This window comes from Mesorhizobium temperatum (genome assembly GCF_002284575.1).
In the GTDB taxonomy this organism is placed as follows: Bacteria; Pseudomonadota; Alphaproteobacteria; order Rhizobiales; family Rhizobiaceae; genus Mesorhizobium; species Mesorhizobium temperatum.
Genome location: NZ_NPKJ01000073.1, coordinates 1 through 57,400 on the forward strand (window position 1 = coordinate 1; position 57,400 = coordinate 57,400).

Genomic DNA, 57,400 nt, shown 5'->3' on the forward strand with positions numbered 1-57,400 from the left:
CCGCTGAAAACCGCTCCGCAGGCCTTCAAAAAGGCCCCATTAACCCACCAAACGCGACTTCGCTCCCCGTGCAAAGCCCTCACAAGGGGAGAAGGGAGAGCCCACGAGACAAGCGGCTCGCCCCGGAATGGGCAAGAATGAGGGCAGTTCAAAACCTGAAGCAATCGCGCCGATTGAAATGCCTGGGCAGGCTTGACTATTTTCCGGCGGCGGCTACAAGGCACGCGCGGCAACATCGCCGCCCTGCCCGCGCGGCCTTCGCAGCCGCGTCTGCTGGGGAATAGGTTAACGGTAGACCCACGGACTCTGACTCCGTTAGTCCTGGTTCGAATCCAGGTTCCCCAGCCAAAGCAATTTCAAGCACTTAGCTACCAAAATTGCCCAAAACCATGTTGCTAGGCCCTGAAATGCGTAGCAACATAACGTCTTGATTTGTAAGGCTTCGTAATGAGCGGAGGCTACGAATAGCAACATGGATAGCAACATAGCCACAACAAAAACCCCGCCGAAGCGGGGCTTTGTCGTTGCGATGCCTAGCGTCAGGCGGTGCGGTACGCCCAGGTGCCAGCTACGTAGCCCGGTCCCATGCACTCGGCAGCATAAACTGCCATCTCAATATCTGGCGCCCTTCCAATCCATTCCACCGGCAAGCCACGCTCATTCACTCGCGCCACGTAGGCGCCGCTGTCCACGTATCGCGATCTCTTTCCATCGTTAACTGTCTGCCCGCTCATTCCGCCGCTCCTTGTTGCCTTTGTTCTGAATTCATGACACTGTACCGATAGCAAACGTTTGTCGGTGCGTCAACACGAAATCGGTACACAGTCATGGTGAGTGCAGTTCAGAGTAAGATGGCGAGAGCGGCGGTCGGATGGGGTGTTCGCGATCTGGCAAAAGCTGCCGGCGTGTCTGTGGACACGATTTCACGCCTGGAACGCGGCGAAGAACTGTTACCCCGCACAATAGCTGCCATCCACGCTGCTCTAGAAAATTCTGGTGTCATCTTCCTCGCCGACGGCCAATCCGTCGACGGCGGCCCTGGCGTCCGGCTGAAATAAAAGCGCGCCCCTATCGCTAAATTCAGGGCGCGCCCTGACTGCGAAGCGTCGCAGTCGGTTCTCGCGTACCAGCGCATCCGATCCGATGCGCCAGCTGCAGAATATATCGTCGAGATACTGAACGCAACCAGCACAGTTAAGATCTTCAAGGCGCTTTCGCATAATTTGTCAATGGTGATTATGCGAAAGCGGCTATCTATACTTCGTGACATATTGCGGCTGGACTCCAGCGCTATTTTATGGAATCCATGATCATAGAACATATAGAGGGGCTTGGTCCATGAGAGACGCGCTTATCTTCGATGACATCTCCAAAATCATCGCCCAACCTCGCGGGGACTGGCGCAGGCTAGCCCACGCCGCGGCATTGGATCTTGGCGGTAAGCTAGCCACTGGATTGGCGATAGGTTTAGGAATAGCGGTCGGCCTATCGCTCGCCGGCTAGCTATTGGAAGCACAATAGTTCCGTGCGGCGGCGCCGGGCGTGAGACTGCGCGCCCCTCTGTAGACTTCCTCCCTCTCACATGCGCATGGTGCTGGTGGGAACGGGAGGGGATGATGGGAACATTGATAGCGATCGTGGGCGTATTAGAGATATTGGCAGGATTATCATTTTTCGGCGCGTCTAAATCGGCAATCCACGAAATTCTAGCCACAGCAGCCTTCGGCTTTGGAACGGTCACGTTCGCGCTTGGCGTCATTGTCGAAAAACTCGGTGCGCTCGCCCGCGCCACCAAAGGATGACCGACGGTCTGACCCGCATCACGCTGGGCGAAGCAGCAGAAAGCCCGCTAGCCGAAGCCAGCGGGCAATGGAAGATAGTCCAGGTTGGGGTCAAGCCCCGACAGATTCAATATTGATGTGCCATGAAGACAGCGCATCGTTCGAACAGATGAAAAGCCGGCGACATCGGGATCAAGCAGCGGCTTGAGCATGGCAGCGGACCAACCTGATGAAGACACCACACGGTAGCAAAGCGCGAGGCAACAAAGAAGGCCCGCGCCTCCGGCGGAGAGTGCGGGCCCGATCAGGTTAGGGTCCCCGATCTGCAGCGGGGCAGCGGGTGGCGTGCCCGCTGGTCACAGATAATTATTAGAAAACCCTAATGTTCCGCTTGACGCACCGCAACCGGAGCGGAATCCCGGTCATTCTTCGTCCCAGAAATCCTGCAGCGAGGCGTGCCGAAGGTCGTCCTCGCCCCTGAGGTGCTTCACGCGGGCCTTGATGCCCGGCTTGACCCACTGCGTTGCCGGCCGCTTTGGCATGTCCTTGGGCGGTGGCCCGGCATGTTCCTTGGACGCGCTTCCACAGCCGCTCCCGCATCTCGCGATTGACGCTGACGAAAGCACTGCCGACATATTTGCGGGTCCCGGCTCGGCCATCAGAGCGAAGGCCGGCTTGCCCCGCTCTCGTTCAACTCCGAGAAGTTCAAACTCGCTTTCGGTGAAGGATTTTGTTTTCAGCCAATTGGTAGTCGGGCCGCTGCGATATTTGCTGTCTCGACGCTTCGATACCATCCCTTCCAGGCCGGCCGCGTCGATCAGATGATAGATCGCGGCGCCAGTGCCCGGCAGCGCCTGGCTGAATTGGATGCGACCGCCATCCGGGATCATCTCGGCCAGGATCTCGCGGCGGTCCTCTAGCACCATGTCGCGCAAGTCGTGGCCGTTGAGATGCAGCAGATCGAACGCCACGAAATAGAGCTCGTGCTGGCGCCTGGTGATTCCCTTGCGCCGCGCGGCAAAATCCGAAAGGCCAGCCTCATTTAAGACGACGACTTCGCCGTCGATGATGGCGTTCTGTACGTTGAGACCTTTGGCTGCCTCGGCTAGATCGCGGTACTTGGCAGTCCAATCGAGACCGCGGCGGGTGAAAATCCGCGCGCCGCCGGCGTCTATGATGATCTGGGAGCGGTAGCCGTCGAATTTTGCTTCATGCATCCAGTCATCGCCTTGGGGCGGCTTGGCGACCAAGGTAGGCATCATCGGAGGAATGAACTCAAGCCGGCCGGGTCCGGCACGCACTAGTTTACGCACGGAATCGAGTCTAGGCCCGTCCCATCTGGTGGCTAGGGGAACGGATCATGATCATTTACTAAATTAGCAATTCTGCATGAAATGGCTTATTATTCTTCCCAGCCGGCGGACACGCCCAAACCCCGCCGGTTAGGCCCGGCGGTCGGTTGCCTACTCCGCAGCGGCTGTCGGGCCGACCATCTCAGCGAGGATGCAGCGGAAGCGCCAGAGACGATCCAAAACGCCTAGGCCGGCCTTAATCTGGTTCGCATGGCCATTGAACAGACCTGCCCGGCTGGCGTGTTGCCGAGCGAGGAAGCTGTCCTGCTGCTCTATGGTCCTGAGCCGGTCCATGAGGGCGAAGCGCTGGCCAAAGCGATAATTGAAACGGTTGAAAGACTTAGCCGATGAACGTCAAACGGCTCGCCCATGCCCGGCACCTTGCGACTAGCGTTTCCGAACCAGAAACCGGGCCTCTCGCATAAGCGAAGACCAGTCGTACCCCAGAAGAGCGATAAGGTCGCGAGCCTGCTCTTCGGTTATATTCGCTTCTTTGACCAAAGCGCTGAACGATCAAGTTGTCAGGCCCGCTGGGTGTTTTGTGCTGCTCGCCGGCCATTTGCATAATCGAGCGGCGCCGGCTATTTTCCTCCGTTGAAATCGTCAAGCACCGCTGCGAGAGCAACGCTTGCGCGTACTCGTATCGGCGCGCATCCTGTCGATATGAGGAACATGGGTCGGGAGGCGCAATTCTCGATTCAATGGGAGCCGCATGGGCATGCCCGCATTTCGCACGGACTTGTCGGCGGCGAACAGGTTGCGGTCATTGTTAAGCACAAGAACCACACCTACACCAATTCAGGCATCTATTCGGTTCATGTGCTGGGCGCTGAGCTTCGCGATCGGTTCCGAGGAATAAAAGAGGCTCGCGATGCAGGTGACGCCGAGTATGAGCGAAAGCGGCCCGGATGATGCGCTTGAGAGCCGCGGCCGGGCTTGGGTCGAGGCTCAAAAGAGCTGCCGGCGGAATAGAAAGTGGCGGCTAGGTAGGCCCCAGGCCGGGGCGCAAATGAAGCCGCCTTAAAGGGAGCGTCGCAGCGGTGGGCTTCACGGTGATTTGGTACGGGAAACAGGGCATCGTTGAAAAGACGCCCTTCGATGCCGAGAAGGCCGCAAGAGATCACGCGCTGGCGACATTCCCCGGAAAGCAGGATCACGGTATCGTAGCAGTGGAAGTACGCAAAGACGACGGCACGGTTGTATTCAGTCAAGCAGGAGGCAGTTAAGTCATTGGGCATTTGCGTTTAGAGGATGCCACTGAATGCGTCGGGTCCGCTGTCGGGGAGACAGCGGACTCAAACTGGGGCCAAGAGGGGACAAGGCCCTTTATGATCCCTATGCGGGGATCATGGTGATAACACCCGGCGGGCACTAACGTTCCGTCGGCTGAAAGATATATCCGGCGGCCGATGTCCTTAACTGGGCAAGCGCCTCGCGCCGTTGGGGGTGCCTAGCTTTATGCAGCCTTGAGGTTAATCACCCGCATCACTGCGACGACTGTTCCGTTGTTTGTAGCAGCCTCCTTCGTGCTACCCTTGCCGCAGCTCCACACGTCGCCTTCCTTGGCCGTGAATTCCATTTCCCCGGCAGTGACCTGCAGCTCGCCTTCGCTTACGCATCGGAACTCCCCGCAACTCGAATTTGAATCAATATCGCAGAGCTGTTTCCGTTCCGTTAGCTGTTACTGAAATGCCAAGCGGAACATTCGTTCGTACTCGCTGTTCTGTCGGCAGGAGGAACGAACTCTCTGGCAGCCAAGCCCCGTCCGCGGTAACATGGGACAGAGGGGACATTCTCCAACCCCAGCAAGGGAGGTCCGCCATGAAAGTCAAAGACGCAATGCATAAGGGTGTCGACTGGGTCAGCCCCGAAACCGCTGTAACCGAACTGGCGAAAATGATGCGAGCCCAGGATATCGGGTCGATTCCCATCGGAGAGAACGACCGACTGATCGGAATGGTGACCGACCGCGATATTGTCTGCAAAGGACTGGCGGAGGATGGTTTCGACAGCCGCACCGCAACGGCGCGCGATGTCATGACGGCCGGCATTCACTGCTGCCGCGAAGACGACGATCTGGACAAGGCCGTACGGCATATGGAAGAACTGAAAATCCGCAGGTTGCCGGTGATCAACAAGAATATGCGGATGGTCGGCATCCTTAGCGTCGGCGATGTCAGTCAGTCGGCACCGAGGGAGCTGGTATCCGAATACGTCAAGAGCGTTTCCGCCCATCACCACTGAAGGGCGGCTCGCCCGTGCTCTCGAGCGAAGGCCTCAGTCTGCCGCCGCGCTGGCCACAGCGCGCCGGCACTTCATGCTACAACTCTACACAGCACTGGCCGAGAAGGAGCGCCGTTGCCTGCGGGGGATAGCAGTTAGCACTATATTAGCACATGCTTGTATTTCTCCTGAAGCAGGATCATCATGCAAGCCGTTTAAGCTGGGTTTGAAGGGGTAAAGCGCCATGGAATTCGCAAGTTGCTATGACCACAGCGTGACCATTCTTGCGTCGTCAATATTCCTTAGCATCACAGCGGTTTTCATAGTTTTGGCCGCATTCGCCGCTGTACGGTTGATAGCAAATTCTGGATACGATGAGCGCGCTCTCAAAGTCTCCTAGCTCCTCGGGAACGCAGCGATAGGCACTGTAAAGCCGGCGTCTGAATTGTAGCGCGCCACTCCCTTGGTAATGCGAAGCTCTTTCAGATGGCCGTTGAAGCCATTGGTGGTTGACGTGGATCTCATACCAATGGCCAGGACGGCGGATGAGTTGAAAAGCGCATTCGCTCCGATCGTGGTCGAACTCGTCTCCATCACTCCATCGGCATAGAGGCGAAGCTTAGAGCCCGACCGTTCAAAGCATAGATGCTTCCAGCTCGTGAGAGGCACGCCGCCGCTTGCTCCAACCAAGTTGAATGTACTGGTGCCGTTTGTCGACCACACGACATCCTGCTGGTTGGCGGCATTGCACCGCCATATGTAAGAGATGTTGGGGGACGAGCCTGCATGCACGAGCAGATAGTTGCTGTTCGCGGTCGCGGCAGTGCGGGCGAACATTTCAATTGTGAAGTCGCCGGTCCCGAAATTGAAGTCCTCGCTGTCGGGAGTGGTAAGGTAATCACCTGCCCCATCGAGCAATAGCGATGACGTTCCGAACGGAGGCGCAACGCCGGTATCGAGTTGAGCGTTGCCGTTGAACGTCAGCGTGTGGCCCGACGGACTTTCGTCCGTCGCGGCGGTCGCGCCATCGGTGCCGTCGAAGCCGACGAGCAGGACGACGTTGCCGAAATACAGGTCGCTGTAGACTGTGAGATCAAACGACGCGAGATCGGCAGTTGCCGACACGTTGTCAGTAACCCGGATCACTATGCCCGTTGAAGTTCCCGGGGTGGTCGGGGTTCCTGAAACAACACCGGTTGAACTATTCAGCGTGATGCCGGTCGGCAACGTTCCGGCATGAACCGAAAACGTATAGGGCGCGGTGCCGCCCGTCGCCGAGACCGTGAATCCCGCATAGGGCACGTCTTCTTGGGGTCGATAGAACCGGAGTGCCAGAGATCGCGAGCGCCCCGCCGACTCCGCTCTGCTCGCCTGCTCCGAAACCTACAAGTTGGGTCAACATGAACATGGGTCAGGCGTCCGTCGCTGCATTGGTGGTCAGATAGATGTGGATGCCATGCAGGCGCGCGTCGACCGCCATGGTGTCGCCAGCATCACTCACGTCGCGGTAGATCTGAAACACGACAAGGTCGCCCTCGGCCGGCGTGCCACCTATAGTGATCGCCGAGCTTTCCGGGCCGATATAAATGTCATTGGTGGTGCCGCCAGTGTCGACGCTCGACTGAGCTGTACCGAAGCCCGCATCGGCCGCGTCGTCGTTAGACAAGGCAAGCCCCTGGCAGAACCAGGCAACGCCGAAATTCGTAGTCGTTGCGGCATGGCTCCAGACCGGCTTGAACGTAATGGTGCCTTCAGGATCGAAAATTGAACGTTCTCGTCTGCAGACGCGTCGAAGTCGAACGTCTTGAGCATGATCTTGTTGGTCGTCGTCTCGACCGTGCCGGCCGCAGCGCAATCAGTTGTGCGCGCCGTCATCGCGCCTGCCGGTATCCACAATGTGTGCTTACCGATCGGGCTTACTGAACCGCCGCCGGAGGTAAGCACAGCGCCGCCAAGGCTGTTCGTCGTGCCGTCCGTGTTGAACACACCTATCTCGCTGGGTCCTACCGCAATCGTCGTGGATCCCTTCGTGACGGTGATTGTATCGGCCGCATCGGTGTTGTGGACGAAGAAGAGCGCGCGTTTCACAGACGGAATCGTCAAGACACGAGTCGCAGAAAGATTGCTGGGAACGAATGTCATCGCAGACCGAAACTGTGCAGCCGTCAGCGTGACGTTGCCCGCCGTGAAATCGACCGTGTAGATATCTGCCAGGGCATTGCCGAGCGCTGCATCACCGTCATTCGACGTCTGCCATTGGCCATCCGCCTGACCATCGGCGATGGTCGGGATGTTCAGATCATTTGCCATCAACCATGTCCTTTTCGGCCAGCGCCTTTGCCAGTTTCAGAATCTCAGAGCGTTCGAAGCCGAGCGCTCTGCAGCGTGATTCAAACAGCATGAATTCGAGCGTTACCGGAAAGAGCCGGCTCGGCTTCCGGTAGTCGTCGTTGATCGCAATCTCCTCTAGAGGCTTGCGAGCACGGCAGTGCGTTCGCGCCGCGGCGCGTTGGGTGGTTCTGGTCATTGTGAATCCTTAATAGAAAAGGCCGCCTCGGAGGGCGGCATGTATCCATCCGGCGTATCGCGCCTTGTCTGGGATTTGGGCGCTGGACGTGGTAGCTTTGGCTATGTCCGAGACCGCCGCCGCGATCGCTTTCTCCGTGCCCGACTGGCCGCCCCCGAGGTCCGCTCCCGAACGGCGGAGGTCGAGTTGGCCGAGGCTCGCGGATGTGCTAGCCCGCATGCCGAACCTGCCCGTCTCGCGCCTGCTGGAGTTGCTTCCGTGGAACTGGGCGCGCGGGACCGGCGACACCTCGGCTGTGCTCGTTGAGGCGGTGGCTGCGGCATGACCACGGACGCCGTGGTTAGCTGATGCTCAACCTGATTGGTTCGATAGCACATGGTGGCGAGATGACCCAACCTACGAAAGTTGGCCCCAGGCGCATCCTATCGGCCCTTCAAGGCCGTGGTGCACGAGTGGCAACGAAATTACATCTTACTCTTCTCTCCACGTTCTATGTCGCGCGCCAGACGTTATCAAGAAATGCCGATGCAAAGGCGAGACTGGGCAACAAGGCTAAGTGGACTATCGGCCTCCTCAACGAGCGTGATTGGCACGAGTCGTACCATTCCAGTGAGCCGGAGGCTGCTCAATTCCAAGCCGAGGCTCAGAACCTAGAGTGTCCCATACGGGATCCGATGATTACAAAATATTTATCGACAGTATCTCGTACCGACATTGCCATCATCGATGTCGGGGCCGGGGCAATCACCCAAGTTGGGTATATGCATCCAGGTAAGAACATATCCATCACGCCTGTCGACCCCCTGGCAGATCACTATGCTAACGTGCTGCGCAAGAGGGGTGTCAAGCTGCCGTTCCCGACGGTTAAGGGTGACGGCGAGACGCTACTGAGCCAGTTTTCGCGGGCTAGCTTTGACATTGCATATGCGAGAAATTCTCTCGACCACACCTATGACCCAATAGCCACGATCGCGAATATGCTCGAACTTGTCAGAGACGATGGCGTGGTTTTGCTCCGCCACTACCGAGATGAAGCCGAGGGCGGCGAATACGAAGGGCTGCACCAGTGGAACTTCGATTGCAAAGATGACCGGTTCGTCATCTGGAACAAGGACACGCATGTGCTTGTTGACAAAGTTCTCGGCCCGAATGCCAAAGTCTCATGTTCCGTTCATCTTGCACGGAAGGGAGAGTGGCGTGACGAAATCCTAGTAATGATAACAAAGGCTGCTTGAACCGCCATGGGTGAGAGGGAGGGCTTGTTGGTTTGAGTCCTACGCGGCCATTTTGATGGTCTCAAGGGCTGCGTAGTAGTCGTTCTCCGCCTCGGCATGTCTTCGTCGCTCGTGCCTTCTAGAGCAGCTTCAGCTTGGCGAACAGCTTGCGCAGGGACTGCATCACCCGCTCGCCCGAGCGCCATCCGAGATCGAGATTCCAGAGCGTATCGTGATCCGGCTCGACGTTGCGTCGTTTGTATTTCTTACGTCTTACCGGCACGTCGGCGCCTCGCGTTAGGTGGACCGAATTCCCGCTCCGCCCAGATGGGGCGCTCCGGCGGCCGGAAGCCAATATGGAATTCATCCATATAAGCCAGCACGTCGTTGCCGATGCGGCGCCAGGTTTGTTCCGCAAGGTCGCGAGGCACCTCGTGGCGGTCTTCGACAACGCCAGCGTCAACCAATTCGCTAAAGAAGTCGTACCCTGACATCGTAAACATGAGCCACGCCTTGGCTTCATCGGGGCGAGCTTTATTACGTCTACGTCGTACAGGCATTGTTTTGCTCTCTATGGTTGGCGGCTGCACCACGCGAGAAGCGGGTCATAGCCAGCCGCTACGCATCGGCGTTCAAGATATTTAGTTCGTTCTCCTCCGCCGCAGTCAGAGCCGGCCGCTGCCACAGTTCCCAAACACGACGGAGCGAGTTGACCGGCATCCCGTCACGGCGGCGGTCTGTCCTTTTTCTGACAGGCATCACGCACGGCTCCCATAGTCGCGCGTCCGCGGTGCGCGGGGGGCGTCTGCCGTGTCGATATCCAGGCCCAATTCACGCACACCGCGCATGAAGGCCACGCGCGCATCACGTTCGATAGCAACGGCCGGGTGCGCCTTCTTTGTTCCGAAACGGTCAGTGATGACGATGCCGTCCGTTTTAAGAATCTTGCGAGCCTCTTCGCCGCGGTCGTGCGCCTCTGCGGCCTTTACTAGGATCTTGAAGTGGTAAGTTTCGAGATCAAAGTCCTCGACAATTCCGGCCACCCATTTGCGCGTTGCCGCTTCCAAATGGGCCGGAATCTTATGTTCCGACATTGGTCTGTCTCGCTGGTTTGATGAAAAAATCAGAACGATTCGGGGTAAGGCGCATACACACAAAGGTTTGCGGCCGGTCGCCGTGAGTAGAGGCCGTGAAGAAATGACCTCCCCCTTGGGGGCTACCTGATACCACGCAGCCGCATTGCGGCCTCGGCCCTGCGCGCCGCCTCGGCTCGACGTCTGACAGCCGCGGTAGCGTTGTCCGAGGCGCGCAAACTGGCAGATGTAGTTTCGTATGCTGGGAAAGCAGTCAGCGTGATTTCATAGAGGTCAATCTCGGTTACTGTCCGCAGCGGCAGCCGATCTCCGCCGTCTTGCCACTCCTCCGCCAACCATTGTCCGGCGAACGAGCAAACCTTTGACATCCTGGCGGCCAACCGTGCCTATGGCGGTCTGCCCTTCTGGTGTAGACGGATCTACGTCAAGACTAAAATAGAGGCCAATTTGGTCCTGCTTGAGCGTGAGCGATTTAGCGCTAGTGCGACCCAAAACCCTACCGGTGTCGTGGTCCAGCAGAGCGACGATATCGTTTCGCTTCAGGGAGGCTGTAAATGCAGCGGGAGCAATCTTTTCCCTAAAACTCCCTCCAATGGTCGCAATGTCGTGAAAGCGCACGCAGTATCCGCTTATGACGTTATCGGCCATTCAGTTTTCGCTCCGCTTCCCTAAGTCTCGCCTCGCGTCGTCCTAGCTTTGATTTGGCCCGAAGCTCTGCCGCGATCTCCTTTGGGTCCGTGGACGCAAATTGGACTTTGCCATCAGGCAACGCAATTTTTGCGGGTGTACGTTGTGCTCTTTGAGCGCGCGGCGTTTGCCTTCTCAACCATGGTAGCCGGCCTCCTTTGCCGCACGGAGACAGCGGTCAAGATGTCCGTCATGACGATCGCCGCAGAAGTTTGGCTGAAGCGGAACAAGCTCCGTCCACTCGACGTCCTCGGCGCTGAACTGATCAAGCAGCGAGTCATAGTCGGCACGCGCCACCTTCAGCGCTTCGATCGCTTTTTGCCATCGCCTGGACGCGCCGGCCGTACTCAGGCTTAACCGCGGCGCGAACCTTTGTGGAGGCAGCGCCTTTAGCAGCTTGAAGACGCGCCGCGAGCACTGCCAACGCTGCAGCAATGTCTGCGGTTTCGGTAGCTATTTCCCTGACGCGGCGGCGTGGCGCGTTGTCGGTATCAACAGCCTCGCCGAGCAGTGCCGCTACGCTTGCGCTGTACTCTTTACGTGGTGCGGTACGGATATCTTTTTCGAGCCGCTTCGTCTCCGCGGCGAGTTCGGACTGACGTGCCGAAAGGGCCGCCTGCTTGCCGAGTAGATCTGCATATTCAGGCGAAGCGTCGGCCAGCGACGGCACGGCGAATTCTTGCTTCTTCATTTCGAGGCTCCAAACAGGTCGCGGACGCAGTCGCGGTAGGCGCTGCCATTGATGGTCGTACTCTTCAGATATCCTGAGTGTTGCCACCGTGAAGCGTCGGAACCAGGCTTTACAAAGCGACGGACGGTACCATCGGCATAGTGAATGGTGACGCCCGGCCACGTCGACACGAACTCAATTTGCATATGGCTCGAGTTTTCAGGGGCGTCTGTGAGTACGTCCAAGAAATTGCCTGCGGAGAACTGAAGGCTGGCAGGCAGCACATCGATTGGCGTGCCTGCTGGCGTTAGTTCGCGGTAAGTTGCGACGGCATCAGCAACGCGCGAGAGAGGCGCGTCAGACGCGAGTCCGATCAGGAGCGTGACGAAGTCAGCACGATCGAGTTCAGGCGCCTTGCCTGGCGCGCCCGCAGGCAGCAGGCCATGTTCGGTGAGGCGGCGAGAAACGGTAACGCCGCGAGATTTCGGAATGCCAATTCGCCGCTCGATAGCGGCGATGGCGTCATTGGTTGTGGTCACGATTGTTCCTTTGGAATTTTGCGCAAATTTCAGATGTTCCGGTCAAAAAAAAGAGCCGCGCACCCGAGGGCGGCGGCTCGATTGGTCCCGTCTGATGAAATGCACCAATGACGGGTTGCACTCGACGGTGACGATGCGTCGGGCGCAAAGAAATTCGTGGGGATACTTCGATCCCTACAAGCTAAAGCCGGATTTGTGGCAAGTTGTGTTACGCGGCTAGCAACATAGCCACCTTCCCCAACGCGTCATTTGCAGCGCGCACGTATCTCTGCCTCGTCATGACAAGGTCTGCGCCGGCTTCGGCTGCTGTGACTCTACTGGTTGCGAGCGACAGGATGCGCATGTCATCGCAATCCAGGTTCTCCGCAAGCCACTTCTGCACAATGATGCGAACCGCCGCGTCGGCCGCTCGCTTCGCGTGTCCGTCGTGGCTGGAGCCGCCACCGTGGAGCCGAGACACGCCGCCTATGAACCCATCAGGGTCGCCATAGCCTGTAGGAAGGTAGGTTATCGGTGGGGGCAAAGAAGTGTTGGCGTATGCCGCGGCTAGCACAGCGGACCTGGCCGCAGCGCCATCTTTCACGCCCGAGAAGAACGGCGTACGCACTGCTCCTAACGGCTCTATTGGCGCTCGCCGGAACGGCTCAGGCTCCCACGCACCGGCAAGCTCAAGATACGATCGGACGCGCCCTGCCTTTCTTGCTGAGACCGCGCCCGATCATGGCGCCGGCCGGGATCCTGATATCGCCCGTCACGACCTTTCCCAAGACAAGAACCGGCCCGCGTTCACTACGCACGGACATCGTGAACGTCAAAGCGCCAATGTGCCAAGTGCGATGTCGCCACCGCTCGCTGTGTGTCCGCCCATGGCCGGTACGCACAGCCACGCGGCCAAACATGCTGCGCCTGATCTCCTGTATATCGGGTCGCATGCGCCACCCCGCGCCTACGGCTTCCTTGTCCAGCGTCTCGAAAGGATCTGGCAGGCAATCCGGCACGTGCGGTGCCAAAAGCGCGTCCACAGCCTCAAGGGCGGCAAGCCGCATGTTGTCGTTCGATGCCTTAAGACGCTTCTGTGTTGGCGTGGTGGTGATGCGAACGCGATCGTCTGGCAAGTCGTCCAACCAGGTGCGGCGGGAGGCCAAGCTCGTGAAGTCTTCAGCGTTTTTTGGGTTGGTCATGGGTGGTCATCCCATTCGAGGGAACCGGCCAGGCCGGGCAGTCCCGCCAGCAATGCGCCGACGGGTATTTACTGAATGAAAATGGGATGCTCGGGCACCCAAGGCGCGGTTCCGGCCAGGCCGGTCTTCATCACTCGCCAAAGCGGCGGCGGTCGTTCTGTCATCCCAAACTACTGTGGGTGCCCATAGTAGTTTTACCAGCTATATACGGGTGAGAGGCAAAAAAAGCAGGTTTTGATTTTCCGAAAAATCAAAATTAATCAAAAAAGCCTGCGTGAGATGGCAGCGGGTGCGGCGGAATCGCCCCGGCCGGAGATCGAAAGGCCCCCCTTAGTCGTCTTTCTTCAAGTCCTCGGCTTCGTCTTTGATCTTCGCCCAATCGTTGCCATGCTTGCGAAGCAGCGCCCGCGCCTGATTGGGCGACAAGTCAGTGACTTCCGTCAGGTGTTCAACCTCTAGCTCTGCACCCTTCTTAACTCGACTAATGTCGCTCGTCTTTTTGACTGCCATTTGTCGTCTCCTTTGCCCACGGTCAGTGGCAACGAGTGTCGAACATTGAGGTTCCACCCATGTGGAACAAACTGCCTGCCGCGTGGTTTCTACCGCCGAAGGAGACCCACACCATGCTTCGATTCCTCATCCGCCTCGGCGCGCTGTACGCGGCATTCGCAATTGGTCGCGAGTTCGGCCGGCGCGAAACCGAAGTCATGCTATTGCCTCCTGCGGACGACGATCGCCGCCCGTCGGAAGGAAACGAGGCGGAATTCGGAGAGCCGACTTAGGTGCTATGCCGCCCGCCTCATTCTCGATCTGCTCGTTGTCATTCGCCGGCCGCAAGTCTGGCCGTAGCTTCCATAGTGCTTCCCATGAAATGCGGCGAACCTGGACCGTTCCGACATCGTTGGTGGTGGCGACGCTTGTTGAGCGAGTTGCGATGGTGGTCATCCTGCTTTCCCATTGGTGCGCCAGACGCTGCTTTCAATGATTGGATATGTCTCGCCATCGCGCTCTACGATGACGATGAAGCTCAAGTTTTCATTGTCGTCTTCCGTTCCGGTTATTCCGACAACATCCAGTTCGCGGTCTTCGGAGTCCGTTGCTTTGAACGCTTTAATCGGAAGCACGAAGCGTGGCCCGGTTCCGGGTTCGGCTTCCCTAGGTTCGGCTAGGACTTCGCGGACAATCTCTTCGAATTGCTCCGGTTCCATCATGCGGCGTCCTGCCGAGGCACAAAGAGCTTATCGTACGTGACCTCGCAAACCTTGCTGATGTTACACCGCAGTTCCCGACCGTGGAGTTCTTCCGTGTCCTCGATTTCACGCCCGAGGTCGAGACACCTGGCTATGCGAGCAAGGAACGCTTGGCCGCGCTTTTGCTTCTCCTCATCGGATGATTGAGCAAGAAACGTATGGTCCACCTCAACGGCCGGCTGTGATCGCAGGAAGCGTATCGAAAGGTGCAGAACCACTTGCTGGTTATATTCATCCAGCCACGAAACGGTGCTGCCTGTGATTTCAGCAATGAAGCTTCCGGTTGGCGAGAACGGCCCGACGTCACCAATCCAGACGGCCGGCTCTTCCTCCACTTCGTTATCGTTATCGGGTTCGGCCGGCTTGGCGGGTTTGACAGGCTTGGCTTTGGCCTTGGACTTCGCGGCCGGCTTGGGCTTCCGTTCTCTTGGTTTCCTCTCGCCCTTTGGATCCTCGAGATATCGCTGCTCTGTTGTCCAGCGCCGCAGATGCATTCGCTCAATGCTTTCACCAGCCGCTTCCCGCCATGCGCGCGCAGAATCCATCATCGCTGCATGCAATTCTGCTTCTGGCGCAAGCTCGTCATACGCGCGCCTTGCGGCTCCAATCTCTGCGCGGACTCCGTACTCGCGATAGAGTTCTTCGAATGACTTTTTCTCTTTACCTTGCGCCGTCTCCGCGTCGGTGGCCACAAGGCCAACCGAAAGCGGCGCCGAAGGCGCGGCGCATTCATTGTCCTCCTTACATGTAACCCCGTCTGTCGACGGGTTAATGTATGAGGGTCTTTGTCCCAGCAGGTGGGACGCTGCGTCGCTTAGTGTCCCGGTAGAGTGGGACACCTCTGTCCCGGTAGAGTGGGACGCTACAGATTCCTCGTTTGCGTCCCGGTAGAGTGGGACGCTATCGATTTCTACCGATGGCAAGCTGCCCTGCGCGGCAAGCTCCAACACGTTGAGAACGGGTACATAGCGCGAGCCGCTGCGCCCCTTGCCGGTGAAGCGGCGCACCAACCAGCCGGCTTCTATGAGGAGAATAATCGCCCGCTGCACAGCTGAGCGGGAAAGATGCCTGGCGCCATCGGGGGCACGTGATCTCATGGTAGTGACTATGTGCCGGACAGATGCAAGCGCATCGCCATTGCTGCGCATGTACCAGCCAATCAAGAAGCGATAGACGATACGCGCCGGGTCGGTCAGCCGCAGGTCGTAGTCGATAAGCTGCGACATCCTAAACTGCGCAACCGGGCCGGCCGGCTCGCCTACGTTGTGTGTCCAATATTCGCGGGTGAGCGATGGCTTAGGCTGCGTTTCGGTCATCGGCGTTCAGGCCTCCCAAGGCTACGCCAGCGGCGCGCGAAATTTCTTCGACAAGTGATGGTGCAAAGGTCGCGACGCGCAGGCCGCCTGATTGCGGCCCGTACGTCATGCGTCGGCCATCCGGCTTTTCAACGAGCTTAAGCCCGTACAAACGGCACTCGTCGGTGAGCGCGATGTCGAAGCGCGCGATCGTGCTGCCGAAGCCTGGAGGCTCCGGTCGGATACTGAGGATTTTCAAGGGATGTTCCCGGTATTTGAAGTTGCCGCGGCTGTTTCCGCGGTGGTTTTTATGCTGGTGGGTCAGGCAGGCTTGCGTACCCGCTGGCTTTTGCGCCAGGCAAGAGCCGCTTGGACTGCAGCCATCTCGGCGTCGAGTTCGGCTAGCGTCATCTCTGAAAGGGGCTTGGTCATGCCGCCCTCTCCTGCTCAGATATCCAGTTCGCCAACGTGCTCTTCCGCGCCCACACGGTTTCACCCAGCCGAAAATGCGGCAGGCCGCCTTTTGAGACTAAGTGATAAATGGCCCGCCGCGGGAAGCCTAGGTGTTTGGCGATTGCGTCGGCGCCGCGCAAGATATCCGCGGCCAGGTTGTCGTTCGAATGGTCCATGATTTCCCCTGTTCCAGCACCATAAGGCGCAGAAATTGCACACGCCTAAGCGCGCTCCAAAAAGCAAAAGTTTGATGAGGGGTTCGGGCCGCCGTTCGATTGGGCGGGAGACGCTAGTCGCCGGTGCAAGCCCGGACTTACACACTATCTAAGAATCTCACCAAATTTGAGCAAGTGTTACAAATTTAGATCGCATGTTGCTATTAGTCCGTTAGTCATGCTATCGGTTGCCATCCTTTCTGGAGGCTTCCCGATGTCATTGCGCGAACGGACCTGGACCACCAAAAGTGGCGAGGTAAAGTCGGCCTATATCATTGATTATTATACGCAGACCGGAAAGCGTCACATCAAGACGTTTGCCAAGAAGAAAGACGCGCAAGCTTTCGAGGCCAAGACTCGGATCGAGGTCAACGACCATGTTCATGTTGCCGACCGCGAGACGGTGACGATCGCAGAAGCCGGCAAGCTCTGGCTGAAAAGCTGCGATGGCTTCGAGCGGTCCACGGTCGCGCAATACACTCAGCACCTAGATATCCACATCGTGCCGTTCATCGGCAAGCGAAAGCTCACCGAGGTTACGGTCCCCTTCGTGCGGCAGTTCATGGACACGCTTCGCGAACAGGATCGATCCGACGCGATGTTGCGGAACGTGCGCATAAGCCTTGGCGCCATCTTGAGCGATGCGCAGGAGCGCGGACTTGTCGTGCTGAACGCCGTTAAGGAAATGAGCCGCAACAAGAAGGGCCGCGCGAAGGCCAAGGAGCGCCACAAGGGACAACTTCAGGTTGGCGTGGACATTCCAACGCCGCAGGAGGTGCGGGCCATCCTAGACCACGCGCATGGCCGCGTGCGCGTGTTCCTCATGACTGCGGTCCTCACAGGCATGCGCGCCAGTGAACTTCGGGGCTTGCGCTGGTCTGATGTCGATCTCACCAAGGCCGAAATCACAGTTCGCCAGCGTGCCGATGCATATCAGGAAATCGGATCCCCGAAATCCAAAAAGGGACGGCGTACGATTCCTCTGATCACAGCCTTGGTGAAGGCTCTGCGCGAATGGCAAGTCGAATGTCCGAAGGGTGATCTCGGGCTCGTGTTCCCGAACACGGAGGGAAACATCGAGTGGCACGCCAATATCGTCAAGCGCTGGCTGCATCCTACCCTTGAGGCGGCAGGCGTGGTCACAGATACTGGCGATATAGATAAGGACGGCAAGCCGATCATGGTGGCGAAGTACACTGGCCTTCATGCCCTACGGCACTTCTATGCCTCATGGTGTATCAATCGTCCGGAGGATGGTGGCCTCGGTCTGCCTGCAAAGGTCGTGCAGGACCGCATGGGCCATTCGTCAATCGTGGTGACGCTGGACACGTATGGCCATTTGTTCCCGAAGGGCGACGACACAACCGCCATGGACGCCGCGGCCTCTTCTCTTTTCGGCTTATAGCGACACAGCAGCGACATGCGGCAACAAATCGTAATGATTTCAATGTCTGCGGACGGACTCTGACTCCGTTAGTCCTGGTTCGAATCCAGGTTCCCCAGCCATCTTTCTTTTTCCGACAAAAACAATAGCTCTCGCGCGGTGAGCGGCGGGCTTATGATCGCGAGGATCGGCGGCTAAGCTAAACCCCCGCGCGAGAGCTATTGTTCTTCGCAGGTGGTGCAGGCGGAGGAACAATCGCCTTGCTGCTTTCGCCAGGCGCGTCAGCTGGAATCAACGTTATGAGTGCAGGATTTGGAGAATGATCGAGTGTCGCACCCGTCATTGCATCTACGCCCACTCCTATCACTCCGCCGAGTAGAATATTGCCGGCAAGACCGGCAGCGCCTTTTCCGCTCATTTTCGTGCCAATATAAATGCTGCCCGGTTTATATCCCTCTTTCTCGGCAAAGGCGGTGAAGCCCTCTTTCCGACTTACTTCGACAGTACAAGGCGACATTGGGCATGAATGACCAAGTGAAGTTCTGATCGTAGCGTCTGGTGGTTCGGAGTTGATGGAGACTTTGTCGCTCGTACCGCGCACAACCGACGCGCAGCCCGACATAGCAACCGTTGCCGCCATGGCAGCACAAAGATGGATTTTCATTAAGATTCCCCCCAGGTGCATTAGTGGCGCAACGCCGAGGTCTGCGCAAGCAGAGTTACTGGAAGGGTTGGGTAGCTAGCAAAAAAGCAACGCTAGTTGCACAGCGGTTGCGTCTGACATGCGTGTCAGCACAAATTGCTGAGGCGCCGGCTTCCCGCCAAAGCAGTCTCGCAACATGATTTCACGCATCCCGCCTCACGCAGCCGCATCAAGCCCCTGCGCCGGCACATAGTTGAGTATAGGGCCGAGCCAGCGCTCGACCTCGGCAAGCGGCATGGCCTTGCGCCTCGCGTAGTCCTCGACCTGGTCGCGTTCGACCTTGGCCACGCCGAAATAATAGCTTTCGGGATGCGACAGGTAGATACCGGAGACGGAGGAGCCCGGCCACATCGCAAAACTTTCGGTCAGGCTCACGCCGGCATTGCGCTCGCCGTCGAGCAGGCGGAAAAGCGTCGCTTTCTCGGTGTGATCGGGCTGCGCCGGATAGCCGGGCGCCGGGCGGATGCCGCGATAGGGTTCGCCGATCAGCTCGTCCGGCGCCAGATCCTCGTCCGGCGCATAGGCCCAGAACTCCTTGCGCACGCGTTCGTGCAGGCGCTCGGCGAAGGCCTCGGCGAAACGGTCGGCCAGCGCCTTGACCATGATGGACGAGTAATCATCGTTCGCCCGCTCGAAGCGCTCGGCGATCACCGCTTCCTCGATGCCGGCGGTAACGATGAAGCCGCCGAGATAATCGGCCCTGCCGCTGTCCAAGGGCGCGACGAAATCCGAGAGGGCGACGTTCGCCTTACCGTCGCGCTTGGTCAGCTGCTGACGCAGCGTGAAGAAGGTCGCCAGTTCCTGCGATCGCGCGTCGTCCGTAAATAGCTTGATATCGTCGCCGACGGCGTTGGCCGGCCAGAAGCCGATGACGCCCTTCGGGGCGAACCATTTTTCCGCGATGATCTTGGCCAGCATCGCCTGGGCGTCCTCGAAGAGCTGGCGTGCCGCCGGCCCCTGGGCCTCGTCGTCGAGGATTTTGGGATAGCGGCCTTTCAGCTCCCAGGTCTGGAAGAACGGCGTCCAATCGATATAGCGCGCCAGCTCGGCCAGATCCCAGCCTTCGAAGATTTTTAGGCCGAGGAAGGAGGGCTTCGGCGGCGCGTAGGCCGACCAGTCGATCCGGTGGGCGTTGGCCCGCGCCTTGGCGAGCGGCAGGCGCTGCTTGTCGGCTTCGCTGCGCGCATGCGCATCGGCAACCTTCTTGTATTCGGCACGAACCTTGTCGACATAGCCGTCTTTGGTCTCGTTCGACAGGAGTGCCGACACCACGCCGACCGCGCGGCTGGCATCGGTGACGTAGACCGTCTGGCCCCTGATATAGCGCGGATGGATCTTTACCGCCGTATGCACGCGGCTGGTCGTCGCGCCGCCGATCAACAGCGGAATGTCAAAACCTTCGCGCTCCATCTCGGCGGCCATGTGCACCATCTCGTCGAGCGAGGGCGTGATCAGGCCGGACAGGCCGATAATGTCGACCTGCTGCTCGCGCGCCGTCTGCAGGATCTTCGCCGCCGGCACCATGACGCCGAGGTCGATGATCTCGTAATTGTTGCAGGCGAGAACCACGCCGACGATGTTCTTGCCGATATCGTGGACATCGCCCTTCACCGTCGCCATCAGGATCTTTCCGGCGGTCTGGCGCTCGCCGGTGTCGACGCCATTGGCGGCGTTCGCCAGCTTCTCCGCCTCCATGTGCGGAAGCAGGCCGGCAACGGCCTGCTTCATGACGCGGGCGGACTTCACCACTTGCGGCAGGAACATTTTTCCCGCGCCGAACAGATCGCCGACGACATTCATTCCTGCCATCAAAGGACCTTCGATGACATGCAGCGGGCGCTCGGCGGCACGTCGCGCTTCGTCCGTGTCCGCGTCGATGAATTCGGTGATGCCGTTGACCAGTGCGTGCGAAATGCGCTGCTCGACGGGCCAGTCACGCCAGGCGAGATCGCGCTCCTGCGCTTCCTTGCCCGCCGTGCCTTTGAAGCGTTCGGCTAGTTCCAGCATGCGTTCGGTCGCCGTGCCGCCGCCCTTCGGCTGGCGGTTGTTGACGACATCCTCGCAGGCTTCGCGCAGTTCGGGATCGATGGTGTCGTAAACGGCTAGCTGCCCGGCATTGACGATGCCCATGTCCATGCCGGCCTGGATGGCGTGGTAGAGGAACACGGCATGCATGGCCTCGCGCACCGGCTCGTTGCCGCGAAACGAGAAGGAGAGGTTCGAGACGCCGCCCGATATGTGGACATGGGGAAGCGTCGCGGTGATCTGCCTGGCGGCTTCGATGAAGTCGACGCCGTAATTGTTGTGCTCGTCGATGCCGGTGGCGATGGCAAAGATGTTCGGGTCGAAAACGATGTCCTCGGGCGGGAATCCGGCCTGCTCGGTCAGCAGCTTGTAGGCGCGGGTGCAGATTTCGACCTTGCGCGCCTGCGTGTCGGCCTGGCCGTCCTCGTCGAAGGCCATGACGACCACCGCCGCGCCATACGCGCGGACGAGCTTCGCATGGTGCAGAAAAGCCTCCTCGCCCTCCTTCATGGAAATGGAGTTGACCAATGGCCTGCCCTGCACGCATTTCAGCCCGGCTTCGATGATCTCCCATTTGGAACTGTCGATCATCACGGGAACGCGGGCGATGTCAGGCTCGGCGGCGATCAGGTTGAGATATTCAACCATCGCCTTCTTCGAATCGATCAGGCCTTCGTCCATGTTGATGTCGATGATCTGCGCGCCGTTGGCGACCTGGTCGCGGGCGACGTCGAGCGCGGCGGCATAGTCGCCCGCCGTGATCAGCTTCCTGAATTTCGCCGAGCCGGTGACGTTGGTGCGCTCACCGACATTGACGAACGGAATCTCGTCGGTCAGCGTGAACGGCTCGAGCCCCGACAGGCGCATCTTCGGTTCGATGTCGGGAACAGCGCGCGGCGGATATTTCTTCACCGCCGCTGCGATGGCGCGGATGTGATCCGGCGTCGAGCCGCAGCAGCCGCCGACGATATTGACCAATCCGTCGCGCGCGAAATCCTCGATCTGCGCTGCCATGAATTCCGGGCTTTCGTCATAACGGCCGAATTCATTGGGCAGGCCGGCATTCGGATAGGCACAGACAAATGTGTCGGCGACGCCTGATATTTCGTCCAGATGCGCGCGCATGGCCTTGGCGCCCAGCGCGCAATTGAGGCCTATCGTGAACGGGTTGGCGTGGCGGACGGAATGCCAGAAAGCCGTCGGCGTCTGGCCGGACAGCGTGCGGCCGGACAGGTCGGTGATCGTGCCGGAGATCATGACCGGCAGATGCACGTCCTTCTCGATGAAGATCTCATTGCAGGCGAATATCGCCGCCTTGGCGTTCAGCGTATCAAAAATGGTCTCGATCAGGATGACGTCGGCGCCGCCGTCGATGAGACCGCGCAGCTGCTCGCCATAGGCAAGGTGCAACTCGTCGAATGTCACGGCGCGGTAGCCGGGATTGTTGACGTCCGGCGACATCGAGGCGGTGCGGTTGGTCGGCCCCAGCGCACCGGCCACGAAACGACGCTTGCCGTCCTGCTGCTCAGCCCTCACCGCTGCCCTGCGCACCAGCCGCGCACCGTCGCGGTTCAGCGCGTAGACCGCATCCTCCATGCCGTAATCGGCCTGGGCGATGGAGGTCGAGGAGAAGGTGTTGGTTTCAAGGATGTCCGCCCCGGCGATGGCGTATTGATAGTGAATCTCCTCGATCGCCTTGGGCTGCGTCAGGATCAGCAGGTCGTTGTTGCCCTGCTGATGGCAGGCGCAATCCGCGAATCTGTCGCCACGGAAGTGGTTCTCGTCGAAGCCCAGCCCCTGGATCTGCGTGCCCATGGCGCCGTCGAGGATGAGGATGCGTTCGCGCGCCGCCGCCGTCAGCGCGGCAAGCACTTCCGAGCCGTCGGGCTTAGCCGCGACAGGGCCGAACAGGTCGTCGAGCGATGAAGGGTTTTGCGACACTTTCAATCCTCAAGGCGACAGTCGCGCTTAAGCGACATAAAGACATCTTTATGTCAGTATACGAGATTTGTGTGCCGCTGTCACCCCTGCCGCCGGGAATGCTACCCGCCGGCGCTACAACGCCGGCTGCGCAGTCTTCGCCGATGCCGCCCTGAGCAGCATCTCGAACAGGTCGCGCGGCTCGTCGGGGTCATTTCCGACAGCAGCACCGGGTAACCGTTGTGGACATCCGCGAGAGAGGGCGCGGCCATCGTCGATCAGGCGATCGCCGACGTGATGGCAGGCAAGGTCTCCGACGCGGACGTCGTTTCGTTCATGATGTGGTAGGGCGGGAGCGACCTCTCGCGTCAGGAGAAGATCTCCGCCAGTTCGTCGACGCTGGTGCCTTCCCTAACTTGCCGCAACTCGACATAGCAGACCGCGGTGGCGATCGACATTACCATTGATGTTACACTCGTCACCAATGCATCCACCACAGCACCCATCACCCCCCATCCAAACAGGGCGGTTGCGGTGCCGAGCGCCAACTGGATGGCAATCACGATAATGATCAGGATAACGAACAGGCCGAACAGCGCCCAGCGGCTTCCCTTGGTCAGATCGCGGCTGCGCGCCATCGAGCCGAACACGCCGAGCCGCTCCTGCACCAGCGCCGGCACCGCGACCGACCAACGCAGCGCCAGCATGATGCCAGGCACAATAAGAAGCATAAGACCGAGGACCACGCCTAAACCAACCAACAGGGCAATGGCGAACGTCGGCAAGAGAAAGGAAACTGCTTTCGCGACGCAGTCACCGAACGACGGCTGCTTGCCATTCAAGTCCTCGATGGTGGCACGCACCAGCGATGCCTGGAGCAACAGCGACAGGATGTAGGAGACCAGCCCGAAGCCTATCGTGATCGCGGAATAGCTCACCATCAAATTCGGTTCGCCGAGAGTGCTCGGGTCGAAGGAGGCAGCTGGGTCCGCGGCGGTAAAGGGTGCCAGCCGGCTCAACGCCCAAAGTTGAAAAACAAGAGTCGGCAAGCCTGAAAACAGCACTGCCAGGCCGAGGCAAAGACCGATATTGCGGCTGATGACAGCAAAGCTGTCGTTGAAAACCCTGCCGATGCGAAACTTGTCCGGCCGTTCCAATGTCGTTGAAACCATGATGCGTCCCCCGCTTGATCACCGCATATCGGCTGGTGATCCCCGCATTAAATGTGCCAACATTGGAGGTCGGCGTCTAGTCCACTTGCAATTGCCGTTGTGCATTGTCAGTGTCGGCTGGGGAACCATAGGTTGCAGGGGAGCGGTTGGCAGTGGCACAGCCAGGCACAGCGGAAGCCGAACGGCTGGCAAAAGCGCATGAGCAGTTGATCTCGGACAAGTCGATCCAGTTCGACCTGCCGGCCTATGTGCCGCCGCAGCCACCCGACTGGCTGAAGCCGCTGCTGGACCTGTTGTCCTCGCTCGGTCCCTACATGATCTATCTGTTCTGGGGGGCAGTGATATCAGGTGCCGCGATCATCCTGCTCCTGGTCTTCCTCGAGATGAAAGGTATCGCCTGGCGCCTGCCGTGGCAGCGCGCGCGTCGCGAAGCCGAGGCGGAGGAAGCATGGCGTCCCGACGCCGGCGCCGCGCAGATCCTGCTGTCGGAAGCCGACGCGCTGGCCGCGCGAGGCGACTATGACGAAGCGGTTCATCTCCTGCTTCGCCGCAGCGTCGCAGATATTGCCGGCCGGCTGCCGGACTTTCTGCGCCCGTCGCTTACGGCGCGCGACATCGCCGCTGCTGCTTCGGTTCCCGCCAAGGCCCGCGCGGCGTTTACCGAGATCGCACGCATCGTCGAAGCCGCATTGTTCGCACGCCGGCCGGTCGGCGCCGAAGGCTGGCGGCAAGCACGCGGCGCCTATGAGCGTTTCGCCTTCCGGGATGCCTGGACATGAGCGCGACGGCCGAACCAGCGGCACAGGAACCGTTCAATCGAAGAACGCTATTCTGGGGCATTTTCGCCAGCCTTCTGGCGGCGGCGGGTTTCTTCCTGCTGTCCACCTATGCGCCCGATTTCCGGCAACCCGGCAATGGCGGCGCCACACCGCTGTCGAAAAGCGGCGTCGGCTATGCGGGCTTGGCGAAATGGCTGCGGCTCACTGGCGAGACGCCAGCCATGGCGCGGACCGAGGATGATCTCGGCACCGACATGTTGCTGATCGTCACCATTTCGCCCGAGAGCGATCCCGCGGCGCTCGACCACATCCTCGAACTTCGGCAGGACCTGGATACCCTCTTCGTGCTGCCAAAATGGCAGACATTGCCGCTGGAGAAACACGAAGGATGGAAGATGAAATTCGGGCGATTGCCCGATGCGGTGGTGAACCAATGGCTCGGCCGGATCGCCAATGCAAAGATCGGCGTCGGCCAAAGCACGGTGCAGCAACTCGACATCGAGGGCCGGCTTGTTGCCGCCCCCGATGAATTGCAGTGGGTGGCGGACGAGCATCCAATCATAGCAGCCGGCAACGACAAGGCTGTGCTCACCGAAGTGGATGGCAAGCCTTTTTATATCCTGACCGACCCCGACCTGATCAACAACGCCGCGCTTGGCAATCCCGACAAGGCGGCAGCCGCGCTCGATCTGATCAGCCGGCTTCAATCCGGAATCAGTCCGTCCCGGTCCAATTTCAAACTGCCCGACCCTGACCAACTCGGCGACGCCGCATCCGAAAATCCAGATAAGAGAGGCCGCGCACAGCCGGTCATGTTCGATCTCACGCTGCATGGCGCGGGGCGAAAATATGATCTTGCCAAGCTCTTGGTCGAACCGCCGTTTCTGGCGCTGACACTGACGATCCTGGCTGCGGCGGCGCTGGCTTTCCTGCACGGCCTCGGCCGTTTCGGCCCACCGCGCGCCGAATTGCGCGCTATTGCCTTTGGCAAGCGCGCGCTGGTGGATACGACGGCGATGCTGTTGCGGCGCGCCGGGCGGCTCGAGGAACTGGGAGGCCGTTATGCGGCCTTGATGCGGGTACGCGCCGGCGCATTGCTGGGAGCGCCGCATGGGCTGCAGGGAGAAGCGCTCGACCACTGGCTCGATTCTCGCGATAAGGACGAGGTCGACGGATTCACCGCGCGTGCGCAAGCCGTCGGCGAGGCGAAAAATCTGACGCAAATGCATGAGGCAGCGGAACAGCTGCACGATTGGACGGCAAGGAGGCTCGGTGAACGTCGATGATGTGAAGGCCCTGGCGACACGGATCAGGGAAGAAGTGGCCAAGGCGATCACCGGGCAGCACGACACGGTCGACCTGATGCTGATCGCCTTGTTCGCCGGCGGGCATATCCTGCTGGAAGGCCCTCCGGGCACGGCCAAGACAATGACCGCGCGCTGCTTCGCCCAGGCCCTGGGTGTCGCCTACGGACGCATCCAGTTCACGCCGGACCTGATGCCTGGCGATATCGTCGGATCGAACATCTACAATTTCCAGACCGGACAGTTCACGCTGACGCGCGGTCCGATCTTCTGCGACCTTTTGCTTGCCGACGAGATCAACCGCACGCCGCCCAAAACACAGGCAGCACTTCTGGAGGCGATGCAGGAGCATGCGGTCACCTTCGACGGCACCACGCATTCGCTGGGCCGCAACTTCATGGTGGTCGCGACCCAGAACCCGATCGAGCATCAGGGCGTCTATCCCCTGCCCGAGGCGCAACTCGACCGCTTCCTGTTCAAGCACCGGGTCAGCTATCCCGGCCCCGAGGAGGAACGGGCCATCATCATCCACCATGGCGGCGGCTCCGCCTCGCACGACATCGGGCAATACGGCATCAAGGCCCAGGCGGACCGCAAGACACTGGAGAAGGCGCTCGAAACCGTCGGCTCCGTCACACTTGTCGACGACGTCGTCGGCTACATCGCGGCGCTGGTGCGCGCCACACGCGACACCGCCGATTTGGAGGTTGGCGCCAGTCCACGCGCGGGCGCCATGCTGGCCAGGGCGGCACGGGCGCGGGCGACGCTGGACGGGCGCGCCTATGTGATCCCCGACGACGTCAAGGCGCTGGCGGTGCCGGCGCTGCGCCATCGCGTCATCCTGTCCCCGGCCGCGCAGATCGATGGCCGGCTGGTCGAGCAGATCGTCTCCGACCTGGTCGATCAGACGGAAGCGCCGCGTTGATCTATCCGAGCGGCCGAGCAGTGTGGACGGCAGCGGCGGGCGCGGTGCCGGCCTTCCTGGTCGCGCTGGTGCTGCCGTCGCTCTGGTATCTCGGATTGCTGTGGATCTGCGTGCTCCTCGCCTTCCTGGCGGTGGACGCCGCGGCAGGACGCGGGCGGGCATCGCTGGACGCCAGCCTCCACACGCCGCCGCAGGTCGGCGTCGGCGGCCAATTCATCGTCCATGTCGCCGCCAATTTTGCGAGCCGGACGCGGACCCTGGAGGCGCGCGTCGGCCATGATGCGCGCCTGGCGCCGATGGGCGGAACCGGCGGAGCCCTGGTCCCCACCAGCGACGGCGGATCGCTCGACCTTCGGTTTCAGGCGCTACGGCGCGGCATCGCCAGCTTCGATCGTCTGTGGGTGCGCTGGCGCGGGCCGTTCGGACTGGTCTGGAACCAGGCCGTCCTGCCGATGGAAAGCAAGGTGGCAGTGTTGCCCGACGTCCGCAGCGCCCGCGACCAGGCGATCACGCTGCTGCAGCGTGACGCCCTGCCCGACGGGCATGCGCAGCGCCGGGCCGGACAGGGCCGGGAGTTCGAGGCGCTCAAGGACTACCAGCCCGGCATGGGCCGGCGGATGATCGACTGGAAGCGCAGCGCCCGCCACGGCAGGCTTCTGGCACGCGAGTTCCGCATCGAGGAGAACAACAACATCGTGCTGGCGATCGACAGCGGACGCCTGATGTGCGAGCCGGTCGACGGCGTGCCGAAGGTGGACCGGGCGGTGGCGGCCGCCATGCTGTCGGCGTTCGTTGCGCTCAAGGGCGGCGACATGGTCAGCCTGTTCGGCTTCGATGCGCGGCCGCGCGTCGCCAGCGGCGCGGTGCGCGGCTCGGCCAGCTTCGCGATGATCCAGAAGCGGGCGGCAGAGATCGACTATTCCAACGAGGAGACCAATTTCACCCTGGCGCTGACCACGCTTGCGGCACGGCTCGACCGACGCTCGCTGGTGATCATCTTCACCGACTTCGTCGATCCGATCAGCGCGGAATTGATGCTGCGCACCGTCGGTCGGCTCACCGAGCGGCATCTGGTGCTGTTCATGATGATCAGGGATGTCGAGCTGGAGAGCTTGGCCGACATGCCGCCTTTGTCCGGCGAGGATGTCGCCCGCGCCGTCGTCGCCGGCGGGCTTTTGCGCGAAAGGCAGGTCGTCATCGGCCGGTTGCGGCTGCTTGGTGCGCATGTGATCGAAGCCGACCATCAAAGGCTGGGGCCGGCGCTGGTCGAGCGCTACCTGCAGCTCAAGCGGGAGGATCTGTTGTGAGCGCGCCAGTACCCGGCGATGCGGTACGCGGTGATGCCGTACGCCAGTCGCTGGCCAGCTTCCGCCGGGAGCGCGAGGCCGACTGGAAGGCGTTCGAGACGCTTCTCGCCCGCGTCGAGAAACGCGCGCCGCGGGCGCTGTCGGAAGAAGAACTGCTGTCGCTGCCGCTGCTCTACCGTTCGGCATTGTCTTCCCTTTCGGTGGCGAGAGCGACATCCCTCGACAGCGCGCTGATAGCCTATCTCGAATCCCTGTCCCTGCGAGGATATTTCTATCTCTACGGGGCACGCCGCGGACTACGGCAGCGTGTTGGCGATTTCTTCCTGCACGACTGGCCCGGCGCCATCCGCGACTTGTGGCGCGAGACGCTGGTGTCGGTGGCGCTGATGTTTGTCGGCATCGGCGCCGGCGCCTGGCTGGTAGCGTCCGACAAGGGCTGGTTCGACGCGATCATCCCGTCGGGGCTGGCCGCCGGCCGTGGCCCAGACGCTTCTGCCGAGCTGCTCCGCACGATGCTCTATGATGGCGACAACGGCTTTCTCTCAGGCTTTGCCGCTTATCTTTTCACCCACAACGTCCAGGTCGCAATCCTGGCCTTCGCCCTTGGATTTGCCTTCGCCGCGCCGACGGTGCTGCTGATGCTGTTCAACGGCTGCATGCTGGGTGCGCTGTTCCAAGTCTATTGGGCAAAGGGGCTTGGCATGGAACTTGGCGGCTGGCTGGCCATTCACGGCACCACCGAATTGTTCGCCATCGCGCTGGCCGGCGCTGCCGGCATGCGCATCGGCACGCGCATCGCCTTTCCCGGCGAGTTGACCCGCATGACGGCAGCGGCCCATGCCGGACGCGTCGCGGCGACCGCGATGGTCGGCGTTTCGGTCATGCTGCTGTTTGCCGGACTGCTCGAGGGTATTGGCAGGCAGACAATCACCAGCGATGCCACCCGCTATGCCATTGGCGGCGGCATGCTCGCACTGTGGATCGGCTATTTCTACCTGTTCCAGATGGTGCGCAATGGCGACCGCTAGACGCTCCGCGCTGGCGACAATGCGATCGCTGATCACGCCTGAAGGTGTCGATCTCCAGATAAAGCTGGCCGACGCCGGCACACGGGCTGCCGCTTTCCTGCTCGATGTCGTGTTTATCGCCACGGCTGCAATCGCGGTCACGATTGTTGCGCTGTTCGGGGTGAGAGGTCTTGGCAGCGATGAGATGCAGCCGCTTTTCATCGTCTGGATCATCGCGATCTTTTTCCTGCGCAACGTCTATTTCATCGCCTTCGAGGCGGGTCGGCGCGCGTCGACGCCCGGCAAACGGATCGTCGGCATCAGGGTGGCGTCACGCAACGGAGCCGGCCTCTCGGTCGATCAGGTCATCGCCCGCAATCTAATGCGCGAGATCGAAGTCTTTCTGCCGCTGTCGATTATCGCCGGACGGAGTGGGATGGGCGTCGCCGATACGCTGACGACAGTTTTCGGACTGGTGTGGGCACTGCTGTTCGCCCTGTTCCCGCTTTTCAATCGCGACCGCATGCGGATTGGCGATCTCCTGGCGGGAACCTGGGTCGTCGAAGCGCCGAAGCGCACGCTGATGGAGGATCTGTCGGCAAGACAGGATCCGGTCGCCAAGACTTTTCAGTTCAGCCACGCCCAGCTCGATGCCTATGGCATCGCCGAGCTGCACAAGCTGGAGGAAGTGCTGCGCCGCGACGACTATTTCGCGCTGCGGGCGGTGGCTGAAACGATCGGGCGCAAGATCGGCTCAACGCCGCAGGCGCATGACGCCCGCCCGTTCCTAACGGCGTATTACGGCGAGCTGCGAGCCCATCTCGAGCGAAAGCTGCTGCTCGGCAACCGTAAGGCGGACAAGTACCAGCGGTAGCCAACGCCCCACCAACGAGACTGCTATGAACACATCTCTATCCGAGCTTGAACTTCAAGAGATGGAAGCCCGAGTTTCCGCGGCCCAAGCAGGCCCGTGGAAATCATGGGTCGAGGGCCGAGATTTTCTCGGAGGATCGAATTTCATCCAAACCGGCCAAGGGCGGGATCGAGGCGAAGACATCGAAATGACTGGCGGGACGGCTGCGGATCAGGATTTCATGGCCGCCGCGCGTCAGGATGTTCCTCGCCTGATCGCCGAAGTGCGCAGAGTCCGCGCGCTCCTCGATCGAGCAAATTAGAAGGCAGCAAGGCTGCCTCCTACTAACCCACCCATTTCTCGTAGTCGGACACGAGCAGGTGCAGCGGCGCGACGTCCTCGTCGATGTCCGCGAAACGGCCAATCGGTTCGCGGAAGACATTGTCGGTGAGATCGTCGTTGACGGTCGACACCTCGCCGATCAGCACATCCTTGCCTTCGGCCCAGAACGCATGCCAGACGCCTGGCAAAAGCGTGACGCTCTCGCCCGGATCGAGCTTCAGCAGCCCGCCCGCTGGCAGCCTGTGGATGGTTCCGTCGACAGGCACCGATACCTCGGCCTTCGGATCGATGCCGCCATCGCGATCGTGCATGAACAGTTCCAGCACCAGTCTGCCGCCACCACGGTTGATGATGTCTTCGGCCTTGATGTTGTGGCGATGCATTGGCGACAGCTGGTCCTTGCGCGAGATCATGATCTTTTCGGCATAGAGCATGCCCATGCCCTTCTTCATGTCCTCGTAGCGACCGTTGCGAACGGTGAACAGGAAGAGGCCGAGCTCGTCGAACTTGCCCTGGCCGTAGTCGGTGATGTCCCAGCCGAGCCGGGAGGAGAAGATGGCCGACGAATCCTGCCGGCGCGCCTTCATTTGTTCCGGGGTCCAGTAGGCGAAGGGCGGCATGATGTAGCCGAACGAATGGATGAAGGCATCGGCGTCGCGGATGATATCATTGATGGTGGAGCGTTTCATGGTCGTGGTTTCCTTCCCGTCGGCCTAGGCGATCTCCAAACCGAATAGCCGAACGCCGATCCGGTGTCGACGTAAACTGCATGGGCTGGCCTCATGACATCCGGTCCGATCAAGGCCATAACGGCAACCAGTTTTCCTGATGGTGGCATTCCATGCTGAGCATAGACGACCTCGACACGCCGGCGATCCTGATCGATGTCGACCGCGCCGAAGCCAACATCGCGCGGGCGCAGGCCCATGCCAACCGCCATGGGCTGAAGCTCAGGCCGCACATCAAGACCCACAAACTGCCTTACTGGGCAAAGAAGCAGATCGCGGCGGGTGCCGTCGGAATCACCTGCCAGAAGATCGGTGAAGCCGAGGTGATGGCCGATGCCGGCCTCACCGACATTTTTCTGCCTTACAACATTCTGGGCAGGGCCAAGCTGGAGCGCCTCAAGGCGCTGCACGGCCGTGTGACGCTGTCGGTGACATCAGACAGCATGGATACGCTTAACGGGCTCGACGCCACCTTCACCGATCCCGGCCAGCCGCTACAGGTGCTGGTGGAATGTGATACCGGCATGGGCCGCTGCGGCGTCCAGTCGGCCAGCGAGGCGGTCGCATTGGCCAGAGAGATCGACAAGGCCAAGGGGCTCGCCTTCGGCGGGCTGATGACCTATCCGGCGGCAGGCCGCGCTGCCGAGGCCGAGACGCGGCTCGCCGATGCGCGCCAGGCGCTCGCCGCATCCGGCCTTGCCTGCCAACGCATATCCAGCGGCGGCACGCCGGATATGTGGCGCTCAAGCGAGGTTTCGGTCGTCACCGAGTACCGCCCCGGCACCTACATCTATCTCGACCGCTACCAGGTCGCCAAGGGCGTCGGAAGCCTCGACGATTGCGCGCTGACGGTGCTGTCGACGGTGGTCAGCCATCCGACGCCGACACGGGCCATCCTCGATGCCGGCAGCAAGGCCTTGTCCAGCGACACGCTGGGGCTGGCCGATTTCGGCGAATTGCTGGGCGTTCCGGGTGCCACCGTCACCAGCCTCAGCGAGGAGCACGGCAACGTCACGCTTTACGGCGACGCCAGGCTGCGTATCGGCGAGCGCGTGCGCGTCGTGCCCGACCATTGCTGCGTCGTCACCAATCTGTTCGATGAGGTGCATCTGATCGCCGGAGAACGGGTGCTGGAGACGCTGCCGGTGGCGGCGCGCGGCCGCATGGGGTGAGAAGCGGTCTGCGGAGCGGACGGAAAGCCAATTGCTTGGCTTTTCGAGCTTCGAACCCCTGAGCCTGCGAAGGGCCGGGCAAATCTGAAATTAGTCAGACTGATTGCCGTTCTGCCTGCCTCGCCGCAACACGGCGCATGGAAATGACCCGGCGACGTCGGATTTCCGTGCGCATCGCCATCAGATGCAGCGCGAAAAACAGCAAGGTAAAGCCCAGAGCCATTACCAGCAACGGCCGCAACAGGCTGGGATCGATGGTCGGCCCGCCGAGCCGGAACACCGAAGCCGGTTGATGCAGCGTGTTCCACCAGTCGACCGAGAATTTGATGATCGGGATGTTGATGAAGCCGACCAAGGTGATGATTGCGGCGGCCCAGGCGGCGCGCGCCGCATCGTCGAGTGCCCGCGTCAGCGCGATGATGCCGAGATACATCAGAAACAGCACGAACACCGACGTCAGCCGCGCGTCCCACACCCACCAGGTGCCCCACATCGGCTTGCCCCAGATCGAACCGGTGATCAGCGCGAGCGCTGTAAAGACGGCGCCGATGGGTGCCGCCGATTTCAGCGCGACGTCGGCCAGCGGATGGCGCCATACCAGTGTGCCCAACGCGAAAACCGCCATCAGCGTGAAACACATCATGGCCAGCCAGGCGAAGGGCACATGGATATACATGATGCGCACGGTGATGCCTTGCTGGAAATCCTCCGGCGCAGTGAAGCTCATATAGAGCCCAGCGGCCAGGATGAGTGTGGCGATGGTCGCAAGCCACGGCACCACCTTGTCGGCCAAACCGACAAACCGCGTCGGGTTGGCGAAATCCATCCAGCCGCTGAGGCGTGAAGTCAGGTCACTCATGCGGCTTTACATAAACCGGCGATGGGTTTGGAGCAACTACAGCGCCGTGTCGCAGGCGGGCCTTCCCTTCTCCCCCTGTGGGAGAAGGTGGATCGGCGCGTTAGCGCCGAGCCGGATGAGGGGTGCTGGAAGGAGTGAGGCGCGAATGATCCTATCTGCCGTGCGCCTGAATTTCGATTCTGGATGGAGGGTTGCGCTAAGCTGGAGCACCCCTTGTGTCCGACCGAGCTTCGCTCGGCCACCTTCTCCCACAGGGGGAGAAGGGAGAGCCTGGCCGCTCAGGCGGCCTCGTCCGTGATGGTGCGGCTGAGGCGGCGGACTTCCTCGTCGTTGAGCAAGCCGCCGGCGCGCAGCAGGCTGGCGAAGCGGCCATTGCGCATCGACAATTCGGCGAACCCGCCCATTTCGACCACCTTGCCCTTGTCCATGAACACGACCAGATCAGCATCGCGAACGGTGGTCAGGCGGTGGGCGATGATGAAGGTAGTGCGGCCGCGCCGCAATTCGTCTATCGCTTCCTTGACGCGGTCTTCCGTCTCGACGTCGAGCGCGCTGGTCGCTTCGTCGAGCACCAGGATGGGCGAATCCTTCAGCACGGCGCGCGCGATCGCGATACGCTGGCGCTCGCCGCCCGAAAGCTGTCCGCCGCGTTCGCCGACGACCGTATCGTAGCCGTTGCTCTTCGACAGGATGAAATCCTGTGCGGCAGCGGCATTGGCGGCGGCGTGGACCTCATCATAGGTCGCCTCGGCGCGCCCGACGCGAATATTGTCCTCGATCGAGCGGTTGAGCAGGCCAGCATCCTGGAACACGGTGGCGATCGAGTGGCGCAGCGACTTGCGGGTCACCGTGCGGGTATCGATGCCATCGATCAGGATGCGGCCGCTGGACGGCGCAAAGACGCGCTGCAAAAGATTGATGAGCGTGGTCTTGCCTGCGCCCGTCGGACCGACGATGGCGACGGTCTGGCCGGCGTGGACCTCGAACGACACGTCGTTCACGCCCTGCCCCGAATTGGCGAATTCGAAGCTGACGTTTTCAAAACGCACATGACCAGTGATGTTGCCGAGCTCACGCAAACCGTCCGGCTCGGCGGCGTCGGCCGCGGAGTCCTCGAGGCGGTAAAATTCCTCGAGCTTGGCCCTGGCTTCCGAAATCTGGTTGGCGAAGGCCGACATCTGGTCGAGCCGGGCAATCAGCAGCGTCGCAAAGCCGGTAAAGGCGATGACGTCACCGATACGCAATTGGCCATGCATGACCAGGTAGGAGCCGATCAAAAGCACGACCATCATAGAAATGGTCGACGACAGGCGGTGCAGAGCGTTGGCCAAGGCCCACCAGTCGAGCACCGGATACTGGGCATCAAGCAGGTTCTTGACATAGCGCTTCAAGGCGTCGGTCTCATGGCCGATGCGATTGTAGCTCTGCAGCACGGCGACATTGCTGACCGAGTCGCTCACATGCGCGAACACTTTGTGAAAGTGCCGCTCCACGGACGCTTGGCCTTCCCTCGTACGCCGCATCACCAGCCGCCCGATTGCGACATAGAGCGCGCCCAGCGCCAGCAGGACCATCGACATGCGAATATCCATGCTGAGCGCAGTCGGCACCAGCAGAACCAGTGCGACAACGGTGGACAAATGCTGCCTCATGAACTCGAGCCAGAGACTGAACAAGGTCTCGACTGCGCGCAGAAGCGTATGCAGGGAATTGGAGGTGCCGCGCTGATGATGCCAAGCAAGCGGCATGGTGATCACGCGCTCGAATGACTGGCAGAGAACCTCGCTGCGCCGTGCATGGGCAAAGCGGTCGGCGCCGCGCGCCACCAGAACGAAGGCGACGACGTTGAAGACGCCGATACCGGCCCATACGGCGAGCGTCGAAAAGACCGAGCCGCCGTCCGAAATAGCATCGATCACCCGTCCGAACATGATCGGCTCAAGGATGGCGATAATGGCAAGCGCGACATTCGCTCCGCAGATAAACGCTACGCGTTTCCTGTCGGCGGCGAGATAACCAAGCGCTCTCCAGTAGATCTGCAGAAGGGACACTTCAGCTACTCCGGCAAATTGTTATTGTGCACTGCATCATTTTCTGACTCGTACCTGTTGACGTGTCGCGAAACAATGCTCGTGTACCCCTTCAGTTCCCAATTCGCGAACAAAAGATGGCGACGCTGCGAAATCTGTCGTGATCACCTAACGGTTTGAGAAAAAAGGTAAAATGTCAGCCTTGCGGCAGAATCGTGGCAGGCTGCAAGCACTGCCGCAATTTTAATCAGCAACTGGTTATGTACGGATCACAAAAGCCTGCATCGGCTTTTTGGAGAGCTAATGCGCAATAGATTTTCTAGAGCACGCTTAAACAACGCGCGCCCCCAAGACGTGCAAAGACGCTCCAAATCCTTGAAACTACGCCGGTATCCTGACGACCACCTCAGCCTTGTCGCCGGCTTTCGGTTCGAAAGACGAAGCCCTCGTCTTTTTACCATCTACCTCAAGCGAGATGGCTTTGACCTTGGCGTCGCGGACAACGCGAACCCTGAGTTCGGCCCCCAGCACCTTGAGCGTTGCTGTATAACCATCCCAATGGCTGGGGAGTTTCGGCCTGAACTGGATGCGCTCGCCCCTGCGTTCAATGCCGAGGATGCCCTCGACCGCCGCGCGGTAAAGCCAGCCGGCCGAGCCGGTATACCAGGTCCAGCCGCCGCGGCCGCCCTTGCCTTGTCCGGCGTAGACGTCGGCCGCGACGACATAAGGCTCGACGCGGTAGTGCTCGGCAGCGGCTTCGTCGAGCGCGTGGTTGACCGGGTTGAGCATCGAGAGACAGCGGTAGGCGTCGTCGGTGCGCCCCATTTCGGCGAGCGCAATGACGAACCATGTCGCCGCGTGGGTGTACTGGCCGCCGTTTTCACGGACACCCGGCGGGTAGCTCTTGATGTAGCCTGGGTTCTGTTCCGTCCTGGAGAAGGGCGGGGTGAAAAGCTTGACGATCTTGAGCTCGTCGTCGACGAGCATTTTCAATGCCTGCTGCATCGCCGTCGTCGACCGCGCCGGATCGCCCTCGCCCGACAACACGCTCCACGACTGGGCAATCGAGTCGATCTTGCACTCCTGCGAGCCGCGCGACCCCAGCGGCGTGCCGTCGTCGAAACTGCCGCGACGATACCATTCACCATCCCAGGCGGTGCTTTCCAACGCCCGCTTCAGCACGTCGGCGTGTTTTGTCCAGGCTTGCGCGCGCTTGGTATCGCCTTCCGCCTTGGCGACAGGTGCAAAGTCGCCCAGCGTCTTCAGCAGGAACCAGCCCAGCCAGACGCTCTCGCCCTTTCCGTGCTCGCCGACACGGTTCATGCCGTCGTTCCAGTCGCCACCGAGGATCAGCGGCAGTCCGGCGGAGCTGCTGCGCTTGATAGCAAGGTCAAGTGCGCGTGCGCAATGATCATAGAGTGAAGCGGTCTTCTTCGATATCTCCGGGGTGAAGAAGGCGTCGTGCTCGCCTTCTTCCAGAGGCGGCCCGTCGATGAAGGGCAGTTGTTCCCTGAGGATCGCGGTATCGCCGGTCACCTGCAAGTAGTGTGCCGTGGCATGGGCGAGCCAGACCACGTCGTCGGAAATCATGGTGCGGACGCCTGCCTCGGTGCGCGGCAGCCACCAGTGCTGCACGTCGCCTTCGGGGAATTGCCGCCGTGCCGCGTTGAGGATCTGGTCGCGCGCCAATTTCGGATCATGGACAAGCAGGGCCAGCGTGTCCTGCAACTGATCGCGGAAGCCAAAGGCGCCGCTCGCCTGGTAAAACGCCGAGCGAGCGCGGATGCGGCAGGCGAGGCTCTGATAGGGCAGCCAGTGGTTGACCATGGCGTTGAGCGCCTTGTCCGGCGTCTCGACCTGGATGGTGTCGAGAAACCCTCGCCAGGTGCGTTCATTGTCAGCCAGCCGCTGATCGAAATCCTTGCTGCAATGATGCTGTACCAGCGCGCTGGCTTCCTCGGCAGAGGCTGCATCGCCGAGCAGCCAGAGCAGCGTCACGTCGCCGCCGGCAGGGATGTCGACGTCGCGTGCAATTGCAGCACAAGGATCGTCGCCGGCCTCGACGCGGCCCGACAGGCTGGCGCCGCTGAGCACGGCATGCGGAAGTTCACTGGTGCCGTTTCGGCCGATGAACTCGCCGCGGTCGGCCGTCACCGAATGTGCCGCGCTGTCGGTGGCCATGAAGGCGACCCGCTCGCTGAAGTCGAGCCCGTAGGGATTTTGCGCCAGCAACGCGCCCGTCGCAGCATCCCTGGACGGAACGATGGTCGCCGCCGTGCGCGAACGATGGCTGCCAAGAACCCATTCCGCATAGGCGTAAACGCGCAGGCGCGCCGGCACCGAACCCGAATTCTGGATGCGCAATCGGGAGATTTTCACCGGATCGACAGGATCCACCACATGGGTCAGGTCCATCGACAGCGGTCCGCGCTTCGAACGGAAGGTCGAAAAACCCTGTCCGTGCCATGTTTCGTAGGTCATGGCGGGATCGCGCACCACTGCGGCCAGCGGCGAGAACGCCCGGCCGTTGGCATGATCATAAATATAGATGCCCTCGCCGGGCCGGTTGGTGACCGGGTCGTTTGCCCACGGCGTCAGTTGATAGTCGCGGCTGTTTCGGCTCCAGGTGAAGGCAGCGCCTTCAGCCGAAACATGGAAACCGAACGAGGCGTTGGAGACGACGTTGATCCAGGGCTGCGGCGTCGTGCGCCGGCCAGCAAGGCGCACGACATAGTGGCGTCCGTCGCCCTCGAAGCCGCCAAAACCGTTCCACTGGTTGAGCCCGCTGCCGTCGGCGCTGCCTTCGACCGAGGCCTGGGCAGCCCATGTCTGTGGCGCCGGCGGAGACGGTTCACGAAGCGCTGCTGCACCTGCCGGCTGCAAAGCGTCCCGCGCTTGCAGCGCAGCGGCCTCGGCGCGCTCGATCTGATCGAAGATGGTGCCGTTTCGCGTGTGCAGGGCGACGCGGGCGACGGCGAGCAGCGTTTTGTAGGTCGTCTCGTCCATCAGGTCGCGGCGCACCGCGAAGATGTGCTGGCGGGGTCCGAGTTCCTTGCCGCGCAGGCGGCTGTTCTCGCACAGCGTCTCGACCGCCCGTTGCAGATCCTGCACATAGGATGAAGCCTGCTCGTTGACGACGACAAAGTCGATCATCATGCCGCGGGCGCGCATATATTCCTGGAAGCGGAGCGCCTGGGCAACGATTTCGAGATCGGCGACATCGCCGATCCTGACCAGGAAAATCGGAAAGTCGCCGGATATGCTGGTCGGCCACAGGCCCGACTGCTTGCCGAGCCCGGAAGCGATCGATTCGGCCGGAAGGCGCAGGAACGGATCAGGATAGATCAGATAGCGCGCCAGGTTCTGCACATTGGCGGCATCGGCAAGGCTGAGGCCGAGATGACGGGTCTGCACCTGTGAGCGGGTCCAGGCGAGCATCGCCTGGCGGGCGAAGGCTTCCGGATGATCGAGCCGCGCAATGGCATCTTCGAGTTCGGCACGGTTGGCGCCGACGGCAGTCCAGAAGGTCAGCGATATCTTTTTGTTGGCCGGCACGCGCACCTGTCGGCGAAGTGCTGCTACCGGATCCAGCGTGAAGCCGGAATGGCCGCCAAGCTTGGCGCCGGGATCGAATGCCGCGGCCTCGACAATCGTGCGGCCGCGGCCGATGAAGGCGCGTCGGTCGGTTTCGGCCTCGGCGTCGCGCGTCGACCCAGACGGGTCGGTGACGAAATGCACCATGGTGACATCAGGCTCGTCCGTTTCCCGCTTGCGTCTTGTGGCAAAGATCGCCCCGTTATTCGCAGCGATTTCGGTTTCCACGAACATTTTCGAGAAGGCCGGATGCGCGTTGTCGGATGCCTCGGAGCCCAGCACCAGTTCGGCAAAGGAGGTCACCTCGATATGCCGGTCGACCGGGCCGTCATTGTAGAGCGTCACCCGCCGGCCTTCGCCGTTTCCTTCCGAGATGACGATGCATTCGACCTCCGAACGCAGTGATCCCACCGACTTGATGAAGCTCGCCTTGTCGTCGGAGAACAGCGTCTGCACCTCTTCGTGGGTGGCACGCTTCGGCTCGGCGGTGGCCGACCACCAGTCGCCGGTGCCGGCGTCGCGCAGGAAGATATAGGAGCCAAGCCGATCCTCGGTTGGATCCGGCTGCCAGCGCGTGACGGCAAGCTCGCCCCAGCGGCTATAGCCGGAGCCGGTCGCGGTGACCATGACCGAATAGCGGCCATTGGACATGACGCTGGTTGAACGCAGCGCTCTTAGCGGGTCGAGCACGATACGCGTATCGGGGCTCTCGATTTCCGTTTCGTCCTTCGACCGTTCGTCGGCCTCGGTCCTGACCGTGGCGGTCGGGATGTCGCGCGGCGCCCTTTCCTGCAGCAGCAACTCGGCCGACTCGATCACCGGATCGCTGTGGAAGCGGTCGCGCAGGCGTCCTTCGAAGATGGCGTCGGCAACGGCGGCGATCGACATGCCGGAATGGTGGGCCATATAGTTCAGCACGACGACATGGTCGGTGCCCTCCGGCACGCGCTGCGGCGTGAAATCGACCGCATCGTAGAAGCCGTGCCGGCCAAGGGCGCCGATCTGCCTCAGCCTAGCCAGGTTCTGCACCGATTCACGCGGGGTGAACTGCGCCGCCAGAACGGTCGCATAAGGCGCAATCACCGTGTTCTGGCCAAGACCTCGCTTCAGGCCCAACCCGGGCACTCCGAAATTGGTGTACTGGTAGGTCAGTTCGCGGTCGCGGGCGTTGTAGGCTGCTTCCGAAATCCCCCAAGGCACATTCTTCGAGCGGCCATACTGTATCTGGCGCTTGATGATGAGCTTGCTGGTCTGGTTGAGGATGCTGCCTTGCGGCTCCTTCATCACCAGCGGCGGCATCAGATACTCGAACATCGAGCCGGACCAGGACATCAGCGCGCCCTTGAATCCGATCTCGACGATCGGCCGGCCGAGGTGGAACCAGTGCTCCGTCGGCAGATCGCCCTTGGCGATGGCGAACAGGCTGGTCAGCCGCGCCTCGGAAGCCAGGAGGTCGTAGCAGCTTTCGTCGAGCTGATGTTCCTCGACCCGGTAGCCGATCGACAGAAGCTTGCGTTCCTTCCGCATAAGGAAGGAGAAATCCATCTCGAAGGCGAAGCGGCGCGTGCGCTCGCGCAACGAAAGAAGCTTGGCCCGCAAGGCTTCGACGGCATTGTCGTCGCTATGCGCGTCATGGACATGCGCTTCGCAGGTGGCTTCAAGTCTCGCCGCCCAATCGGCGATGGTGTCGCTCTGTGTCGATGCAGCCTCGGTATGGATGGCGGTGGCGAGCTTGCGGATCTCGCCGGCCAGAACGGCCAGGTTGATGGTGCGGATCGATGCCATCTCGGGTTGTGCCTTGATCGATTCGACCGCCCGCTGCATGCCGTCGAGGCGATCGGCGAGCCGCTGGCGCAACGGCCGCAACTGGCGACGGTCGTCAGGCAACTCCGCCAGGCTTTCGTCGAGGATCGTCACCGTATCGAGGATACCCTCGAAGTCGCCCTGAAGGTGGACTGCAGGCGCTTCTGCCCATTCGGCGCAGGCTGCCGCCACCGCCACCAGATGGCCGGCAAGATTGCCGCTATCGACGGCGGAAATGTAGAGCGGATAGAGCGGCTTCAGCGTCGTCGTGTCGTACCAGTTGAAGAGATGGCCGCGCTCACGCGGCATGCTCTCGATGGTCGACATCGTCGCGTCGATGCGGGTGGTGGCGTCGGACAGGCTGATCCAGCCGAAATCGCGCGCCGAAATCACCGACAGGAGATAGACGCCGATATTGGTCGGCGAGGTGCGGGGCGCCACGACAGGCGCCGGACTTTCCTGGAAATTGTCGGGCGGCAGATTGTGATGCTCGGCCGTCACGAAGGTCTCGAAATAATGCCATGTGCGCCGCGCAACCGTGCGCAGCGCATGGATGTCAGCCGCCGATATGCGCAAACGGTCCTCGGTTTCGGCCGAGCGGCTGATCCAGCAGGCGAAGGCCGGCGAACCGATCCAGAACAGCGCGAAGAAAAAGGCAACAAAAGCTCCGGTGGAATCGGCCAGAACCGGGATGGCGAGGCCGACGACGCCGACAATCACCGCGCCATACATCATGCCGTAATAGGAGCCGAGATCGTTGTCGCCGTTCTTGTGCGCCTGCGAGGCAGTGCGCCATTCGAGCAGGTTCTGCCGAGTGACGAACAAACGGTAAAGCGTGCGAATGATGGCATCGCCCATCATCCAGGCCAGATGCGCCATCAGCACGATCTTCAGCGCTACCAGGGCGGTGCCGAAGACAACGTCGCGCGCCAGCGCCGAGAAATGGCCGCGCGGCGTCTGGTCGCCGCTTTTCGGCAGGATGGCGTGGACGATGTCGAATGTCGGCGCCATGAACAGTGTGAAGATCAACAGCGCCTGCCATTGCGCGGCCTGCGTGAAAGGCAGCAACGTCCAGCCGGCGATCGCCGCCATCACCCAGAAGATCGGCGTCAGCGAGCGGCGCAGATTGTCGACCATCTTCCAGCGCGAAAGCGCCGGCACGCCGGAGCGTGGATCGAGAATGAAGCCCAGAAGCTGCCAGTCGCCGCGTGCCCAGCGATGGTGGCGCGACGCGTCGACCGAATAGCGGGTCGGATAGTCCTCGACCAGTTCGACGTCCGTGACCAGCGCCGCGCGTGCCAAGGCGCCTTCGAGCAGATCGTGGCTGAGGATGGTGTTTTCTTCGATGCGGCCCTTCAGCGCCGCTTCGAAGGCGTCGACGTGATAGAGGCCCTTGCCGGTGAAGGAGCCGTCGCCGAAGACGTCCTGGTAGATATCCGAGACGGCAAATACGTAGGGATCGAGGCCGCGATTGGCGGAAAAGACCCGCTGGAAGAAGGATGCGTCGTCGCCGCTGGTCAGCGAGGCGGTGATGCGCGGCTGCAGGATGGTGTAGCCGGCGGTGACAACGCGCTTTGCCGCATCGTAATGCGGGCGGTTGAGCGGATGGCAAAGCTTGCCAACCAAACTGGCGACGGCATCGCGGGTGGTGCGCGTGTCGGCGTCCAGCGTCATCACATGGACGACGTTTTCAGGCAACGGCACATCCAGCGGCAGGAAGGTGGTGTCGCTGTCACCGCGCAGCAGAAGGTTCAGTTCGTGCAACTTGCCGCGCTTGCGTTCCCAGCCCATCCAGGCGCCCTGGGATTCATTGTAGAGCCGCCGGCGATGCAGGACGTAGAAACGCGGCGCGCCTTCGCTGGGATAGCGGGCGTTCAGCCGTGCGATCTCGTCGCGAGCATATTGGAGGATCTCAATATCCGCCGCATCGATTTCGGTTTTGCTGTCCGGCCAGTCCGAAAGCAGAGCGAAATGGATTTCGTCCGCGGTGTTGGCCAGGTGATGCACTTCGATGTTGCGGATGTTCTCCTCGACGTCGTCGCGCGAGCCGATCAGCGACGGCACCACCACCAGCGTGCGTGCCTCGGGCGGCATGCCGCGTCTGTAGTCGTAGCCGACGAGGCGGGTGGGCTTCAGGAACAACGATACGACGGTGTTGAAGAAGGCAAGCGCACCTTCGCTGGCCGGCACGGCAAACAGCGCCAGCATCAAGACGATCGACGGTATGGCCAGGCCGAGATTGGCAAGGGCGTTGCCGGAGAGGACCAGAAGCAGGACCGTCAGCGCGAACACCGGCACGACAATGCCCAGCCATCCGGTCTTGCCGAACGCCCGTTTGATCGTGACGCTGACGGTCGGCCGATAGCCGATCGCTTTTTCCAGTTCCAGCCGGCGCGGGCCGACCAGAAAGAACCCGACGTCGGTGTGAGCGGTCGGACCGGTGCCGGTGGTATCGGCGACCGCGGCATGGCCGGCGAGTTGGATCGCCTTTTCGGCAACGCGGAATTCGGAACGATCGGAGCGGCGCGCCATTTCCTCGATCGCGGTCCGGTACTGGTCGCGCGAGAAGAAATCGAGCGCGGCGAAATCGGTGCGCTCACGCAGCAAGGTGTCGATGCGGCTGACACCTTCGAACCAAACCGTCCAGTCGATATCGTTGATAAGCCTGAGGCCGCGGATGATGTTGCCGGTGGTTACATTGCCGCCGGACAGCGTGCGATGTTCGCTGATGATGATTTCCTCGGCATCGGAGCCGGACTTTTCAAGCTCGCCCTCCAGCCATTCCAGCGCCCTGCCGGCATTTTGCGACCCGTCGCGCAGGCGGTAGAGCAATTGGGTGGCGAAGGTGGTGTCCTGTGCATGGGCGACGTAGTTCGACAGGATCGCCTGACGGTCGGCGCTGTCGTCGATCGCCAGCACGCGGTCGGCAACCTCGTTGGCAATCTGGCGCATCTGCCGGGTACGATTGACCCGGACCGCGATCCGGCGAAGATTTTCGATCAGAACGAAGCGCAGCAGCGATGGCAGCGCCCAGAGTTCGCCGATCTTCAGCGGCTCCACGGACTGAAAGCCTTCGACGATCGCCTTGAACATGGTCGCCGAGACGGAACTGTCCGAATGGGCGACATAGGTCCAGGCCAACGCAAGCGCGCGCGGCACGCTGGCGCCGTCGGAAAGCTTCAGCGTCGGTAACTGCCGATAGAAACGGCGCGGCAGGTCGCGCTTGACCTGGAAGATGGTTTCCTCAACCAGATAGTTGTTGTCGAGCAGCCATTGCGCCGCCGGCGTGATTGTCTCGCCCCTCGCCTGCGCGGCATTGGTCGAGCGGTAGACTTCGAGGATCTTGCTGGCGCTGTCGCGGACGCGTGGCTGGAAATCGAACGGGTCCAGGCCGAACAGATCCTTGACGTCGCCCTTGGCGAGGCTTGTACCCAGCGTGCGCAGGCGCTCTTCCGGCAGGAAATTGGAGCGTATCGGCTCTTCGGTGATGGCCGGGAAGCCCGCGCTCGTCTTTTCCATTTGGGTGGGGGCCGTCTGAATATTCATTGAAAATTCCGCATAGGGGACGCATAGCGGCGTCACCGCCACGGCAATGTCCCTAAAACCGATTCAAATGCAATTGGTTGCATCGAAACACAGGTCGAAAGTTTGTTTTCGCACCACAACTTTCAGACGATCACCCCTTCGCTCCCGCCGAGACTTGATCGAAGGAAGGATTCGGGCTTTTTCGTGATGTGGACTTGAGCTTACGGCATATTTCGCCGGTGTTGCGATCATGTTTCGAAACAGGCGTTAATCGTTTGCAGCAAGCCGTTCGATCCTGATCACGAACAGCGTCGCCGTTCGGGCAGGATCCAGGCGCCATTTTAGGGCGTCCGGCCCGAGCAACAGCGTGTCGCGCGGCCCGATGCGGACAGGCGTCGCGCCGGCCACCGTGATCTCGCCGTCAAAACACAGGATGAGGGTCGCGTCGGCCACCGACTGGATATCTGTCGGGGCCGAAATCACCACGCGCTCGACGGCGTGAGTCATCCGTCCGCGCCGCGTCATGACGTTGAGATCGGTGATCGGACCGGCGATCAGCGCCGCTTGCGTCGACACATCGGCCGGAAAGGAAAGTGGGGCGGAAGCTTTGGTCACCGTAGCCGCCGGGCGGCCGGCGATATCAAGGACGATCCCCTCGCCTTCCAGCACGGCCAAGGTTCGGTCTACTCCGGCAAACCCCGAGAATGGCCCGCCGCTCTCGACGCGCGCCATCGAGACGCGCCAGTCGAAATCATCGAGCGCAGCACCTGTGGGCGAGACGGCGATTTCCGTCGTCACCCCGCCGCCGTTCTTCCACGGCATAGACCGGTATTCGACTGCCCGCAGGATACGCAAGGCGCGGCTCAGCCGAGGATACCTGGCAGGTTGAGTTGGTGCTCCCTGGCGCAGTCGATGGCGATGTCATAGCCGGCATCGGCGTGGCGCATGACGCCGGTTGCGGGGTCGTTCCACAGCACCCGCTCCAGGCGTTTGGCCGCTTCGCGTGTGCCGTCGGCGACGATGACCATGCCGGCATGCTGCGAAAAACCCATGCCGACGCCGCCGCCATGATGAAGCGATACCCAGGTTGCGCCGGATGCGGTGTTGAGCAGCGCATTGAGCAACGGCCAGTCGGACACGGCGTCGGAGCCGTCCTTCATCGATTCGGTCTCGCGGTTCGGCGAGGCAACCGAGCCGGAATCAAGATGATCGCGGCCGATGACCACCGGCGCCTTGAGCTCGCCCTTCGCCACCATCTCGTTGAAGGCGAGGCCGAGCCGGTGGCGGTCGCCGAGACCGACCCAGCAGATGCGCGCCGGCAGACCCTGGAACGCGATGCGCTCACGCGCCATGTCGAGCCAGTTGTGCAGGTGGGTGTTGCCGGGCGTCAATTCGCGGACCTTGGCGTCGGTCTTGTAGATGTCCTCGGGATCGCCTGAGAGGGCTGCCCAGCGAAACGGGCCGATGCCGCGGCAAAACAGCGGTCGGATGTAGGCCGGCACGAAACCAGGGAAGGCAAAGGCGTTCGCGAACCCTTCCTCCTTCGCCACCTGACGGATGTTGTTGCCATAGTCGAGTGTCGGCACGCCGGCGTTCCAGAACGCCACCATCGCCTCGACATGCTCGCGCATCGACGCGCGCGCCGCCTTTTCGACCGCCTTTGGGTCGCTGGTGCGCTTCTCGCGCCATTCGGCGAGCGACCAGCCCTTGGGCAGATAGCCGTTGAGCGGATCATGCGCCGACGTCTGGTCGGTGACCAAGTCGGGGCGCACGCCGCGCCGCACCAGTTCCGGCACGATGTCGGCGGTGTTGCCGACCAGACCGACCGATTTCACCTCACCGGCCCTGGTCCAGCGCTCGATCTTTTCCAGCGCCTCGTCGAGCGTGTCGGCGCGTTCGTCGACATAACGGGTGCGCAGCCTGAAATCGATGCGGTCGGGATCGCATTCGACCGCCAGGCAGCAGGCGCCGGCCATCACCGCGGCCAGCGGCTGGGCGCCGCCCATGCCGCCGAGGCCGCCGGTCAGGATCCATTTGCCTCTGAGATTGCCGCCGTAATGCTGGCGGCCGGCCTCGACGAAGGTCTCGTAGGTGCCCTGCAAGATGCCTTGCGTACCAATGTAGATCCACGAGCCGGCCGTCATCTGGCCGTACATCATCAGGCCCTTCTTATCGAGATCGTTGAACTTCTCCCATGTCGCCCAGTGCGGCACGAGGTTGGAATTGGCGATCAGCACGCGCGGCGCATCAGTGTGCGTTCGGAACACGCCGACCGGCTTGCCGGACTGCACCAGCAGCGTCTCGTCATCTCCAAGCGTCTTCAGAGAGGCGACGATGCGATCAAAGTCGTTCCAGGTGCGCGCCGCCCGGCCGATGCCGCCATAGACGACCAGTTCGTTGGGGTTTTCGGCGACGTCGGGATCGAGATTGTTCATCAGCATGCGCAACGGCGCTTCCGTCAGCCATGTGCGGGCGTTGAGCTCGCTGCCGCGCGGACTGCGGACTTCGCGGATGTTATGACGAGGATCGGTCATGGCGTCACTTTTCCTTTCCAATGAGCTTGCGCGGCGGAGCGTCAGCGCCCGGCCCAGGCAATCGCGCTTTCCAGGATCCGCTTCAGCGTAGCGCGGATCGGCGCAGCGAATGCGGGGTCGTAAGGCACCGGCCAATTGTCGGGCGTCCCCTTGCCCTCGGGCTCGCGCATATAGCCGCGGTTGGAGAGTTCCATCTGCAGCGCATGGACGCCGTTTTGCGGCTGGCCGAAATTGCGCGTAATCCAGCCGCCCTTGAAGCGGCCATTCACCACGTATGTCTCGCGGGTTCCGGCGAGGATCTCGTCGACCATCGCCTGCAAGGCCGGATCGGCGCTCTTGCCGTCGTTGGTGCCGAGATTGAACACCGGCAACGTGCCCTCGAACAGCCGCGGCAGCACCGAGCGGATCGAGTGGCAGTCATAGACGACGATCTTCTGGTGCAGGGCGCGTAGCCTGTCGATCTCGGCCTGCAAGGCGGCATGGTAGGGCACAAAGTATTTTTCGCGGCGCTCGTCGACCTCCGACGGCCCAGGCTCTTCCCCGGCGCGATAGAGTGGATCACCATCGAAGGTCTCGGTCGGGCAGAGCCCGGTCGTCGCCTGGCCGGGATAGAGCGAGGCGCCGGACGGGTCACGATTGACGTCGATGACGGTGCGCGAGATCGCCGTATGCACCACCGTCGCGCCGAGGTCTTCGGCAAAGTCATAGAGCTTGTCGATCCACCAGTCGGCGTCGCGGCGGCCGAGCCAGGGCGACACCAGCCGGTCCTCAAGACCGGCGAGATCGATGCCGGTGTGCGGGATCGAGACCAGCAGGGGTGCCGTGCCTTGGGTGATGGTGAGCCAGGAGGGTAAAGTCATGAGAAATCCGCCCGCGCTGGCGTTCTACGGCGCCCCGAAGGATCGCGACCTATCGAGGTGTGCGCTCTCACGACGCAATTCCCGGCAGCGCCACCGCGCCCGCCGCTTTCACCGCAGCGCCATTGCGCACCATGGCGATGGCCTTTTCCATGTCGGGGTGGAAATGCCGGTCATTGTCGAGATGCGGCACTTCGGCCCTGACCAGCCTGCGCACCGCTTCGAGCGGCGCACTCGACGCCAGCGGCGCATGGAAGTCGCAGCCTTGTGCGGCGGCCAGCAATTCGATGCCGATGACGGCCGTCGCATTCTCGATCATGCCGATCAGCCGGCGCGCGCCATGTGCCGCCATCGAGACGTGGTCTTCCTGATTGGCCGAGGTCGGGATCGAATCGACGCTGGCCGGATAGGCCTTCTGCTTGTTTTCCGAGACGAGTGCTGCCGCTGTCACTTGCGGGATCATGAAGCCTGAATTCAGCCCGGGCTTCGGCGTCAGGAAGGCCGGCATGCCCGACAGCGCCGGGTCGACCAGCATGGCGATGCGCCGCTCCGACAGCGAGCCGATCTCGCAGACGGCGAGTGCGATCATGTCGGCGGCGAAGGCCACCGGCTCGGCGTGGAAATTGCCGCCGGAAAGCGCGGTGTCGTCCTCGGCGAAGATCAGCGGATTGTCGGTGACGCCGTTGGCCTCGGTGCCCAGCGTGTCGGCGGCCTGGCGCAGCACACTGAGCGCCGCCCCCATCACCTGCGGCTGGCAGCGCAAGCAGTATGGGTCCTGCACGCGCTCGTCGCCGACCCGGTGCGATTCACGGATGGCGCTGCCGGCCATCAGGTTGCGCAGCGCCTCTGCCGTCTCGATCTGGCCAGGATGCTTCCTGAGCAGATGGATGCGCGGATCGAAGGGGGCGTCGGAGCCCTTGGCGGCATCGGTCGAAAGCGCACCGGCGACGAGCGCCGACTGGTAGAGCACTTCGGCGTCGAACAGGGCGGCCAACGCGTAGGCGGTAGAGAACTGCGTGCCGTTGAGCAGCGCCAACCCTTCCTTGGCGCCAAGCGTGACCGGCTCCAGCCCGTGCGAGACAAAGGCGACCTTGGCCGGGAACCGGCCATGCGGGGTAAAACATTCGCCGACGCCGATCATTACCGCCGTCATATGCGACAGCGGAGCAAGGTCGCCGGAGGCGCCAACCGAGCCTTGCGCGGGCACCACCGGAATGACGTCATTGGCCAGCATCGCTTCCAGCAATTCGATCGTCTGCGGCCGCACGCCGGAGGCGCCCTGCGCCAGACTGGCCAGCTTCAGCGCCATCATGAGCCGGCAAACAGCGACCGGCATCGGTTCGCCGACGCCGGCGGCATGCGACAGCACGATGTTGCGTTGAAGGGTCGCGAGGTCGGCGGCGGGGATGCGGACGCTGGCCAATTTGCCGAAGCCGGTGTTGATGCCATAGACCGGCTCACCCCGGGCGACGATCCGCGCAACCGCCTCGGCGCTGGCCTTGATTTTTGGTCGGCAGGCGGCGTCCAGCTTCGGCACGGCGCCACGATAGATTTCGCGCCAGTCGGCCAGCGTTGTGTTGCCCGGCTTGAGTTTGAGTTCGCTCATCGTCCTCTCCAGATGCGGGCATGCAGCGGGTTGAAGCCCATGCGGTAGACGAGTTCGGCCGGGCGCTCGATGTCCCAGATCGCCATGTCGGCTGATTTTCCAACCTCCAGCGTGCCGGTTTTTCCGAACAGTCCGAGCGCGCGTGCGGCCTCGCGGGTGACACCGGCAAGGCATTCCTCCACGGTCAAGCCAAACAAAGTCGCCGCCATGTTCATGGTCAGCAGTAGCGAGGTCAGCGGCGAAGTGCCGGGATTGCAGTCGGTGGCGACCGCCATTCTGACGCCCTGCTGGCGAAACAGGCCGATCGGCGGCTTCTTGGTCTCGCGGATGAAATAATAGGCGCCGGGCAGGATCGTCGCCACGGTTCCTGCCTTCGCCATCGCCGCCGCACCCGCTTCGTCAGTGTATTCGAGATGGTCTGCCGATAGCGCGCCATAGCGTGCGGCGAGTTCCGCGCCATGCAGATTGGACAGCTGGTCGGCATGGAGCTTGACCGGCAGGCCTGCTGCTTTCGCCGCGTCGAACACGCGAGAAATCTGCTCGGGCGAAAAGGCGATGCCTTCGCAAAAGCCGTCGACGGCATCGGCCAGGCCCTCGGCAGCGACGGCCGGCAAAATCTCTTTTGCGACCAAGTCGATAAAAGCGTCCTTGTCGCCTTTCGCCTCGGGCGGCAGCGCGTGAGCCCCGAGGAAGCTCGTTCTCACCGTTACCGGACGGTTTTCGCCCAGGAGCCGTGCGGCATGCAGCGATTTCTTCTCGTTTTCGAGATCGAGCCCGTAGCCCGACTTGATCTCGATGGTAGTGAGGCCTTCAGCGATCAGCGCATCAAGGCGCGGCAGCGACTGCGCAACCAGTTCGTGCTCGCTGGCAGCGCGCAGCGCCTTGACCGACGAGACGATGCCGCCGCCGGCCTTGGTGACCTCTTCATAGGTGGCGCCGGCCAGCCGCATCTCGAATTCGTTGGCACGGTTGCCGGCATGGACCAGATGGGTGTGGCAGTCGATCAGGCCGGGCGTGATCCAGCGGCCCTTGCAATCGACAATCTCCGCGTCTTGCAAAAGTGCTGCCGTCATGTCGGCTTCCGGGCCGGCATAGACGATCACGCCATCGCGTGCGGCGATCGCACCGTGTTCGACGATGCCAAGTCCGGCAGCGCTTTCGGCCATGGTCGCCAGGCGCGCATTGCGCCAGAGGCGAACCTCCCCTGCCCGGCTTTTGCTCTCTCCAGCCATTATCTTTTCCGTTTCAATCGGCGGCGATTATGTATATACATATTGAAACACACTGCAAGTGATATCATTGCACGGGACACAGGGAATAGGAGAGAAAAACGTGACGGCGATCTTTGCGGAACAGGCGCTTCTGCCCGACGGCTGGCATTCCAATGCCCGGATCGTCGTCAGTGATGGCCGCATCGCCACGGTCGAGCCGAACACTGCATCCCAGCCCGGCGACGAACGCCATGCCATCCTCCTGCCAGGCATGCCGAACCTGCACAGCCACGCCTTCCAGCGCGGCATGGCCGGCCTTGCCGAGCTGCGCGGCCCTTCCGCCGACAGTTTCTGGAGCTGGCGCGAGGTGATGTACCGCTTCGCGCTGTCGATGACGCCTGACCAGGTCGAGGCGGTTGCCGCGCAGCTCTACGTCGAGATGCTGGAGGCTGGGTTCTCACGCGTCGGCGAGTTTCACTATCTGCATCACGACCGCGACGGCCAGCCCTACGCCAACATCGCCGAAATGGCCGAACGCATCACTGCCGCGGCTGCCGACACCGGCATTGGGATGACGCTGCTGCCGGTCTTCTATGCGCATTCCTCTTTCGGCGGCGCCGCGCCGAACGAAGGCCAGCGGCGATTCATCAACGATGTGAATCGGTTCTCGCGGCTTGTTGAGAAATGCCGCGAATCCGTTCGCACCTTGAATCAAGGTGTCGTTGGCGCCGCCCCACACAGTCTGCGCGCGGTGACACCGGAGGAGTTGGAAAACATCGCGACAATGGTACCGGGCGGACCGGTCCACATCCATATCGCCGAGCAAGTGAAGGAGGTCGAGGACTGCCTTGCCTGGTCCGGGGCGCGGCCGGTCGAATGGCTGCTCGCCAATGCCAATGTCGATAGGCGCTGGTGCCTGATCCACGCCACCCACATGACCGAGACCGAGACCGCGACCATGGCGAAAAGCGGAGCAATCGCCGGCCTCTGCCCGATCACCGAGGCCAATCTCGGCGACGGCACCTTTGCCGCACCTTTGTTCAAACAACATGGCGGTCGCTTCGGCGTCGGCTCCGATTCCAACGTGTTGATCGGCCTGCCGGACGAATTGCGTCAGCTCGAATATTCGCAGCGCCTCGCCCACGGTGCCCGCAATATACTGGCGGTGGCGGGCGGCTCGACCGGCCGCGCGCTGTTCGATGCTGCGCTCGACGGCGGCAGTGCGGCGCTTGGCGCCGGTCCGTCGCAGATCGCCGCCGGTGCCTCGGCCGATTTCGTCTCACTGGAAGGCAATTCCCCTTCGCTGGCCGGCAAGACGGGCGATGCGGTGCTCGATGCCTGGATCTTCGCCAACGGCACCAATATCGATTGCGTCTGGGTGCATGGCAAGAAACTGGTCGGCGGCGGCAGGCATGCAAGGCGCGATGCCATTGCCGAGCGTTTTCGCAGCGTGATGACGGCGCTTTCAGCATGAGCATGATCGGAACAATGGACGTCGGCGAGCCTCTCTCGCTGCATCAGCGCATCCTGTCCGACATCAGCGAGCGGATCCTGTCCGGCACCTGGGCGCCCGGCCACCGCATCCCGTTCGAGCACGAACTGACGGCCGAGTACAAATGTTCGCGCATGACGGTGAACAAGGCGCTGTCGCAGCTTGCCAAGGCCGGGCTGATCGAGCGCCGTCGCCGAACTGGCAGCTTTGTCCGGCGGCCGCAGTCGCAAGCCGCGGTGCTGGAAATCCATGACATCAGGATTGAGGTCGAGGCGCTCGGCCTGCCCTATCGCTACGAGCGTGTGGCGCGACACAAAAGGCGCAGCGGTGCCGAGGATCGCGCATTGTTGGAACTCGACTCCAACGGACCGGTGCTGGCGCTGGAATGCCGGCATTTCGCCGGCCAGCGGCCGTTCGCCCACGAACGGCGGCTGATCAACCTGGCCGCCGTGGCCGAGGCCGCCAGCGAGGAATTTTTTGCCGTAGCGCCCGGCCCGTGGCTGATCGCCCGGGTGCCGTGGAGTGCCGCCGAGCACCGCATCCGCGCTGTTGCCGCCGACAGAAACATCGCGGCCGCACTCGATATCGAGGCCGGCGCACCGTGCCTGGTGGTCGAGCGGCGGACATGGAGCGCCGAGCACCCCGTCACCCATGTCCGTTTCACCTATGCGGCCGAGAGCCACACGCTGGTCGCGCGGTTCACGCCGTCGCAGGGGTAACCCTCTCTCGTCGAGGGAGGGTCGCGGAGGAAATGCCGCATGGCGGCATTTTGTGACGCGGGGTGGGGTCGGTGCAACCTCGCCGACCCCGCCCCGTCTCGCAATCTCCGCTTCGCTCCGACTACTCGCCGACCCTCCCCCTAAGGGGACCCCAACGGGGAGGGTAAAGCGCTCTGCCTCAGATGGCAGCGGTAACGATGATCTCGACCAGATATTCCGGCCCGGCAAGCTTGGCCTCGCCGGTGGCGCGGGCCGGGGTATGGCCCTGCGGCACCCACTTGTCCCACTCCGCGTTCATCTCTGCAAAGGTGCTCATGTCGGCCAGCCAGATGATCGCTTGCAGGATTTTGGTCTTGTCCGTTCCGGCCTTGGCCAGCAATTCGTCGATGGCCGCCAGAATGTCCCTCGTCTGGGCGCCGACGTTTCCGCCCGGCTCGCCGACCTGACCGGCCAGATAGACGGTATTGCCGTGGATGACGATCTGGCTCATGCGCGGGCCAACATCGATGCGACGAATGCTCATGGGATGTTTCCTTCTCTTGTTGGTTGCGCCTCTTTAGAGTCGCCGTCTGCCGGGGGCAAGGTCGACTGAGTGAATCCTCTTGAGCCAGCAGGGCATGGGGCCAAACAGGACACGCCAAATGGTTTAGTCGCCGCAATTCCGCCCGATTGACTTGTTGACTAATGTAATAACATCACATATCCATCGCCGCCGCCGTACCAGTCGTGCCCCGGATCGTCACATGACCAAAACCTGCCTGACCTTCAGCGACCTGACGCTGGGCTACAACAGCCATCCGGCAATCCATCATCTCGACGGCACGATCCACCGGGGATCGCTGACCGCCGTCGTCGGCGCCAACGGCTCGGGCAAGTCGACCCTGATGAAGGGTATCGTCGGCGTGTTGAAGCCGATGGCCGGTACAGTTGTTCGGGCGCCCGGCGTGCGCGCCGCCTATCTGCCGCAACAGTCGGAGCTCGACCGCTCCTTTCCGGCCAGGGTCGTTGATCTGGTTTCGCTCGGGCTGTGGCCACGGCGCGGGCTGCTCGGCCGCTACACCAGGGAAGATCGCGATTCGGTCAGCCAGGCGCTGATGGCCGTCGGCCTCGGCGGCTTCGAGAAGCGCCCGATCGACACGCTGTCGGGCGGCCAGCTACAGCGTACGCTGTTTGCCCGCGTGCTGCTGCAGGATGCCGATCTCATCCTGCTCGACGAGCCGTTCAACGCCGTCGACACCAAGACCGTCGGCGACCTGATCGCACTTATCAAGCGCTGGCATGGTGAGGAGCGCACCATCATGGTGGTCGTTCATGACCTGGATCTGGTGCGCCAGAATTTCCCCGAAACGCTGCTGCTGGCGCGCCAGCCGATCGCCTGGGGCGAGACAAAGGAAACGCTGCGGCCGGAAAACCTGTTGCGCGCGCGCCGCTTCCACGAAGCCTGGGAGGAGAACGCGCCCTGGTGCGAGCCCGACGACCACAAGCATGGTGGTCACGCTCACGACCATGGGCACGACCATCATCACGGCTCCGGGCCGCGGGCAGCATGATGGAAACGCTCTACGGTCTTCTCATCGCTCCGTTCGCCGATTTCGCCTTCATGCAACGGGCGCTTGCCGGGTCGCTGATGCTGTCGCTGGGCGCCTGCCCCGTCGGCGTCTTCCTGATGCTGCGGCGCATGAGCCTTTCCGGCGACGCCATGGCCCACGCCATCCTGCCGGGTGCTGCCGCCGGTTTCCTGTTCTATGGGCTGGAGATCCTGCCGATGACCATCGGCGGGTTGATTGCCGGCATCATCGTGGCGCTTGGCGCCGGTGCCGTCTCGCGCTTCACCATCCAGCGCGAGGACGCCTCGATGGCGGCCTTCTACCTGATTTCGCTGGCCATCGGTGTGCTGATGGTATCGATCCGCGGCTCCAGCGTCGATCTCATGCATGTGCTGTTCGGCACCGTGCTGGCACTCAACAATGAAGCTCTGACGCTGATCGGCGGCATCGTGCTGGTCACGCTGGTCAGCCTCGCCATCTTCTGGCGGGCGCTGGTCGCCGAATGTCTCGACCCGCTGTTCCTGCGTTCGGTCAGCCGGCTGGGCAGCCCGGTGCATTTCATCTTCCTCGGCCTCGTCGTGCTCAACCTAGTCGGCGGCTTCCAGGCACTCGGCACTTTGCTGTCGGTCGGCTTGATGATGCTGCCTGCGGCCGCCGCCCGCTTCTGGACCATGCGCGTCGAGCCGATGTGCGTGCTGGCGGTGCTGATCGGCTTTGCCTCCTGCATCGCCGGGCTGCTGTTGTCCTACCACGTGTCGCTGCCTTCCGGCCCGGCGATCATCCTGTCTGCGGGCGTCGTCTATTTTGCCTCGATCCTGTTCGGCACGCGCGGCATCCTGCGCGCCCGTATTATCCATCACCGCCACAGAACCGCCTGATCCCAACAGAGGTGACCTTTCCATGCTGAAATCGATCCGCACCGCCTTGGCAATGGGCGTTATAACATTAACGGCCCTTGGCGCGTCATCGGCCCTCGCGGAGCCGTTGAAAGTGGTCGCCAGCTTCACGGTCATTGCCGATTTTGCCAAAAATGTCGGCGGCGACCGGATCAATCTGACCACCATCGTCGGGCCGGACGGCGATGCCCACGTCTACGAGCCGAGTCCGGCCGACGCGGTGGCCATGGCGGGTGCGGATGTGGTGCTGGTCAACGGCCTGCATTTCGAAGGCTTTCTGCAGCGCCTGGTCGACGCCAGCGCCACCAACGCGACAATCGCCGTTCTGACCAAGGGCGTCACGCCGATCAACTTCAAACCCGAATTCGCCGATGCCGACGCCGCTGAAGGCGAAGATACCGATCCGCATGCCTTCCAGTCGGTCGCCAATGCCAAGATCTATGTGAAGAACATCGCCGACGCCTTCTGCACCGCCGACGCCGAGGGTTGCGACAGCTACAAGGCCAATGCCGCCGCATACACCGAGAAGCTCGACGCGCTCGAGGGTGACGTGCAGACGGCGATCCAGTCGATCCCGCAAGAGAAACGCGTCGTCATCACCTCGCATGACGCGTTCGGCTATTTCGAGAAGGCCTATGGCCTCACCTTCCTGGCCCCCGAAGGGGTGTCGACCGAGTCGGAGCCGTCCGCTGCGGACGTCGCCAAGCTGGTCAGCCAAGTTAAGCAGGACAAGGCGGCGGCGGTCTTCGTCGAGAACATCGCCAACGCGCGGCTGATCGAGCAGATCGCCAGCGAGACCGGGGTCAACGTGGGCGGCACGCTCTATTCAGACGCACTGTCGCAGCCCGACGGCCCGGCCTCGACCTATATCGACCTGATGCACAACAACATCGCCCAGATCAAAGGCGCGATACTCGGAGGCTGAGACGCCGTCCACTTGGTCGGCTTGCGCACGTGTAGGCAACAACGTGCTACAGCGTCCTTTGTGGATCCAAGGACGCGCGGTGCTGTAGTAGCCCGGCTGGATTTCCCGCATGAGAATGTCTATCTGCGCAGCGGGATTTCTTTTTGCGCGGATTGCCGCCCAGGCCTGGGAGTGGCAAGACTCCGCCCTTGGCCAGCAGGCATCGAACATTGCGAGGACGCCATCATGGAATATCGTCAGATCACCGAGGGCTACTCGGTCTCGGGTCAGATCCAGCCCGATGAGGTCGCCGCCATCAAGGCCGCCGGCTTCAAGAGCGTCATCTGCAACAGGCCGGATGACGAGCAGCCCGGCCAGCCATCAGCGGACAGCGTCAAGGCAGCGGTCGAAGCTGCCGGGCTCGCCTTCCGCTACATCCCTGTCATCAGCGGCCAGATCACGGCCGAGAATGTCGAGGACCAGGCCGAGGCGCTCGATGAACTCGAAGGTCCGATCTTCGCCTATTGCCGTTCCGGCGCGCGCTGCACCAATCTTTACGGATTGATCCAGCAGTCGAAGGGCTAAATCGGCAGCGCCCCGGTTTCCTTCAGCGTTTCGAGCACGATCGCCGTCTTCACATGCTGCACGGATTCGTGCGGCAGAAGCACGCCGTTGACGAATTCCGACAGCGACTTCAGGTCCGGCGTAACCACCTTCAGGATATAGTCCATCTCGCCGGTTAGCGCGTGCGCCTCCTGCACTTCCGGCAGCCGCGCCACCAGTTCTCCGAAGCGCTGCGCATTGTCGCGGTTGTGGGTGGCCAGCGTCACCGAGATGACGTTGACCAGCGAGAAGCCGAGCTTGTCGCGGTCGAGCACCGCGCGATAACCCCTGATGTAGCCGTCCTCCTCCAGCCTCTGGCGGCGGCGCGAACATTGCGACGCCGACAGGTTCACCCGTTCCGACAAATCGTTGTTGGTCAGCCGTGCGTCCCCCTGCAATAGAGCCATTATCTTGCGGTCAAACTGGTCGATGCGCGCATCATCCATGGATTCGTCTCCATACGTGCACAGTTCGCGCATCACTCGATCATTTAAAGCGTTTGAATGCAAGCACCATGCGCCCGTTCCGCGCTATGATTACGCGGAATGGCCCTTTCCGGCCACAGAGCTTTTTGGAGGACAACACCATGGGTCCCTTCCCGCACGACGCACCGCCCGCAAAGATCAGCAAGGCCAATCCCGCCGGCACCGACGGCTTCGAATTCGTCGAGTTCGCGCATCCCGAACCGGAAAAGCTCGCCAAGCTTTTTACCCGCATGGGCTATGTGCCGGTAGCCAAGCACCGCACCAAGGACATCACCGTCTGGCGGCAGGGCGACATCAACTATGTCGTCAATGCCGAACCCGGCTCGCATGCGATGAAATTCGTCGACAAGCACGGCCCCTGCGCTTCCTCCATGGCCTGGCGGGTCGTCGATGCCAAGCATGCGTTCGACCATGCCGTCGCCAAGGGTGCGACGCCCTATGAAGGCAACGATAAAACGCTCGACGTGCCGGCGATATCAGGCATCGGCGGCTCGCTGCTTTATTTCATCGAGGTCTACGGCGACAAGGGCTCGGCCTACGATGCCGAGTTCGAATGGCTTGGCGCACGCGACCCGAAGCCGGAAGGCGTCGGCTTCTATTATCTCGACCACCTCACCCACAATGTCTATCGCG

The 57,400-nt window shown here is 61.8% G+C and carries 52 protein-coding genes, 1 tRNA gene and 1 pseudogene (1 of these 54 cut by a window edge); 24 read left to right on the forward strand and 30 right to left on the reverse strand.

All coding sequences use genetic code 11. The features are described from left to right. Positions 1-274: 274 nt before the first annotated feature. The 3 genes from CIT26_RS30980 (at position 275) to CIT26_RS30990 (ending at position 1,802) form a co-directional block, all read left to right on the forward strand. Positions 275-348: transfer RNA gene (locus CIT26_RS30980), tRNA-Gln, on the forward strand. A 503-nt stretch (positions 349-851) separates the two neighbouring features. Continuing rightward, positions 852-1,058 carry a helix-turn-helix domain-containing protein gene (locus CIT26_RS30985; RefSeq protein ID WP_095496098.1) on the forward strand — a complete coding sequence of 69 codons (207 nt, stop codon included), beginning with the start codon at positions 852-854 and terminating at the stop codon, positions 1,056-1,058. Positions 1,059-1,616: 558 nt separating this feature from the next. Then, positions 1,617-1,802, forward strand: coding sequence for a hypothetical protein (locus CIT26_RS30990; protein ID WP_143747958.1), 186 nt, complete (start codon positions 1,617-1,619; stop codon positions 1,800-1,802). 401 nt (positions 1,803-2,203) lie between these two features. Here CIT26_RS30990 and CIT26_RS30995 read toward each other — a convergent pair. Further along, positions 2,204-3,043: pseudogene (locus CIT26_RS30995) on the reverse strand (ATP-dependent DNA ligase). Between the two features lie 1,130 nt (positions 3,044-4,173). Here CIT26_RS30995 and CIT26_RS31005 point away from each other — a divergent pair. After that, positions 4,174-4,359 carry a hypothetical protein gene (locus CIT26_RS31005; RefSeq protein WP_095496101.1) on the forward strand — a complete coding sequence of 62 codons (186 nt, stop codon included), beginning with the start codon at positions 4,174-4,176 and terminating at the stop codon, positions 4,357-4,359. A gap of 595 nt (positions 4,360-4,954) precedes the next feature. After that, positions 4,955-5,377 (forward strand): CBS domain-containing protein, encoded by a 423-nt coding sequence (locus CIT26_RS31010; protein WP_095496102.1) that lies wholly within the window; start codon positions 4,955-4,957, stop codon positions 5,375-5,377. A gap of 375 nt (positions 5,378-5,752) precedes the next feature. Here CIT26_RS31010 and CIT26_RS31015 read toward each other — a convergent pair whose 3' ends face one another. The 3 genes from CIT26_RS31015 to CIT26_RS31030 form a co-directional block, all read right to left on the reverse strand. Then, on the reverse strand, positions 5,753-6,658 hold the full coding sequence (locus CIT26_RS31015) for a LamG domain-containing protein (protein ID WP_167391601.1): 906 nt from the start codon (positions 6,656-6,658) through the stop codon (positions 5,753-5,755). Between the two features lie 249 nt (positions 6,659-6,907). After that, positions 6,908-7,666, reverse strand: coding sequence for a hypothetical protein (locus CIT26_RS36225; RefSeq protein ID WP_143747959.1), 759 nt, complete (start codon positions 7,664-7,666; stop codon positions 6,908-6,910). Continuing rightward, entirely contained in the window at positions 7,656-7,883 is a 228-nt protein-coding gene (locus CIT26_RS31030; RefSeq protein ID WP_095496106.1) for a hypothetical protein, read from the reverse strand. The genes CIT26_RS36225 and CIT26_RS31030 overlap by 11 nt, the downstream gene beginning before the upstream one ends. 347 nt (positions 7,884-8,230) lie before the next feature. On the opposite strand from CIT26_RS31030, the gene CIT26_RS31040 reads away from it, so the two are divergent. Further along, positions 8,231-9,118, forward strand: coding sequence for a class I SAM-dependent methyltransferase (locus tag CIT26_RS31040; protein ID WP_095496108.1), 888 nt, complete (start codon positions 8,231-8,233; stop codon positions 9,116-9,118). A 118-nt stretch (positions 9,119-9,236) separates the two neighbouring features. Here CIT26_RS31040 and CIT26_RS36905 read toward each other — a convergent pair whose 3' ends face one another. Further along, the gene (locus CIT26_RS36905; RefSeq protein ID WP_167391602.1) at positions 9,237-9,380 is read right to left on the reverse strand and encodes a hypothetical protein; all 144 of its coding nucleotides are present in this window, start codon (positions 9,378-9,380) and stop codon (positions 9,237-9,239) included. Between the two features lie 73 nt (positions 9,381-9,453). Between CIT26_RS36905 and CIT26_RS38380 the strand changes: the two genes are divergently transcribed. Next, positions 9,454-9,588: a hypothetical protein gene (locus tag CIT26_RS38380; protein WP_280951147.1), complete on the forward strand. Its 135-nt coding sequence runs from the start codon at positions 9,454-9,456 to the stop codon at positions 9,586-9,588. A 267-nt stretch (positions 9,589-9,855) separates the two neighbouring features. Here CIT26_RS38380 and CIT26_RS31045 read toward each other — a convergent pair whose 3' ends face one another. From CIT26_RS31045 to CIT26_RS31075, 7 genes are all read right to left on the reverse strand, one after another. Further along, positions 9,856-10,191, reverse strand: coding sequence for a P27 family phage terminase small subunit (locus CIT26_RS31045; RefSeq protein ID WP_095496109.1), 336 nt, complete (start codon positions 10,189-10,191; stop codon positions 9,856-9,858). 122 nt (positions 10,192-10,313) lie between these two features. Beyond that, a complete protein-coding gene (locus tag CIT26_RS38965) occupies positions 10,314-10,559 on the reverse strand; it encodes an HK97 family phage prohead protease (RefSeq protein WP_425350390.1) in 246 nt (81 codons plus the stop codon). Beyond that, positions 10,465-10,839, reverse strand: coding sequence for an HK97 family phage prohead protease (locus tag CIT26_RS31050; protein WP_245319627.1), 375 nt, complete (start codon positions 10,837-10,839; stop codon positions 10,465-10,467). The genes CIT26_RS38965 and CIT26_RS31050 overlap by 95 nt, the downstream gene beginning before the upstream one ends. Before the next feature lie 316 nt (positions 10,840-11,155). Beyond that, entirely contained in the window at positions 11,156-11,569 is a 414-nt protein-coding gene (locus CIT26_RS31055) for a hypothetical protein (RefSeq protein WP_095496110.1), read from the reverse strand. After that, complete coding sequence (locus tag CIT26_RS31060; RefSeq protein ID WP_095496111.1) at positions 11,566-12,087, reverse strand: hypothetical protein; 522 nt, start codon at positions 12,085-12,087, stop codon at positions 11,566-11,568. Before CIT26_RS31060 ends, CIT26_RS31055 begins: the two co-directional genes overlap by 4 nt. A gap of 668 nt (positions 12,088-12,755) precedes the next feature. Next, a complete protein-coding gene (locus tag CIT26_RS31070; RefSeq protein WP_095496113.1) occupies positions 12,756-13,268 on the reverse strand; it encodes a hypothetical protein in 513 nt (170 codons plus the stop codon). A 330-nt stretch (positions 13,269-13,598) separates the two neighbouring features. Next, positions 13,599-13,778: a DUF3606 domain-containing protein gene (locus CIT26_RS31075; RefSeq protein WP_095496114.1), complete on the reverse strand. Its 180-nt coding sequence runs from the start codon at positions 13,776-13,778 to the stop codon at positions 13,599-13,601. Positions 13,779-13,837: 59 nt separating this feature from the next. Here CIT26_RS31075 and CIT26_RS31080 point away from each other — a divergent pair, with 59 nt between their 5' ends. Further along, positions 13,838-14,050, forward strand: coding sequence for a hypothetical protein (locus CIT26_RS31080; RefSeq protein ID WP_143747960.1), 213 nt, complete (start codon positions 13,838-13,840; stop codon positions 14,048-14,050). A 159-nt stretch (positions 14,051-14,209) separates the two neighbouring features. On the opposite strand, the gene CIT26_RS31085 is transcribed toward CIT26_RS31080, so the two are convergent. The 4 genes from CIT26_RS31085 to CIT26_RS31100 form a co-directional block, all read right to left on the reverse strand. Beyond that, the gene (locus tag CIT26_RS31085; RefSeq protein ID WP_095496115.1) at positions 14,210-14,479 is read right to left on the reverse strand and encodes a hypothetical protein; all 270 of its coding nucleotides are present in this window, start codon (positions 14,477-14,479) and stop codon (positions 14,210-14,212) included. Then, complete coding sequence (locus CIT26_RS31090; RefSeq protein ID WP_095496116.1) at positions 14,476-15,834, reverse strand: helix-turn-helix domain-containing protein; 1,359 nt, start codon at positions 15,832-15,834, stop codon at positions 14,476-14,478. Before CIT26_RS31090 ends, CIT26_RS31085 begins: the two co-directional genes overlap by 4 nt. Continuing rightward, positions 15,815-16,072, reverse strand: coding sequence for a hypothetical protein (locus CIT26_RS31095; RefSeq protein ID WP_095496117.1), 258 nt, complete (start codon positions 16,070-16,072; stop codon positions 15,815-15,817). The genes CIT26_RS31090 and CIT26_RS31095 overlap by 20 nt, the downstream gene beginning before the upstream one ends. Before the next feature lie 169 nt (positions 16,073-16,241). Further along, complete coding sequence (locus tag CIT26_RS31100; RefSeq protein ID WP_095496118.1) at positions 16,242-16,442, reverse strand: DNA-binding protein; 201 nt, start codon at positions 16,440-16,442, stop codon at positions 16,242-16,244. Positions 16,443-16,695: 253 nt separating this feature from the next. Here CIT26_RS31100 and CIT26_RS31105 point away from each other — a divergent pair, with 253 nt between their 5' ends. Continuing rightward, entirely contained in the window at positions 16,696-17,886 is a 1,191-nt protein-coding gene (locus CIT26_RS31105) for a tyrosine-type recombinase/integrase (RefSeq protein ID WP_095496119.1), read from the forward strand. A gap of 178 nt (positions 17,887-18,064) precedes the next feature. Here CIT26_RS31105 and CIT26_RS31110 read toward each other — a convergent pair whose 3' ends face one another. The 3 genes from CIT26_RS31110 to CIT26_RS31120 form a co-directional block, all read right to left on the reverse strand. Next, entirely contained in the window at positions 18,065-18,529 is a 465-nt protein-coding gene (locus tag CIT26_RS31110) for a translation initiation factor 2 (protein ID WP_095496236.1), read from the reverse strand. Between the two features lie 195 nt (positions 18,530-18,724). Beyond that, the gene (gene metH / locus CIT26_RS31115; RefSeq protein ID WP_095496120.1) at positions 18,725-22,534 is read right to left on the reverse strand and encodes a methionine synthase; all 3,810 of its coding nucleotides are present in this window, start codon (positions 22,532-22,534) and stop codon (positions 18,725-18,727) included. Between the two features lie 347 nt (positions 22,535-22,881). Further along, positions 22,882-23,685 (reverse strand): glycerophosphoryl diester phosphodiesterase membrane domain-containing protein, encoded by an 804-nt coding sequence (locus CIT26_RS31120; RefSeq protein ID WP_095496121.1) that lies wholly within the window; start codon positions 23,683-23,685, stop codon positions 22,882-22,884. Between the two features lie 152 nt (positions 23,686-23,837). Between CIT26_RS31120 and CIT26_RS31125 the strand changes: the two genes are divergently transcribed. The 7 genes from CIT26_RS31125 to CIT26_RS31155 are packed head-to-tail and all read left to right on the forward strand — an operon-like array spanning position 23,838 to position 30,182. Continuing rightward, entirely contained in the window at positions 23,838-24,464 is a 627-nt protein-coding gene (locus tag CIT26_RS31125; protein ID WP_245319628.1) for a DUF4129 domain-containing protein, read from the forward strand. Beyond that, positions 24,461-25,750, forward strand: coding sequence for a DUF4350 domain-containing protein (locus CIT26_RS31130; protein ID WP_095496123.1), 1,290 nt, complete (start codon positions 24,461-24,463; stop codon positions 25,748-25,750). Before CIT26_RS31125 ends, CIT26_RS31130 begins: the two co-directional genes overlap by 4 nt. Continuing rightward, complete coding sequence (locus CIT26_RS31135) at positions 25,737-26,693, forward strand: AAA family ATPase (RefSeq protein ID WP_095496124.1); 957 nt, start codon at positions 25,737-25,739, stop codon at positions 26,691-26,693. The genes CIT26_RS31130 and CIT26_RS31135 overlap by 14 nt, the downstream gene beginning before the upstream one ends. Beyond that, positions 26,690-28,000, forward strand: a complete 1,311-nt coding sequence (locus tag CIT26_RS31140) for a DUF58 domain-containing protein (RefSeq protein WP_095496125.1) — start codon at positions 26,690-26,692, stop codon at positions 27,998-28,000. Before CIT26_RS31135 ends, CIT26_RS31140 begins: the two co-directional genes overlap by 4 nt. Further along, a complete protein-coding gene (locus CIT26_RS31145; RefSeq protein WP_095496126.1) occupies positions 27,997-29,028 on the forward strand; it encodes a stage II sporulation protein M in 1,032 nt (343 codons plus the stop codon). The genes CIT26_RS31140 and CIT26_RS31145 overlap by 4 nt, the downstream gene beginning before the upstream one ends. Continuing rightward, positions 29,015-29,881 carry an RDD family protein gene (locus CIT26_RS31150; RefSeq protein ID WP_095496127.1) on the forward strand — a complete coding sequence of 289 codons (867 nt, stop codon included), beginning with the start codon at positions 29,015-29,017 and terminating at the stop codon, positions 29,879-29,881. Before CIT26_RS31145 ends, CIT26_RS31150 begins: the two co-directional genes overlap by 14 nt. A gap of 25 nt (positions 29,882-29,906) precedes the next feature. Further along, positions 29,907-30,182, forward strand: a complete 276-nt coding sequence (locus tag CIT26_RS31155; RefSeq protein WP_167391603.1) for a hypothetical protein — start codon at positions 29,907-29,909, stop codon at positions 30,180-30,182. 22 nt (positions 30,183-30,204) lie between these two features. On the opposite strand, the gene CIT26_RS31160 is transcribed toward CIT26_RS31155, so the two are convergent. Next, on the reverse strand, positions 30,205-30,891 hold the full coding sequence (locus tag CIT26_RS31160) for a D-lyxose/D-mannose family sugar isomerase (RefSeq protein ID WP_095496128.1): 687 nt from the start codon (positions 30,889-30,891) through the stop codon (positions 30,205-30,207). A gap of 152 nt (positions 30,892-31,043) precedes the next feature. Between CIT26_RS31160 and CIT26_RS31165 the strand changes: the two genes are divergently transcribed. Then, positions 31,044-32,102 (forward strand): D-TA family PLP-dependent enzyme, encoded by a 1,059-nt coding sequence (locus CIT26_RS31165; protein ID WP_095496129.1) that lies wholly within the window; start codon positions 31,044-31,046, stop codon positions 32,100-32,102. 94 nt (positions 32,103-32,196) lie between these two features. Here the strand turns inward: CIT26_RS31165 and CIT26_RS31170 are convergent, their stop codons facing one another. The 8 genes from CIT26_RS31170 to hutI form a co-directional block, all read right to left on the reverse strand. Then, positions 32,197-32,961: a heme ABC transporter permease gene (locus tag CIT26_RS31170; RefSeq protein ID WP_095496130.1), complete on the reverse strand. Its 765-nt coding sequence runs from the start codon at positions 32,959-32,961 to the stop codon at positions 32,197-32,199. Between the two features lie 278 nt (positions 32,962-33,239). Further along, complete coding sequence (locus CIT26_RS31175; protein WP_095496131.1) at positions 33,240-35,012, reverse strand: glucan ABC transporter ATP-binding protein/ permease; 1,773 nt, start codon at positions 35,010-35,012, stop codon at positions 33,240-33,242. Positions 35,013-35,372: 360 nt separating this feature from the next. Continuing rightward, on the reverse strand, positions 35,373-43,934 hold the full coding sequence (locus CIT26_RS31180; RefSeq protein WP_095496132.1) for a glycoside hydrolase family 94 protein: 8,562 nt from the start codon (positions 43,932-43,934) through the stop codon (positions 35,373-35,375). Between the two features lie 246 nt (positions 43,935-44,180). Beyond that, the gene (locus CIT26_RS31185; protein ID WP_095496133.1) at positions 44,181-44,768 is read right to left on the reverse strand and encodes a HutD/Ves family protein; all 588 of its coding nucleotides are present in this window, start codon (positions 44,766-44,768) and stop codon (positions 44,181-44,183) included. Positions 44,769-44,776: 8 nt separating this feature from the next. Then, positions 44,777-46,447, reverse strand: a complete 1,671-nt coding sequence (hutU, locus tag CIT26_RS31190; RefSeq protein ID WP_095496134.1) for a urocanate hydratase — start codon at positions 46,445-46,447, stop codon at positions 44,777-44,779. A 41-nt stretch (positions 46,448-46,488) separates the two neighbouring features. Beyond that, positions 46,489-47,307 carry an N-formylglutamate deformylase gene (gene hutG, locus CIT26_RS31195; RefSeq protein WP_095496135.1) on the reverse strand — a complete coding sequence of 273 codons (819 nt, stop codon included), beginning with the start codon at positions 47,305-47,307 and terminating at the stop codon, positions 46,489-46,491. Between the two features lie 67 nt (positions 47,308-47,374). Further along, positions 47,375-48,910: a histidine ammonia-lyase gene (gene hutH / locus CIT26_RS31200; protein ID WP_095496136.1), complete on the reverse strand. Its 1,536-nt coding sequence runs from the start codon at positions 48,908-48,910 to the stop codon at positions 47,375-47,377. Then, on the reverse strand, positions 48,907-50,142 hold the full coding sequence (gene hutI, locus CIT26_RS31205) for an imidazolonepropionase (RefSeq protein ID WP_095496137.1): 1,236 nt from the start codon (positions 50,140-50,142) through the stop codon (positions 48,907-48,909). Before hutI ends, hutH begins: the two co-directional genes overlap by 4 nt. A 100-nt stretch (positions 50,143-50,242) precedes the next feature. Between hutI and CIT26_RS31210 the strand changes: the two genes are divergently transcribed. Both CIT26_RS31210 and hutC read left to right on the forward strand, forming a co-directional pair. Further along, the gene (locus CIT26_RS31210; RefSeq protein ID WP_095496138.1) at positions 50,243-51,595 is read left to right on the forward strand and encodes a formimidoylglutamate deiminase; all 1,353 of its coding nucleotides are present in this window, start codon (positions 50,243-50,245) and stop codon (positions 51,593-51,595) included. After that, the gene (gene hutC, locus CIT26_RS31215; RefSeq protein WP_095496139.1) at positions 51,592-52,332 is read left to right on the forward strand and encodes a histidine utilization transcriptional repressor HutC; all 741 of its coding nucleotides are present in this window, start codon (positions 51,592-51,594) and stop codon (positions 52,330-52,332) included. The genes CIT26_RS31210 and hutC overlap by 4 nt, the downstream gene beginning before the upstream one ends. Before the next feature lie 178 nt (positions 52,333-52,510). Here the strand turns inward: hutC and CIT26_RS31220 are convergent, their stop codons facing one another. Beyond that, positions 52,511-52,855, reverse strand: a complete 345-nt coding sequence (locus CIT26_RS31220; protein ID WP_095496140.1) for a RidA family protein — start codon at positions 52,853-52,855, stop codon at positions 52,511-52,513. Positions 52,856-53,075: 220 nt separating this feature from the next. Between CIT26_RS31220 and aztA the strand changes: the two genes are divergently transcribed. The 4 genes from aztA (at position 53,076) to CIT26_RS31240 (ending at position 56,264) form a co-directional block, all read left to right on the forward strand. Further along, positions 53,076-53,882 carry a zinc ABC transporter ATP-binding protein AztA gene (gene aztA / locus CIT26_RS31225; protein WP_095496141.1) on the forward strand — a complete coding sequence of 269 codons (807 nt, stop codon included), beginning with the start codon at positions 53,076-53,078 and terminating at the stop codon, positions 53,880-53,882. Continuing rightward, complete coding sequence (gene aztB / locus CIT26_RS31230) at positions 53,882-54,757, forward strand: zinc ABC transporter permease AztB (protein WP_095496142.1); 876 nt, start codon at positions 53,882-53,884, stop codon at positions 54,755-54,757. The genes aztA and aztB overlap by 1 nt, the downstream gene beginning before the upstream one ends. Positions 54,758-54,779: 22 nt before the next feature. Next, entirely contained in the window at positions 54,780-55,700 is a 921-nt protein-coding gene (gene aztC / locus CIT26_RS31235) for a zinc ABC transporter substrate-binding protein AztC (RefSeq protein WP_095496143.1), read from the forward strand. A 225-nt stretch (positions 55,701-55,925) separates the two neighbouring features. After that, entirely contained in the window at positions 55,926-56,264 is a 339-nt protein-coding gene (locus CIT26_RS31240; RefSeq protein ID WP_095496144.1) for a protein tyrosine phosphatase family protein, read from the forward strand. Here CIT26_RS31240 and CIT26_RS31245 read toward each other — a convergent pair. Continuing rightward, a complete protein-coding gene (locus CIT26_RS31245) occupies positions 56,261-56,728 on the reverse strand; it encodes an Lrp/AsnC family transcriptional regulator (RefSeq protein ID WP_029354039.1) in 468 nt (155 codons plus the stop codon). The genes CIT26_RS31240 and CIT26_RS31245 overlap by 4 nt on opposite strands. 140 nt (positions 56,729-56,868) lie before the next feature. On the opposite strand from CIT26_RS31245, the gene hppD reads away from it, so the two are divergent. Beyond that, positions 56,869-57,400: the 5' end (the start) of a 4-hydroxyphenylpyruvate dioxygenase gene (hppD, locus tag CIT26_RS31250; protein ID WP_095496145.1), read on the forward strand. The gene runs 581 nt beyond the window's last position; only the first 532 of its 1,113 coding nucleotides appear in the window; it begins with the start codon at positions 56,869-56,871; its stop codon lies off the right edge, out of view.

Excerpts from the sequence above, each read along its gene's own strand:
- CIT26_RS30985 (WP_095496098.1), top strand. The coding sequence starts at position 852 with ATGGCGAGAGCGGCGGTCGGATGGGGTGTTCGCGATCTGGCAAAAGCT.
- CIT26_RS30990 (WP_143747958.1), top strand. The coding sequence starts at position 1,617 with ATGGGAACATTGATAGCGATCGTGGGCGTATTAGAGATATTGGCAGGA.
- CIT26_RS31010 (WP_095496102.1), top strand. The coding sequence starts at position 4,955 with ATGAAAGTCAAAGACGCAATGCATAAGGGTGTCGACTGGGTCAGCCCC.
- CIT26_RS36225 (WP_143747959.1), bottom strand. The coding sequence starts at position 7,666 with ATGGCAAATGATCTGAACATCCCGACCATCGCCGATGGTCAGGCGGAT.
- CIT26_RS31030 (WP_095496106.1), bottom strand. The coding sequence starts at position 7,883 with ATGACCAGAACCACCCAACGCGCCGCGGCGCGAACGCACTGCCGTGCT.
- CIT26_RS31040 (WP_095496108.1), top strand. The coding sequence starts at position 8,231 with ATGCTCAACCTGATTGGTTCGATAGCACATGGTGGCGAGATGACCCAA.
- CIT26_RS38380 (WP_280951147.1), top strand. The coding sequence starts at position 9,454 with ATGGAATTCATCCATATAAGCCAGCACGTCGTTGCCGATGCGGCGCCA.
- CIT26_RS31045 (WP_095496109.1), bottom strand. The coding sequence starts at position 10,191 with ATGTCGGAACATAAGATTCCGGCCCATTTGGAAGCGGCAACGCGCAAA.
- CIT26_RS38965 (WP_425350390.1), bottom strand. The coding sequence starts at position 10,559 with ATGTCAAAGGTTTGCTCGTTCGCCGGACAATGGTTGGCGGAGGAGTGG.
- CIT26_RS31050 (WP_245319627.1), bottom strand. The coding sequence starts at position 10,839 with ATGGCCGATAACGTCATAAGCGGATACTGCGTGCGCTTTCACGACATT.
- CIT26_RS31055 (WP_095496110.1), bottom strand. The coding sequence starts at position 11,569 with ATGAAGAAGCAAGAATTCGCCGTGCCGTCGCTGGCCGACGCTTCGCCT.
- CIT26_RS31070 (WP_095496113.1), bottom strand. The coding sequence starts at position 13,268 with ATGACCAACCCAAAAAACGCTGAAGACTTCACGAGCTTGGCCTCCCGC.
- CIT26_RS31075 (WP_095496114.1), bottom strand. The coding sequence starts at position 13,778 with ATGGCAGTCAAAAAGACGAGCGACATTAGTCGAGTTAAGAAGGGTGCA.
- CIT26_RS31080 (WP_143747960.1), top strand. The coding sequence starts at position 13,838 with ATGTGGAACAAACTGCCTGCCGCGTGGTTTCTACCGCCGAAGGAGACC.
- CIT26_RS31085 (WP_095496115.1), bottom strand. The coding sequence starts at position 14,479 with ATGATGGAACCGGAGCAATTCGAAGAGATTGTCCGCGAAGTCCTAGCC.
- CIT26_RS31090 (WP_095496116.1), bottom strand. The coding sequence starts at position 15,834 with ATGACCGAAACGCAGCCTAAGCCATCGCTCACCCGCGAATATTGGACA.
- CIT26_RS31100 (WP_095496118.1), bottom strand. The coding sequence starts at position 16,442 with ATGGACCATTCGAACGACAACCTGGCCGCGGATATCTTGCGCGGCGCC.
- CIT26_RS31105 (WP_095496119.1), top strand. The coding sequence starts at position 16,696 with ATGTCATTGCGCGAACGGACCTGGACCACCAAAAGTGGCGAGGTAAAG.
- CIT26_RS31110 (WP_095496236.1), bottom strand. The coding sequence starts at position 18,529 with ATGAAAATCCATCTTTGTGCTGCCATGGCGGCAACGGTTGCTATGTCG.
- CIT26_RS31120 (WP_095496121.1), bottom strand. The coding sequence starts at position 23,685 with ATGGTTTCAACGACATTGGAACGGCCGGACAAGTTTCGCATCGGCAGG.
- CIT26_RS31130 (WP_095496123.1), top strand. The coding sequence starts at position 24,461 with ATGAGCGCGACGGCCGAACCAGCGGCACAGGAACCGTTCAATCGAAGA.
- CIT26_RS31150 (WP_095496127.1), top strand. The coding sequence starts at position 29,015 with ATGGCGACCGCTAGACGCTCCGCGCTGGCGACAATGCGATCGCTGATC.
- CIT26_RS31155 (WP_167391603.1), top strand. The coding sequence starts at position 29,907 with ATGAACACATCTCTATCCGAGCTTGAACTTCAAGAGATGGAAGCCCGA.
- CIT26_RS31160 (WP_095496128.1), bottom strand. The coding sequence starts at position 30,891 with ATGAAACGCTCCACCATCAATGATATCATCCGCGACGCCGATGCCTTC.
- CIT26_RS31165 (WP_095496129.1), top strand. The coding sequence starts at position 31,044 with ATGCTGAGCATAGACGACCTCGACACGCCGGCGATCCTGATCGATGTC.
- CIT26_RS31170 (WP_095496130.1), bottom strand. The coding sequence starts at position 32,961 with ATGAGTGACCTGACTTCACGCCTCAGCGGCTGGATGGATTTCGCCAAC.
- CIT26_RS31180 (WP_095496132.1), bottom strand. The coding sequence starts at position 43,934 with ATGAATATTCAGACGGCCCCCACCCAAATGGAAAAGACGAGCGCGGGC.
- hutU (WP_095496134.1), bottom strand. The coding sequence starts at position 46,447 with ATGACCGATCCTCGTCATAACATCCGCGAAGTCCGCAGTCCGCGCGGC.
- hutG (WP_095496135.1), bottom strand. The coding sequence starts at position 47,307 with ATGACTTTACCCTCCTGGCTCACCATCACCCAAGGCACGGCACCCCTG.
- hutH (WP_095496136.1), bottom strand. The coding sequence starts at position 48,910 with ATGAGCGAACTCAAACTCAAGCCGGGCAACACAACGCTGGCCGACTGG.
- hutI (WP_095496137.1), bottom strand. The coding sequence starts at position 50,142 with ATGGCTGGAGAGAGCAAAAGCCGGGCAGGGGAGGTTCGCCTCTGGCGC.
- hutC (WP_095496139.1), top strand. The coding sequence starts at position 51,592 with ATGAGCATGATCGGAACAATGGACGTCGGCGAGCCTCTCTCGCTGCAT.
- CIT26_RS31220 (WP_095496140.1), bottom strand. The coding sequence starts at position 52,855 with ATGAGCATTCGTCGCATCGATGTTGGCCCGCGCATGAGCCAGATCGTC.
- aztA (WP_095496141.1), top strand. The coding sequence starts at position 53,076 with ATGACCAAAACCTGCCTGACCTTCAGCGACCTGACGCTGGGCTACAAC.
- aztB (WP_095496142.1), top strand. The coding sequence starts at position 53,882 with ATGGAAACGCTCTACGGTCTTCTCATCGCTCCGTTCGCCGATTTCGCC.
- aztC (WP_095496143.1), top strand. The coding sequence starts at position 54,780 with ATGCTGAAATCGATCCGCACCGCCTTGGCAATGGGCGTTATAACATTA.
- CIT26_RS31240 (WP_095496144.1), top strand. The coding sequence starts at position 55,926 with ATGGAATATCGTCAGATCACCGAGGGCTACTCGGTCTCGGGTCAGATC.
- CIT26_RS31245 (WP_029354039.1), bottom strand. The coding sequence starts at position 56,728 with ATGGATGATGCGCGCATCGACCAGTTTGACCGCAAGATAATGGCTCTA.